The sequence below is a fragment of the Pseudomonas sp. IT-P253 genome, assembly GCF_949768125.1.
Taxonomy (GTDB): domain Bacteria; phylum Pseudomonadota; class Gammaproteobacteria; order Pseudomonadales; family Pseudomonadaceae; genus Aquipseudomonas.
In genome coordinates, this window is record NZ_CATKPT010000055.1 from 1 (window position 1) to 54,844 (window position 54,844).

Consider the following 54,844-nt stretch of genomic DNA (forward strand, 5'->3'; position numbering starts at 1 on the left):
TTACCTGGATAAAACCATGATGGTCTTCGGCGACGCGAAGAAGGTCATCGAAGACATGGTTAAAGCCGTCGAGTAAAACCCGCGCAAACAGCAAGACCCAAAACCTCAGCCTTTAGCGGGCTGAGGTTTTTTATTGCCCGCAAAAAACCCGACAAAAGGCTCTAAATCAGGGGCTGGCATTCGACCATGGTAGCGGGAGGATTTTTTTTGAAATCACTAAACTGCGTACCTTGCTTCCGTTGCCCGAGATAACAATCCATGTACCGTGATCGTATTCGCTTGCCTTCGTTGTTGGATAAGGTAATGAGCGCCGCTGACGCTGCCGCTCTGATTGAGGACGGCATGACCGTCGGCATGAGTGGTTTCACTCGCGCTGGCGAAGCCAAAGCCGTGCCCCATGCATTGGCCGAGCGCGCCAAAATCACCCCGCTGAAAATCACTTTGATGACCGGCGCGAGCCTGGGCAACGACCTCGATAAACAGCTCACTGAAGCCGGCGTACTGTCGCGACGCATGCCGTTCCAGGTGGATAGCACCTTGCGCAAGGCGATCAACGCCGGCGAGGTGATGTTCATCGACCAGCATCTCTCGGAAACCGTCGAGCAACTGCGCAACCAGCAACTCAAACTGCCGGACATTGCGGTGATTGAAGCCGTAGCGATCACCGAGCAAGGCCATATTGTGCCGACCACGTCGGTTGGCAACTCGGCCAGCTTCGCGATTTTTGCCAAACATGTGATCGTCGAGATCAATTTGGCGCACAACCCGAATCTCGAAGGTCTGCACGACATCTATATCCCGACTTACCGTCCGACCCGCACGCCTATCCCGCTGGTCAAGGTCGATGACCGTATCGGCAGCACCGCCATCCCGATCCCCGCGGAAAAGATCGTTGCGATTGTGATCACCAATCAGCCCGACTCGCCATCCACTGTGCTGCCGCCGGACGTCGATACCCAGGCCATTGCCGACCACCTGATCGACTTCTTCAAGCAGGAAGTAGCGGCTGGGCGCATGACCAACAAGCTCGGCCCGTTGCAAGCCGGTATCGGCACCATCGCCAACTCGGTGATGTGCGGCCTGATCGACTCGCCGTTCGAAGACCTGACGATGTACTCCGAGGTGCTCCAGGACTCTACCTTTGACTTGATCGACGCGGGCAAGCTGAGCTTCGCGTCCGGCAGTTCGATCACCTTGTCGGCCCGTCGCAACACCGACGTCTTCGGTAATCTGGAACGCTACAAGGACAAACTGGTCCTGCGTCCGCAAGAAATTTCCAACCACCCGGAAGTGGTGCGCCGGCTCGGCATCATCGGCATCAACACGGCGCTTGAGTTCGACATTTACGGCAACGTTAACTCCACGCACGTCTGCGGGACGCGAATGATGAACGGTATCGGCGGTTCGGGCGACTTTGCGCGCAACGCGCATCTGGCGATCTTCGTCACCAAATCAATCGCCAAAGGTGGCGCGATTTCCAGCGTGGTACCGATGGTCAGCCACGTCGACCACACGGAACATGACGTCGACATCCTCGTCACCGAGGTAGGTCTGGCAGACTTACGTGGACTTGCGCCGCGGGAACGGGCTCGTGTCATCATCGATAACTGTGTGCATCCGGACTACCGCCAGGCTCTGGACGATTACTTCACAGCCGCTTGCGTCAACGGCGGACACACGCCACACATCCTCCGTGACGCCCTGAGCTGGCACATAAACCTGGAAGAAACCGGGCGCATGCTCGCCGTGTAATTGATACAGATAGCAGCTGACGCAAACACAGTTTCGTCAGCTTGCTATTACGACGGTATTTTTTGTTTAAAACTGTACTGCTGTACCGGTCATTTCCTACCGTAATCTCCTACTTTTTTGAGTGAAACCACCAATAACGCACCACTACAGTGCAGATAGGTACAGTTGCCTCAATTTCGACCAGTACACCCCCTATTAACAGTTAACTGGTCCCTTACAATACAGCTGAACTGTATCTAGAGAGACTGGCCAAACGAGAGGATCATGGGCTCCAGTTAAGCCACTACCTAATCCCGCCATAAGCGGAAGGATGTCAATCATGGAACGTACACTCAGTTCCGAAATGTTCTTCGAAGATACCGCTGCAAAAACCCAGGCTTCCATGCCTCTTCGCGTTCTCGCCAACCTGATGTTGTGGCAGCGCCGCCTCTCCAGCCGCCATCAACTGGCTCGCTTGGATTCGCGTCTGCTGGCTGACGCCGGGATTAGCGAAGCACAACGCTACGAAGAGCTGAGCAAGCCGTTCTGGCGCTAAGTTAGCGTCGCTGGCTCTGACCTGCAGGGTCCACCGCCAGCAACCCGAATTGAAAAAACAAAACCCGTCGTGGGAAACCACGACGGGTTTTGTCGTTTTGCGGGCATCAAAGACGCCCACACAAATGCGTTAACAATAGACAGGTACAGTTTTATATTTAATAAGACTGAACCAGTACAATTTTACTGCAGTGTATCTGTTGCGTAAGTCCGGCCGGGATCAATATGAATTCCCACTTGCCAGCAAAAGGACTGCGCCCATGAAACACTTATTGGAAGTTTCCGTTTCCACGCCTCAATCGAAGCCTCGTTTGCGCTGGCTTCGCCGATTGCCAGGAGCGCTCGCCGACAGCCTGGAAAGGGCGAGAACCCGACGATTGCTGGGCCAGCTCAATGACCAGCAGCTTTCAGATCTGGGCATTAGCCATGCCGACCGTATCAGTGAACTGGACAAACCCTTTTGGCGATAGCGCCCTGTTGGCACAGACGGGACTGTTCGAACGCTTACGCGCAAGCCTAAAATAAAACCAGAACGTGGCGAACACCTCACGCTAAGCGTCTGATCCATCAGATACCTCGTCACCTCTTACTTGGTTTATCAAAAGGAGTTACACCATGTCCCGACTTCGTCTGCTCAGCACTGCAGCCCTGCTTGCCGTGGCTGCCAATTCCCACGCCACCAGCTTTATCGTGACCACCGACACGGTCGTTGACGCCCTGAAGTCCAGCTCAAATGCAACTTCCGATGTCACGTCGTCCTTTCATAACAACAAAATTGTCCTCGCTGCCCGAGATGACGCGGCCAGTTTTGTCGCCACCGAAGGCGCCATCCGTGGCGCCAAACTGGAAAGCGCCCTTGACTACATTCGTCACCAGGCCCCGCAGTTGAAGGCGACGGATGCACAACTCGCACAAGCCATTCTGACTATCTAAGCAACGTTGGCTGACATGGGGCACGCCTGTAGTGTCCCAATGTTTCGACGCAAGGCATTGTGGCCACCGGCTACGCCACAAACAGGGTGACACCATAAACTGCTGCTCGCCGCTCAGGATGACGCCGCAGCGTTCATCGCCAGCGACGGCCAATTGAAAAGAATGTACTGGAATCCGCACTTATTTTTCTGCGTCGAACCCCGCCAAAACTTCATGCAAGCGACCTTGAACTGGCGCAGGCAATACTCGTCCAATAGTTATCCTCGTTCCTCCGGAGTCGTTCCATGCGTAACCCACTGATCGCTGCCACCCTGGGCCTGCTATTGCTGGCCGGCGGGGCCCAGGCGCGCACCCTGGAAGCCACCAGTAACATGATCATTCGTGCCACCCAGCGCACGCTCGACTTCACTTCCGACACCACCACCTCTATCCGTGACTCGAAGATCGTCCGTGAAGCCCACGACGATGCAGCCAGTTTCGTCGCCAGCGACGGCAATATTCGTGGTGCGCACCTGGAAGCAGCCCTCAACACCTTGCGCACCCGCGTGCCGGAAGCTCGTGATGCCAGTGATCAGGTGCTTGCCGAAGCCATCCTCGCACTGTGAGGACTCCAGGCGCCTGGCTGCTGGCCGCGTTCATGTTGCTCCTTGGCAACACGGCCCACGCCAGCCTGCAATTACAGCTCAAGACCGACGGCCTGAGTCCCGCGCAGCAGAAGGCCAGTCAGGCATTGCTCGATGAAGCCATGCAAGCTCTTCCGCCACGGTTCATCGAGCAACTTGACCGCCGCATCGACGTCGGCTGGACCGATGACATGCCGAGCAACGCCTATGGCCAAGCCTCGTTGGTCTCCGAACTCGACCTGAACCGCAACTTGCTCGCCAGCCTCACCGATGGCAGCGCCGCCACCAAAAAGACTAATCGCCCCCATGGCACCGTCCGCCGGGAAATGCTCGCCACGGTGTTGCATGAACTCACCCACATTTATGATCGCTCGCGCCTGTGGCCAGACGCGGAGCGCAAGCTGATTCAGCGCTGTACCCGGCGCAGCAGCAGCTCAGGGCTGGTCGGCATTCCCGATCAATGTCGCGGCGAGACCGATCGACGCTTCACGCTGAGCGACGACCCGCGCCTGCTTGATCTCGCAGGCTGGCAGCAATACGTCGGCCGTCGTGGCGAGCGCGAACAGCACAACCGTCAGGTCGCCCGTAGCCCTGACATCTACGAAACGACCAATCCCAAGGAGTTCGTTGCGGTCAACATGGAGTATTTCCTCCTCGACCCGAGCTACGCCTGTCGTCGTCCTGCGCTGTACCGCTACTACAAAGACCATTTCGGCTGGGCGCCCGCCGCCAAAGATACCTGCAGCAAATCCTTCGCGTTCCTCAATGCTGGCAACGACTTCGCCAAACAACCTTTGGGCCAGATCGATCCGGAGCGCGTTTACGCTGTCGACTATTTGCTGGCTGAAGCCAATCAGAACTTGTTCAGCCGTTGGGGTCACAGCATGTTGCGACTGGTGATCTGTGCCCCTGGCCGACCACGTGGGCCTGATTGCCGACTGGATCTGGATCAGCACCTGGTGTTGTCCTACCGCGCCTTTGTCGGAGACGTACAACTGTCGAGCTGGGACGGGCTGGTGGGTAAATACCCCTCGCGCCTGTTTGTATTGCCCCTGTCTCAAGTGATCGACGAGTACACCAAGACCGAACTGCGCAGCTTGGCCTCGGTACCGCTGAACCTGTCGCGCAGCGAGATCGAAGACGTCGTGGAACATGCCGCCGAGATGCATTGGAGTTACGACGGCAATTATTTCTTCCTGTCCAACAACTGTGCGGTAGAAGGCCTGAAGCTATTGCGCAGCGGCACCAACAATGCGCAACTGGTCGGTCTGGACAGCATCATGCCCAATGGCTTGCTGGAAGTGCTCAAGGGACGCGGGCTGGTGGATACCAGCGTGCTGGACGATCCTCGTGAGGCGCTGCGTCTGGGCTATCGCTTCGATTCCTTCCGCGATCGCTATCAAGCCATGTTCGAAGTGCTGAAGAAGCATTTGCCGATCAAACAGGAAACTGTCGAAGACTGGTTGGCATTGAAAGCTGAAGAACGGCGCAAGTGGTTCGACCAGGCTGACTTGCGCACCAGTGCAGCATTGCTGCTACTGGAGCAGGCAGCCTTCCGACAACAGCTGCTGCTGGCTCAGGACGAAGTCAAACAACGCTATCTGGGTGCTCGGGAATTGAAGAGCGGCGGCATGGACAAGGCCAACGCGACCTTGCAGCGGATTCTCGCCAACAGTGGCTTCCTCAGCCGTCCGGCAGAGTTGCTCGGCACCGGTGGTTATGGCTTGCCGCAGCCAAGTGAGTGGCAGCATCTGGAATCGGAAAGCAGCCTGCGCCAGAAACAGCTTCAGGCGCTGACCGGCGATCTGGACAAGGAAGTCAGAGCTTTACTCGAACCGAGCCGTGCAGCCGAGATGGCCGCCAATGAAGCTAACCTGAAGCAGGTTGGCGAGCATTTGCGAAAACTGCATAAAGCAGCGGGCGGACTGGAATTGCCATAAAGCCTGGAGCTTGCGACAAAACCAAAATCCTCTATGGCGAGGGAGAAAGCCCCTCGCCACATCCGCCTGACAGGCCTGAGACAGTTACAAAACCCCTTCCAGAATTTCATAGACAATCCCGGTTCCTACGGCGATCAGCACAATGTCGCCCCCCGCGCGGCGCTAATTCCTCTGTATCAAGAACTTTACCTTCAGCTGACTCGCGCCTGACGCACACCCTCAGCCAGCGCCGAGCAAAGACTCAGCACGCCATCGATTGCCTGGTCCGGTGTCGAGGCATTGGCGATGTGATCGATCAGTGCCGAACCCACCACTACGCCGTCGGCCAGACGTGCAATCGACGCTGCTTGCTCGGGTGTGCGAATGCCGAAACCGATGCTGATCGGCAAATCGGTATGGCGACGCAGGCGGGCGACCGCTTCTTCGACGTGCTCCAGCGTCGCCGCGCCCGCACCGGTCACACCGGCTACCGACACGTAGTACACAAAACCGGAGCTACCGTTCAACACGGTTGGCAGGCGCACGTCGTCGGTGGTCGGCGTGGTAAGACGAATGAAATCGATACCCGCAGCCTGAGCCGGGTCGCACAGTTCGCCGTTATGTTCAGGCGGCATGTCGACCACGATCAGGCCATCAACACCGGCCTCTTTGGCGTCGGCAATGAAGCGTGGCACACCGTACATATGGATCGGGTTGAAGTACCCCATCAACACCAGCGGCGTCTCGGTGTTGCCTTCACGGAATTCGCGAACCATCTGCAGGGTTTTCGCCAGGTTCTGCTTGGCCCCAAGGGCGCGGATGTTGGCCAACTGGATCGCCGGGCCATCGGCCATCGGATCGGTGAAGGGCATACCCAGCTCAATCACATCGGCGCCAGCACCGGGCAAGCCTTTGAGGATCGCCAGGGAGGTGTCGTAGCTCGGATCACCCGCGGTCACGAAGGTCACCAGGGCGGCGCGATTCTGTTCCTTGAGTTCGGTAAAACGCGTTTGCAGGCGGCTCATCAGTGTTTCTCCTGCTGGGATTGTTCCATGTGGTGCATCACGGTTTGCATGTCTTTGTCGCCACGGCCGGACAAGTTGACCACCATCAAGTGATCTTTCGGCAGGGTCGGGGCGCGCTTGAACACCTCGGCCAAGGCATGGGCGCTTTCCAGCGCAGGAATAATCCCTTCCAGGCGGCAGCATTTGTGGAACGCGTCGAGGGCTTCGTCGTCAGTCACCGAGGTGTACTGAACGCGGCCGATGTCATGCAACCAGGCATGTTCCGGGCCGATACCTGGATAATCGAGGCCAGCGGAGATCGAGTGGGCGTCGATGATCTGGCCGTCTTCGTCCTGCAACAGGAAGGTGCGGTTGCCGTGCAGCACGCCCGGGACGCCGCCATTCAGGCTGGCCGCATGCTTGCCGGTCTCGATGCCGTAACCGGCGGCTTCAACGCCGATAATCTCGACACTTTTGTCATCGAGAAACGGGTGAAACAGGCCCATGGCATTGGAACCGCCACCGATGCACGCCACGAGACTGTCTGGCAGACGGCCTTCCTGGGCTTGCAGCTGGGTACGGGTTTCCTTGCCAATAACGGCCTGGAAGTCGCGAACCATGGCGGGATAAGGGTGCGGGCCCGCTACAGTGCCGATCAGATAGAACGTGCTGTCGACGTTGGTCACCCAGTCACGCAAAGCTTCGTTCATTGCGTCTTTCAGAGTACCCGTGCCTGCGACCACCGGAATCACTTCAGCGCCCAGCAGCTTCATGCGGAACACGTTGGCTTGCTGGCGTTCGATGTCCGTGGTGCCCATGTAGATCACGCAGTCGAGGCCAAACCGCGCGGCCACGGTGGCGGTTGCCACGCCGTGCATGCCAGCGCCGGTTTCGGCGATGATGCGTTTCTTGCCCATGCGCCGCGCCAACAGGATCTGGCCGATGCAGTTGTTGATCTTGTGCGCGCCGGTGTGGTTCAGCTCTTCGCGTTTAAGGTAAATCTTCGCGCCGCCGCAGAATTCGGTCAGTCGTTCGGCATAGTAGAGAGGGCTTGGACGACCGACGTAGTCGCGCTGGAAATAGGCCAGTTCTTCTTTGAATGCAGGATCTTCCTTGGCCAATTCGTATTCACGGGCCAGGTCGAGAACCAACGGCATCAGTGTTTCGGCGACGTAGCGGCCGCCGAACGAACCAAACATGCCGTTGGTGTCGGGGCCGGTGCGCAGATTTGTCTGGGTCATGGGTCGCTCCAGTTGAATGCGTGAGATGACAATGGGGTCCACTCTACCCCTGACGCCTTGACCTGAAAACCGATAAGATCGCCACAACCTGTCAGGAAAACTCACAGATACCATGAGCCACGACCTTCCTCCGCTGAACGCCCTCCGGGCCTTCGAAGCCACTGCCCGCCTGAACAGCGTCAGTCAGGCTGCCGAGCAGTTGCACGTCACCCATGGCGCGGTCAGCCGGCAATTGAAGGTGCTGGAAGAACACCTGGGTGTGAGCCTGTTCACCAAGGACGGGCGTGGCCTTAAACTCACAGATGCCGGCGTTCGTTTGCGTGATGTCAGCGGTGAAGCTTTTGAGCGTTTGCGTACCGTCTGCGCCGAACTGACTCAAAGCACCGCCGATGCGCCGTTCGTACTTGGCTGCTCAGGAAGCCTGCTGGCCCGTTGGTTTATCCCCCGATTGGGGCGTTTGAATGCAGATCTGCCGGATTTGCGCCTGCACCTGTCGGCGGGTGAAGGCGATCTCGACCCGCGCAAACCCGGTCTGGACGCGTTACTGGTGTTTGCCGAGCCGCCATGGCCCTCGGACATGCAAGTCTACGAGCTTGCAAGCGAGCGAATCGGCCCGGTCATGAGCCCTCGATTCGCCGGTTACGCACGGTTGATGAACGCACCGACAAACGCGTTGTTGACCGAGCCCCTTCTGCACACCACCTCGCGACCGCAAGCATGGCCCAGCTGGGCACAGCAAAGCGGCCTCGACGCCAAGGCGTTGAAGTACGGTCAGGGTTTTGAACATTTGTATTACTTGCTGGAAGCCGCCGTGGCAGGGCTGGGTGTGGCCATTGCGCCAGAGCCGCTGGTGGCCGAGGACTTGAAAGCGGGTCGCCTGGTTGCACCATGGGGTTTCAGTGAAACCCCGGCGCAACTGGCGTTATGGTTACCCAAGCGCGCCGCAGACGGCCGCGCTCGGCAATTGGCGCAGTGGCTCAAGAACGAGTTGCGCCAGGCATATTAGTCGCCGCGTTTACACAGCAAGTAGGCCGCCAGCAGGCCCAGTGCACCGACAGCCACACCGGCTGTAGTCCAAGGGTGATCCTGGGCGTAGTCCCGAGTGGCAATCCCGGTTTCTCGTGTTTTGACTTTGACTTCTTCGTACGCATCACTGAGCAGGTGACGCGAATGCTTCAGCGCGTTCTCCGCGTTGGTTTTCAAGGCTTTCAGGGTTTTACGCGACTCGTCCGAGGCATCGTCTTTCAAGTTTTCCAACGATTTCAGCAGACTCTCGATCTCGGCTTCCATGCTTTGCAATGAGGCTTTACGTAAAGAGGTATTGGCCATGATGGCTCTCCTGCATTGATTGAGTTGCGTGTGTTGGTTGGGACTTCACGGGTTCGAGAAAGTGCAGTAAATCTGAACTCCGCTGTGGGATTCGCCGACAGAAGTAATACGAAAAATCACTGCTAGGCTGTATTTCACACCCTAGGAGAACACCATGACTGACCATCACACCTACAAAAAAGTCGAGCTGGTCGGCTCGTCCACCTCCAGCATTGAAGACGCCATCAACAATGCGCTGGCCGAAGCCAACAAAAGCATCAAACACATGGAGTGGTTTGAAGTGACCGAAACCCGCGGTCACATCAGGGACGGCAAGGCCGCCCATTTCCAGGTGACCCTCAAAGTCGGGTTCCGGATTGCCAGCAGCTGAGTTTGGGCTAATCTTCTGAACTTGCGCGCTGGCCGAGTGCCATAGGAATGGCAAAGCGCTACATGAGCGCACCCGGCTGACGGCTGGATGTTTCCCATTTAATCCGACCAGGGAATACGACCGATGACGAAGTTTATTTTGGCGGTAGGTTTGTTGAGTCTTGCGAGTACAGCCTTTGCTGCCGGCAAGCCGTGCGAAGAATTGAAAGCAGAAATTGCCGCGAAGCTGGATGCCAAGGGCATTTCCGGTTACTCACTGGAAATAGTCGACAAGGGCGCGGCAGAGGGCGGGAAAATCGTCGGTAAATGTGAAAACGGCGCCAAGGTCATCGTTTACAAGAAGTAGGCTGATGCTGATGTGAATGAAAAAGCCGACCTTAATGCGTCGGCTTTATATGGGCGCGCTTGAGCCTCAGCCCTTCATGACCTGCGCCAGCAGTTCATAGGAGTGCACTCGATCGGCATGTTCATACAGGTCGCAAGTGAAAATAAGCTCATCGGCCTGGGTCTGCTCGATCAGCACCTCCAGTTTGGCGCGGATTTTCTGTGGGCTGCCGACCATCGCCAGCCCCAAGAAATCACCCACCGCTTCTTTCTCATGAGGCAGCCACAGGCCGTCCATGGTTTTCACCGGTGGCCGTTGCACCAGACTTTGGCCGCGCATCAACGCGAGAATCCGCTGGTAGACCGAAGTCGCCAGATACTCGGCCTGCTCGTCGGTATCGGCCGCCACCAACGGCACGCCGAGCATGACATAAGGCTTATCTAAAACCGCTGATGGCTTGAAGTGATTGCGATAGACGCGTATCGCCTCATGCATAAAGCGTGGTGCGAAATGTGAAGCGAAGGCGTAGGGCAAACCGCGTTCACCGGCCAGCTGTGCACTGAACAGACTGGAGCCCAGCAGCCAGACCGGGACATTGGTGCCGGTGCCCGGCATTGCAATGATGCGCTGGTCCGGTGTGCGCGGGCCGAGGTAGCGCATCAGTTCGGCCACATCTTCCGGGAAATCATCGGCGCTACCGGAGCGTTCGCGGCGCAGGGCGCGTGCGGTCATTTGATCGGAGCCAGGGGCACGCCCGAGGCCCAGGTCGATCCGGCCCGGATAAAGACTTTCGAGAGTACCGAACTGCTCCGCGATGACCAACGGCGCATGGTTAGGCAACATCACCCCTCCCGAGCCAACCCGAATGGTCGAAGTGCCTCCGGCCAGGTAGCCAAGCAGCACCGAGGTCGCGGAACTGGCGATGCCGTCCATGTTGTGATGTTCGGCGACCCAGAAGCGGTTGTAGCCAAATTTTTCGACCTGCTGCGCCAGGTCCAGAGAGTTATGCAGCGACTGGGCTGCGTTGCCATTCTCGCGCACAGGTACCAGATCGAGGGTCGAAAACTTGATGTCGGACAGTCGTTTCATAAACCTGCTTCTCCAATTGAGGGCGCAGGTTTTTTCTTGCGAACGAAAACCTGCCGAATCTATAAGCGTGTTCATGCAATGAGGGCATATACCCGAGTTTCAATAGCAGAGACAAAATTCCTGCAGATTCAGCGGACCGATCAGATGAGGTGAACTTTGCACCAGCGTCTATCCTCAGAACCTTGAGCAACCGAAAACCACAAAGGCGCGGCGCTCGCGCCGGATCTTGAGGAGGCAGGCATGGCTATTACCAAGAAAGCATCGGCTCATTGGGAAGGTGACCTGAAAACCGGCATCGGCTCGATTTCCACAGAAACGGGTGTACTCAGAGAAGCGCCCTACGGCTTCAAGGCTCGATTCGAGGGAGGCAAGGGCACCAATCCGGAAGAGCTGATCGGCGCGGCCCATGCGGGCTGCTTCTCCATGGCTTTTTCGATGATTCTCGGCGATGCCGGGCTTAAGGCAGACAGCATCGACACCCAGGCGGAAGTCACCCTGGACCAGGTTGACGGTGGGTTTTCGATCACAGCCGTGAAATTGATCCTCAAAGCGAAAATCCCGGGGGCGACCCAGGCGCAATTCGAGGCGCTGAGCAATAAGGCGAAAGAGGGCTGTCCGGTTTCCAAAGTGCTGAATGCAAAGATCAGTCTGGAGGCGACACTCGTCAGCTAAATTCGCGTTGAAACTAAAAGATCGCAGCCTTCGGCAACTACATGGGTGGGTGAACCAGTAGGCGTTGCCGACGGCTGCGATCTTTTTGCACTGAATCAAAACCCGGCTGGCGATACTGTGGTCGAATAAATGACAGCAGCAAAAACGCATTCCGACGCGCGCTGCCTCAAAGGAGCTTCAACCATGAAACGTTTTGCCTTGGCGATTATCTGTTGCGCGCTGGCCACATCGGCCCTGGCAGCACCTAAATCCTGTGAAGAACTCAAGGCCGAAATCGAAACCAAGATCCAGGCCAAAAAAGTTTCGTCCTACACCCTGGAAATTGTCACCAATGACGAAGTGCACGATCAGAACATGGTCGTTGGCTCGTGCGAAAACGGCACCAAGAAAATCATCTACCAAAAGAACAACCGCTGATGTGCCTCACATGAGGCAATAGGCCTCCCGATCTTCAGCGACGATCTCCCGCTTGGCGTTGTACAGCCGGGCGCCGGGCGTAAACGCTATGGACTGGCCAACCAGCAAATAACGCTGGCCGGCTTCGAAATGATCGTAGTGGATGGTCAGGTAGCATAGCCGCTCCGTGGGACCGTCCATCACACCTAAGCCCCCCCCACCGGGCACGTCAAAGTCGAATCGAACGATCAGCTCATGGCTGCCGGGCGTCACCTGGAAAAAACGCCCGTCACTCAAGCGCTGCTTGTCGAGTCGTTCGGCCATCAGCAATCTGTCGTTGGGGAACGGCGTCGAGAAGTCTACCCAGGCCATCTGCGGATTAACCGCCGGTAACGGGCTCTGGCAGCCGGCCACAACACTTGCAGCGAGCAACAGCATCAACCTGCGCATGATGAATGTCCCAAGGTCTGGACATTCAGCATAACGCCGATCAGGTGCGTTGGCAGCCTGCCGGTGTGCCATGGCCAATCACTTTTCGCTGCCGATCATAGAGCTTTGCCCACGGCCGAAAGCCGATATTCCCCGCTTCCAGCTGATACCGCTCACCGGCGTTGAAATCGTTGAATTTCACATTCAAATGGCAATCACGCCAAAGTGGTTCGGCGCCGGGGCCGATATTGGTTGCCTGGACGGGGAATTGATAGCGGACCGTCAGCTCATGGCTGCCGGGCGGGACTTCAAAAAAACGTTTGTCGGTGGTGGCGATGTTGTCGACTTTCAATGCTTGCAGGGCTGTGTGTTCCTGCTTTGAATCGAGGTCGATCCACGCTTGAGCCGGATCAGGGCGGGGTAATCCGAAAACAGCACAGCCTGCCAACGTCAGCAGGCTTCCTGTCAGCATCAACATGCGCATAGCGGAGCTCCAGTCAGACGGGATAGTCTTGCGGGCAGACTTTCCAGGGAAGATTCATTTTGATCAGGCCGCTTCCAAGCCTTGGGTTACTTGATCGCGTTTTCCGCGTTTTGTTTCCGGGCGTGTTGTTTTTATTGCTCAACGGTTGCGCCAACGTCAGCTATTACAGCCAATTGGCCAGTGGTCAGCTGCAATTGCTGCGGGCACGGGAGCCGGTTTCCACCGTCATTGCCGACCCCTCTCGCGATGAAAAGCTACGCGCGCACCTGGCCCAGTCGCAAAAGGCCCGGGCATTCGCCAGCCAACAGCTGCACTTGCCGGATAACCAGAGCTACCGTTTGTACGCCGACATTGGCCGACCGTTCGTAGTCTGGAACGTCTTCGCCACCCCGGAATTTTCCCTGACACCGCAAAACCATTGCTTCCCCATCGCAGGTTGCGTGGCCTATCGCGGTTACTACAGCCAAAGCGCGGCCCGGGGTGAGGCCGCCATTCAACGATTGAACGGTATGGACGTATCGATTGGCGGCGTCGAGGCTTATTCGACGCTCGGCTGGTTCAACGATCCGATCATCAGTTCAATGATCGGATGGGGAGATGAGCGATTGGCGACGTTGATCTTCCACGAACTGGCGCACCAGCGCCTGTATGTGAAGGACGACACAGAGTTCAACGAGTCTTACGCCACGTTTGTGGAACAGGAAGGCACTCGGCAATGGCGCGCATTCCGTGGCCTGTCACCGGCCAACGAGGCACAGGTGCAGCAACGGGATCAGTTCACCCAGTTGATTCTCGACACCCGCACCAGGCTTACAGCGCTATACGCCCTTGCGCTGCCTGCAGATCAAATGCGCCAGCGCAAAGCGGCTGAGTTCGAACGATTGCGCGGGGAATATCGGAGGATGCGTGACAGCCAATGGGCCGGGGACAAACGTTACGACGCCTGGATCAACGCACCGATGAACAACGCACGATTATTGCCGTTTGGGTTGTACGACCAATGGGTGCCGGCGTTTGCCGCGTTGTTCAGGCAGGTAGATGGGGATTGGGTGAAGTTCTATGCGGGGGCAGAAAAGCTTGGCGCATTGCCGGTGGTTGAACGGAAGGCGGCATTGAAGGCTTTGGCAGGAGCATGAAACTCCCGTGACTGAGAGGGCCTTTTCGCGGGCAAGCCTCGCTCCTACAGGATGGTCATGAAAGCGACATATCACCTGTAGGAGCGAGGCTTGCCCGCGAAGGCGTCTTTGATGTCACAACCAGATCGCATCCCACAGCGGATAATCCCCTACCTTCTCAACCAAACCCGCACGCAACGGATTGGCGACAACGTATCGAGCAACTGCCTGCAGATCCTCTTCTTTACGAATGGCGCGATCGTGATAACCATGCTGCCAAACTGGACCTTGACGGCCGATCGAACGATTGAGTGCCACCGCAATGCGTGATTTGGTGCGAGCCATCAACTTTGGTAGCTGCGTGTTCTGCAGTTCAATCAACCAATGAAAATGATCGGGCATCACGACCCAGGCTAACGACGCAGCAAACCCTTCTCGCTCAGCCGTTCTAAAGGCATCGACCACAAAACGCCCACGCATGAAGTCGTGAAATAACGATTCTCGATTCAAAACCACGGCCGTTAGCAGGTAGATCTGTCCGGACTCCGAATATCGCCCGGTGCGCAATCGATAAGCGTGTTTTAGCGCTGACAATGAAGATCTTCCTTGATCGTGACCTTAATCTTCAGGTTAGGACGACAAGGAGCGATTGGAGTGATGACTTTTACTCAAGATGTGTCCTTTCGGACGCTTTCGCGGGCAAGCCTCGCTCCTACAGAAGTTCTCCTGTAGGAGCGAGGCTGATCGCGAATGAATTAGATCAGCGCTGCAAAAACGCCCGGTGCATCTCTTCCAGCGTTTCAAAGTGATATGCCGGCGCTTCGGCGCTCAACTCTTCTCGACTACCAAAACCATAACCCACCGCCGCTGCATCCAGCCCATTACTGCGCGCGCCAATCAGGTCGTGTTTACGGTCGCCGATCATCAAGGTGTTGGCCGGGTCCAGGCCTTCCTCTTTCAGCAGGTGGGCGATCAGCTCGACTTTATGGGTTCGCGTGCCATCCAGTTCACTGCCGTATATGACTTTGAAATGTTTGGCGAAGTCGAAGTGCCTGGCGATTTCCCGGGCGAAAACCCACGGCTTGGACGTCGCGATGTACAGCTGCCGCCCTTGCCCGGCCAAGGTTTCCAGCAACGGCGTGACGCCATCGAACACATGATTCTCGTACAGACCGGTGACCTTGAAGCGCTCGCGATAGAAATTCACCGCTTCCCACGCCTTGGGCTCGTCGAAATCGTAAAACTGCATGAATGCCTGCAATAACGGCGGGCCGATGAAATGTTCCAGTTTGGTCAGGTCAGGCTCATCGATGCCCAGTTTGCTCAGAGCAAACTGGATCGAACGGGTGATGCCTTCGCGCGGGTCGGTCAGCGTGCCATCGAGGTCGAATAAAACGGTTTGGTAATGCATGAAAATTCCTGGGCAATAGCGAGGGGCTTCAGAAAAAAGGGTCAGATCTGGTCGTAGCCTTGGTCCAGATGCGAATTCTTGAGCTTCACGTAGTTCGCCGCGCTGTAGGTGAAAAAGGCTTTTTCCTTGTCGGTCAGCGGGCGGATCTGTTTCACCGGGCTGCCCACATACAGGAAACCGCTTTCCAGACGCTTGCCCGGCGGCACCAGGCTGCCGGCGCCGATGATCACATCGTCTTCCACCACCGCACCGTCCATAACGATGCTACCCATGCCAATCAGCACCCGGCTGCCCACACTGCAGCCGTGAAGCATGACTTTATGCGCGATGGTCACGTCATCGCCGATCAGCAACGCAAAGCCATCTGGATTGAACGGCCCGGCGTGAGTGATGTGCAGCACACAACCATCCTGAACGCTGGTACGCGCACCGATGCGGATGCGGTGCATGTCGCCGCGGATCACCGTCAACGGCCAAACCGAGCTGTCATCGCCGATTTCGACATCGCCGATCACCACCGCCGAACGGTCGACAAACGCGCCTGTGCCCAGCAGCGGCGTATGGTTCTGATACTTGCGAAGGGTCACGATAGGCTCTCTCTCTGTTGCTGATAGCTGCGGTTGACGTCGATTGTAATTATGATGGGGCGATGTTTCTTCATGCATGTTTCTTCCAGCCAAGGTGCCAACCGTGAGCGTGAACAACCCTCTTTTGCAGTCCTACGACCTGCCGCCGTTCTCCGCGATCCGTGCCGAACATGTGCAACCGGCCATTGAACAGATCCTGGCTGACAACCGCGCCGCCATTATCGAGATCCTCGAAACCCAGGGCAAACAACCGACCTGGGCCGGCCTGGTGCTGGCGATGGACGAGCTTAACGATCGCCTGGGCGCAGCCTGGAGCCCGGTCAGCCACCTGAATGCCGTCTGCAACAGCGCCGAACTGCGCGAAGCCTATGAGTCCTGCCTGCCCGCGTTAAGCGCCTACTCCACCGAACTGGGCCAGAACCGCGAGCTGTTCGAGGCGTTCGAAGCCTTGGTCAATAGTCCGGAGGCCGCCGGTTTTGAGGTGGCGCAAAAAACTATCCTTGAGCACTCGCTGCGTGACTTCCGTTTGTCGGGTATCGACCTGCCTGCGGCTGAGCAAAAACGTTACGCCGAGGTGCAGAGCAAACTGTCCGAGCTGGGCAGCCGCTTCAACAACCAGCTGCTCGACGCGACGCAAGCCTGGACCAAACACGTTACCGACGAATCCGCCCTCGTCGGCCTGACCGATTCGGCCAAGGCGCAAATGGCCGCCGCGGCTCAAGCCAAAGGTCTGGATGGCTTCCTGATCACCCTGGAATTCCCGAGCTACTACGCGGTGATGACCTACGCCCACGATCGCGCCTTGCGCGAAGAAGTCTACGCGGCCTATTGCACCCGTGCGTCGGACCAAGGCCCGAATGCCGGCCAGAACGATAACGGCCCGGTGATGGAGGAAATCCTCGACCTGCGTCAGGAACTGGCGAAGTTGCTCGGTTTCGGCAGCTTCTCGGAGCTGAGTCTGGCCACCAAAATGGCTGAATCCAGCGACCAGGTGCTGAGTTTCCTGCGCGATCTGGCCAAGCGCAGCAAGCCGTTTGCCGCGCAGGACCTGGAACAGCTCAAAGCCTACGCCGCCGAACAGGGCTGCCCGGACCTGCAAAGCTGGGACAGCGGTTTCTACGGCGAAAAACTTCGCGAACAACGTTACAGCGTTGCTCAAGAAGCACTGCGTGCTTACTTCCCGATCGACAAAGTGCTGAGCGGGCTGTTCGCCATCGTCCAGCGTCTATACGGCATCGAGATCGCCGAGCAGAAAGGCTTCGACACCTGGCATCCGGATGTTCGCCTGTTCGAAATCAAGGAAAGCGGCCAGCACGTCGGCCGCTTCTTCTTCGACCTCTACGCCCGCGCCAACAAGCGCGGCGGTGCCTGGATGGATGGCGCACGCGACCGTCGTCGTACGGCTGCAGGCGTACTGCAGAACCCGGTGGCCAATCTGGTGTGCAACTTCACTCCGGCCGACAGCGGCAAACCTGCGCTGCTGACCCACGATGAAGTCACCACGCTGTTCCACGAATTCGGTCATGGCCTGCATCACTTGTTGACCCGCGTCGAACATGCCGGCGTATCCGGCATCAACGGCGTGGCTTGGGATGCGGTCGAGCTGCCAAGCCAGTTCATGGAAAACTGGTGCTGGGAGCCGGAAGGCCTGGCGCTGATTTCCGGTCACTACGAAACCGGCGAACCACTGCCGCAAGACCTGCTGGGCAAAATGCTCGCGGCGAAAAACTTTCAGTCCGGCCTGATGATGGTCCGACAACTGGAATTCTCGCTGTTCGACTTCGAACTGCACGCCACCCACGGCGACGGCCGCAGCGTGCTGCAAGTGCTCGAAGGCGTGCGCGACGAGGTGTCGGTCATGCGTCCACCCGCCTACAACCGCTTCCCGAACAGCTTCGCTCACATCTTCGCCGGTGGTTACGCGGCGGGTTATTACAGTTACAAATGGGCTGAAGTACTGTCCGCCGACGCCTTCTCGAAGTTCGAAGAAGACGGCGTGCTCAATGCCGAAACCGGCCGCGCCTTCCGCGAAGCGATCCTGGCTCGCGGGGGTTCTCAGGAACCGATGGTGTTGTTCGTCGACTTCCGTGGCCGTGCGCCATCAATTGACGCACTCTTGCGCCACAGCGGCCTGAGTGAGGACGCAGCAGCATGAGTGAGGGACCTGTGATTACCAAACGACGCTTTATCGCCGGGGCAGTTTGCCCGGCCTGCAGCGAGCCGGACAAGTTGATGATGTGGAACGAAGACGAGGTCCCGCACCGTGAGTGCGTGGCCTGCGGTTATTCAGACACGCTCAATGAACAAGGTCTGTCAGTGCCCAAGGAATTGGGCACGAGGGTTAATACCTCGGCGCTGAAAGTGCCGGACATCAAGGTTCAGGCAGTGCAATTCTTCCCGAACCCGAAGCTGAAGAAAAAGCCTGACGAGCAACATTGAGTCATCAGCACCTTCCACGTCGCAATGGCGTGGAAGGTGTCACCCCTGCCTTTTCCTACTTCTCGACGTTGGCCGATTTGAACCAGCTCTTCATCGAGCACATGGCGAACGGGCTCGTACTGCAATCACCATTGGCCAGCGCTGTGCGCAGTTTGTCGACATCCGCCTGCATCATGTAGCGAACGCCGTCCTTGAAGTGGGTGCTATCGCCAAAACCACCCTGAGTCATTTCGTTCAGGGCGTCTTCCTTACTCCAGCCCTGCACCACCACCCGATACATGGCCGCCATCAGGCCGGTGCGGTCGGAACCGTGCTTGCAATGCATCAGCACCGGACCTTTGGCTTCGGCTGTCTGAATAGCGCGAAGGGCCTTGAGCACATCAGCGTCATCTACATGGTTGGTGCGGTAAGGCAGTTGGACCTGGTCGATGCCAGGCGTGGACAACCAGCTCTTATCCGATTCAGGCAGGAAGTTGATGACGGTCCCCACCTTGAGTTTTTCCAGCAGCGGCAACGCTCCGCTGTCCGGCAATGCGCTGCGGTAGAGGGTTGGGGACATTTGATAGAGGTTATATTTTGCCTCCACCGATTGCGCCCATTCCGCAGGTCGCGACGATGCAGCGTCGTCGGCCATGGCCAGCGTCACGTTGAAAAGTGCGGCCAGCGATAGACAGAACGCAGGGATGAAGCGAGGTAGGGACATGCTAGGGCTACCGTTCAGTAAGAGGCTGGAAGATAACCCCCAGCTTGTGCTCCGAACGGTCAAAGGCCTGTGAGCCGACTGTCAAAGAATCGTGAATTAGCCCATTAAATCTGCGCGTGTTGCACAACCCAAATTTTTCAGCCCATTAGATATTTTGTTTATTTAACGCTCGACTGACAACTAAGCCTGCATGAATTTCCACACAGGCTTCGTCATCCAATAGTTATGGATTGAGGATACTGGCATACGCTTTTGCCAGCGCCAACAGTTTTGCCTTGTCATCACTGTCGATATCGCCGTCACCGTCGACATCGCTTCTGACTTCTTTGATGTTGAAGGACTGACCTCCATCAGCCGAGATTGCCGTAACATAGACGGAATCCACCAGGGCCTCGGTCTGTGCTTCATTTTCGGCATCCCAACCTAGTTCTTTTCGGGAAAGTTGCATTGAAACTTGTGCTTCCCGTGGATTGATAATACTGGGAGCCAACAACTGTAAAAAAATACCGCGCTGATTAAAAAACGACATTGATTAATTCCATTTAATAAATAATTCACGATAACTTCGTGTGCAACGGATAGTACTGAGAAACTTCATCATCAGGCTATTCGTTATATGTTTCCCAGCGTTGCGACAAGTTGGCGTCTTAATCAACCGAATGGCAATAACAGGATTCGGTGCTGCCCGAGAAAATAAAATCGCCTATTGCCTTCATTGACCCGCCAATGACCTGGCGCGAAAACAGATCCAGAACCACAGCCAAATGCAGCCAGCGCTCCTGCGGAAAAAGCCGATCCTCAGCCTGCTCTACAAGCCAGAACAGCGACTCAGAAGCTCAAGCCAATTCATTGCGTTCAGTAATTTGCACAGTTCTTGCAGAATAATTTACAAGCACCTCAATCTGTAACCCTTCTACCCGCGGAGTCGTTGAACATGCCGTTACGCTTGAAGTTAGCCCTCAGCTACCTGTTGATCGGTTTGATCCCGGTTCTGGGCATGGCCTTTACGGTCTATCAACAAGCCAGTACGGCCCTGCGCGAGCAGACGCTGAACGCCCTCGAGGCGGTTGCCCATATCAAACAGCAGCAGCTGCTGGATAACTGGCAGGAGCGGCGCAACCAGATCAGCACCCTGGCCAGCAACCTGAGCAACAGCTATCAGGGACTGGACGGCAACGCACTGATCAGCACCACCCACTACGACCATCCGATGTTTGAAAATTTCATCAGCACCTTTGGTTACCGCGATCTGAAACTGATCATGCCCGATGGTACGGTCATGCTCAGTTTGAAGGACAGCCTTGACGAAAAGCACAATCTCAGCGAAGACAGCCTCCGTGACACGTCGCTTGCGCGTCTGGTCAAGCAAAGCCGCGATAGCGGCAAACCATTGATCAGCGACCTGCAGTACAACCCGCTGAGCAAGGAGCCGACCCAGTATCTGGTGACCCCTGTCTTGTCGCACGGTGAGCTGCAAATGACCGTGGTTCTGGAGTTGCCCATCGCTCCGCTCAATAACGTGATGCAAACCCGCCAGGGCCTGGGTGAAAAAGGTGAAACCTACCTGGTCGGCAGCGATGCCGGCCTGCGTTCGGACTCGGCACGTTTCCCTGAACGCCAGGTCAACCGCAGCCCCAATGCACAAGTCGGCCTTACTGGCAGTGCCGTCAGCAATGCCCTGGCGGGCCAACAGGGACGTATCGCCGAACCGGGGCTGGACGGCAATAGTGCGCTGAAAGTGTTTGTCCCTGTCGGCTTCGATGACAACCACTGGGCCCTGATTGCCGAAATGGATCAGACCCAGGCGTTTGCCCCGGTACATCAACTGATGTGGCAGGTCTTGCTGCTCGGCCTGCTGACCGTCGCCGCCGTTGCCATCGCCACTTGGCTGGTCAGCCGCAGTGTAATGCGCCCGCTGGGCGGCGAACCGAGCAATATGACGGTACTGGCCCGTCGCTTGGCCGCAGGCGAGCTGAACCTGCCGACCGAACAACGACATCAGGCGGGCCTGATGCTGGCCCTGCATGAAATGGCCCAGGCCTGGCGCGATGTGATTGAGCGTCTGCGCCAATCCAGCCAGGACGTCGGTCAGGCCAGCAGCGAAATTCTAAGCGCCGCCGGGCAAACCAGCGAACGCCTGGACCTGCAGCAAGAGTCGTTGGAAATGGTCGTCAGCGCCGTCGAGCAAATGTCCTGCACCGTGCAGGAGATCGCCCGCAACGCCGCCGACAGTGCACACGGCAGCACCGCCGCACGGGGTGCCTTCGGCGAGATGCAAGGTACTTTGCAACAGATGATCGGCCAGCAGGGACGCTTGCTGAACGACATCGGCCGGGCCGGCAGGGTGGTCGACACCCTGACCAGCGATGCCCTGCAAATCGGCACCGTGCTCGCGGTGATCCGTGGCATTGCCGAACAAACCAATCTGCTGGCACTCAACGCCGCTATCGAGGCCGCGCGCGCCGGGGAACAAGGCCGTGGATTTGCTGTGGTCGCTGACGAGGTGCGCAATCTTGCTCAACGCACCAGCAGCGCCACCGAAGAAATTGTTGCCATCACCAACACCTTGCAAAGCTCTTCCACTGAAGCCCGGCAGGCGATGCAGGCTTCGGCCGAACAAGCACATACGCTGGAACGTGAAACCCAGGTCGTGCTGACCTCGCTCAGTCAGTTGGACAATTCCCTGCAAGGCGTGCACGCCCTCGCCGTGCAGATCGCCGTCGCCGCGGACGAACAGGCCGAAACCACGCAGAAAGTGAATCAGCATATGCACCGCTTGCACGACATGACCCGCGACAACCGGAGGAACGCGGCGCATACCCGCAGTAGCGGCGAGCACCTGCAGCAAGTGGCCAACAATCAGCAAGCCCTGGTGCTGCGCTTTCGCCTATAGCCGCCGGGGCTAGCGCTCAGCCGGACGGCTGCCTGGAGTTCGACAGGTGGCGTGAGGAGTTCGACCTGAGTTTACTCCGCGGTTTAATTTTCTAACTGACCGCCAACGCCGAGCGCCGAACGGCACTGGCCGGTTCGTCAGACCCTCTATACTGTATGCACATACAGCGCAGAGCATTGACCCATGAGCACTCCGTTGCCTCCACGCGGCCGCGGCACCGCCACCAACCCGCACAACCGCTTCGCGCCGAACCGTTCGGTGACCGAGGACGACGGTTGGTATCAAGAAGCGCCGGTCACCCAGGGCACCGAGGTGCGTATTGAGACGGCGAAAACCATCATCACCCGTAACAACTCGCCGGACTTGCCCTTTGATCGCTCAATCAATCCCTATCGCGGCTGCGAGCACGGCTGCATCTATTGTTACGCACGGCCCAGTCACGCCTATTGGGACATGTCGCCGGGGCTGGATTTCGAAACCAAGCTGATCGCCAAGACCAACGCCGCGAAAGTGCTGGAGGAGCAACTCTGCAAACGCGGCTATCAATGCGCGCCGATCAACCTGGGCTCCAACACCGATCCTTACCAGCCCATTGAGCGCGAACACAAAATCACTCGCCAGACCCTGGAAGTACTGCTGCGCTACCGCCATCCGGTGACCATCATTACCAAGGGTTCGCTGATTCTTCGCGATCTGGATTTGCTGGTCGAACTCGCCGAACAACGATTGGTGGCGGTGATGATCAGCCTCACCACGCTGGACGATGAACTCAAGCGCATCCTCGAGCCACGCGCTGCTGCGCCCAAGGCTCGGCTGCGGGCGATCCGGGTCATGCGTGAGGCGGGAATCCCGGTGGGCGTGCTGTGTTCGCCGATGATTCCAATGATCAACGACAGCGAACTCGAAAGCCTGCTCGCCGAGGCCCATGCAGCTGGCGCACAGAGTGCCGCTTACATGATGCTGCGCCTCCCCCTCGAAGTGGCGCCGCTCTTCGAGGAGTGGCTGGCCGCCCACTATCCTCAGCGTGCGGCTCATGTATTGAGCCTGATCCGCCAAAGCCGTGGCGGTGAGCTCTATGACAGTCGGTTTGGCGCGCGGATGCGCGGCGAAGGGCCGTTTGCCGATCTGCTGGCGCAGCGCTTTGCCAAAACGATCAAACGTCTGGGACTCAATCATCGGGATGGTTTTAATCTGGATTGCGAAGCCTTTTGTCCGCCGGGTCGCCAGATGTCGTTGATTTGAGGACAATTGGCCTATGGTTGATTGGAGGAAAAGTATCCAGTCACGTTTTTTGTGACCTGAAACACACGCTCTAGAGCCCTTCATTCAGTTTGAGTTAAGTTTCGCCGGCTACCTTGTTCATCGAGTGACTGACGGGTCAAGCTTTTCGACCTGGATGTTTTTTAACAGCCACTGGCTTCACACCGGACAACACGGGAAACTTCCCTGACTCCGCCAATGAGGATGAATTCATGAGTGACAAGGATAAACAGCCGCTTGCTGCGTCGGCGTCAGCCCAGGCGGAGACCGCCGATGCAGCGTTGCGGCATATCGTTGACGGCTTTTTGCATTTTCATCACGAAGTCTTCCCTCAGCAGGAAGAACTCTTCAAAAAACTCGCCACGGCTCAGAGCCCCCGGGCGATGTTCATCGCCTGCGCCGACTCGCGCATCGTGCCTGAACTGATTACCCAAAGCTCTCCGGGCGACCTGTTCGTGACCCGTAACGTCGGCAACGTTGTGCCGCCTTACGGGCAAATGAACGGCGGCGTTTCCACCGCTATCGAATACGCGGTGCTGGCCCTTGGCGTGCAACACATCATCATCTGCGGGCACTCCGATTGCGGCGCCATGCGCGCAGTGCTCAACCCGGAAAGTCTGGAAAAGATGCCGACGGTCAAAGCCTGGCTGCGCCATGCCGAAGTGGCGAAAACCATGGTCCAGGAAAACTGCCATTGTGCGAATGAAAACGAGAGCATGCAGATCCTCACCGAAGAGAATGTGATCGCTCAGCTCCAGCATTTACGCACGCACCCTTCGGTGGCTTCGCGTATGGCCAACGGTCAGCTGTTTATCCATGGCTGGGTCTACAGCATCGAAACCAGCGAAATCAAAGCTTACGACGCGGACAAGGGTTGTTTCCTGCCGCTGGATGGCAGCCATCCGATTCCGGTGGCGACGCCCAAAGCACGCTTCTAACACCTCCTAAATCCCTGTGTGGTAAAGCCGAGGTTGCTGATCAAGTAGCCAGGCTTCGCCACGCCTGAAGAAAACGTCGGGAGAACCCATATGCGTGCTGCGCAACTCAAAGCTGTTCTGCCACGGGAGCTGCTCGCTTCCGTGGTTGTGTTTCTGGTCGCCCTGCCCTTGTGCATGGGCATCGCCATCGCCTCGGGGCTGCCGCCCGCCAAGGGCCTGATCACCGGGATCATCGGGGGATTGGTGGTGGGCTGGATTGCCGGCTCGCCTCTGCAAGTCAGCGGCCCGGCGGCGGGTTTGGCGGTTCTGGTGTTCGAACTGGTGCGCCAGCATGGCATCGCCATGCTCGGGCCAATCCTGCTGCTCGCGGGTTTTCTGCAACTGGTGGCAGGGAGATTGAAACTGGGCTGCTGGTTCCGGGTGACGGCGCCTGCGGTGGTGTACGGAATGCTCGCCGGAATTGGCGTACTGATCGTCTTGTCCCAGGTGCATGTGATGCTCGATGGCGTGCCCAAGCCTTCCGGACTGGATAACCTGTCAGCCTTCCCGGCCGCCGTGGCTCAGGCGTTGCCTTCCCTCGGCTGGCAAGCGGGGTTGCTCGGGTTGTCGACAATTGCCGTGATGTGGCTGTGGGAAAAATTCCGTCCGTATTCCCTGCGCTTCATTCCCGGTGCATTACTGGGTGTAGGCCTTGCGACGGTCGCCAGTCTGGCGCTGGCATTGCAGGTCAAACGGGTTGAAGTACCGGCGAATCTCGCGGAGGCCATCGACTGGTTGAAACCTGCGGACTTGCTCAACCTGGCCGACCCGACACTGTTGATTGCGGCCTTCGCTGTGGCCTTCATCGCCAGCGCCGAAACCCTGCTCTCCGCCGCGGCGGTCGATCGCATGCACAGCGGTCAACGTTCGGATTTCGACCGGGAATTAGCAGCTCAAGGTGTAGGCAACATGCTCTGCGGTCTGCTTGGCGCGCTGCCGATGACCGGGGTGATCGTGCGCAGTTCGGCCAACGTTCAGGCCGGCGCCAGCACGCGACTGTCGGCGGTGTTCCATGGCCTGTGGTTGCTGGCTTTCGTCCTGCTGCTGTCCAGTGTGCTGCAACGCATTCCGGTGGCGAGTCTGGCGGGTGTTTTGGTTTACACCGGTTTCAAACTGGTCGACCTCAAGGCCTTTCGCGGTCTGGGCCGTTATGGCCGGATGCCGATGTTCACTTACGCGGCGACGGCGCTGGCCATCATCTTCACTGACTTGCTGACCGGCGTGCTGATTGGCTTTGGCCTGACACTCGTCAAGCTTGCCTGGAAAGCATCGCGGCTGAAGATCAGCCTGATAGACCTGCCCAAGGAAGGAGAAATGGAGTTGCGACTGATGGGGGCGGCGACTTTTCTCAAAGTGCCGGCACTGACCCAGGTGCTGGGGACCATCCCTGCCGGTACGACGGTGCATGTGCCGCTCAATAACCTGAGCTACATCGATCACTCCTGCCTGGAGTTGCTTGAGGAGTGGGGTCGGGCGAATGCGGCGAAGGGCTCGACGCTATTGATTGAGGCGCGGGGGTTGAAGCGCAGATTGGAGGGGCGATTGCGCACCACCTCTGGAGTGGGCTCTATCGGATAAAGATCAACAATGTGGGAGCGAGCCTGCTCGCGAAAGCGGTGTGTCAGTCAATATCCGTGTTGAATGACTACCCGCATTCGCGAGCAGGCTCGCTCCCACAGGGGGATTATGTTGAGCGGTGGATCAAGCCGCCGGCTGGTCCAGTTCCAGGCCTACGCCCAACTGGCGCGACAGGCACGGCCAGCGTTTCCACGCGGCGCCAGTGTCCGGACTGTTGAGTTTCTCGCGGTAGGCTTCCACCGACTCCAGCGCGAAACTTTCTTCGTTGAGCATCTCGTCGACGGCGTGATGCACCGCTTCATCCAGTTGGTTGGCGAATTCCTCACCGATCAAATGGTGAGCAATCAAATTGGCGACAGTCATGTCCAAGGGGATCAGTGGCTGGCTGAAATGCTTGATGTACAGGTCGTTGACCTCTTCGACCAATCGGTGCGCCAGATAGGCTTCGTCCAGCAGGCTGTCCAGACCGACATGACCGGTCATGATGGCCGGAGGCTGAAGAAAGAATTGCTCGGCGATTGTCAGCACCGGTTTGATCTGTGATTCGATGCCCGCTTCCCTGGCGACGTCATTGGCTGCATCCAGCAGGTCTGGCACTTGTTCAATATACGCGGCCACAAAACGCGTCATCACGCCCTTGGCGTCGACATCCGGCAATTGGATGGCGGAGTGAAGGTGCGGCAGTTGGGTTTCAAGTTGACGAGTGAGCTGGCCGGTCTCGGCCTCGTGTTGTTGGGCTTTTTGGATCTGCTCGCGCAATGCGGCGGTGTTCATGAAAACTCCAGGAAACGAAGGCAATGAAATAGGGAAGACATAACTTAGCTGGCTGTCGAAAAATGCTCAGACGCATTTGTCATAATTGTTTCATTATTGAGGCACCAAAGTTATATCGATTTGCCACCACTCGTCTGCATCCTTCTCCATTCATGACCTTGAACGCAAGTCCCAGCTGTTTCAGATCATTTACGCCGTCACATTGCGAGGTCGCACTCGCTGTCTATACTCGGGTTGGAATGGAGTTAGCTGATGACGCCCGACTGCATATGCAGCAAGGCTCGGCGATTCAAGTTCGTAGTCTGAAAAAGCCGCTCCCTTGCCGCAGGTGAAAGCCGGCGGGATAAAAAGAACGATAAGGGGAACCCGCAATGATGCGACATCCACACGTCTGGATGGGCCTCCTGTTGTGGTCGATTTTCAGCCAGGCGCAAGCCGCCTGGACTGTGAATATGGCGCCTGGAGCGACTGAAATCAGTCACGCAGTATTTGACCTGCACATGACCATTTTCTGGATCTGTGTAGTGATCGGCATCATCGTCTTCGGCGCCATGTTCTGGTCGATGATGGTCCACCGCCGCTCTACCGGGCAGGTGGCCGCAAAATTTCACGAAAGCACCACCGTCGAAATCCTCTGGACCATCGTGCCCTTCGTAATTTTGGTGGCCATGGCGATTCCGGCTACCGCCACCCTGATCAGGATGTACGACACCAGTGAGCCGGATATTGATATCCAGATCACCGGCTATCAGTGGAAGTGGCATTACAAATACCTGGGCCAGGACGTCGAATTCTTCAGCAACCTGGCCACCCCCGCCGACCAGATCCACAACAAGGAAACCAAGGGCGAGCACTACTTGCTCGAGGTCGACAAGCCACTGGTGCTGCCGATTGGCGCCAAGGTGCGGTTCCTGGTGACTTCCGCCGACGTCATCCACTCCTGGTGGGTACCGGCCTTCGCGGTCAAGCGCGATGCGATCCCGGGGTTCGTCAACGAAGCCTGGACCCGCATCGACAAGCCCGGCATCTACCGTGGCCAGTGCGCCGAGTTGTGCGGCAAGGACCATGGCTTCATGCCGATCGTGGTCGAGGTCAAGGAAAAGGCCGATTACGAAAAATGGCTGGCCGAACGCAAGACAGAAGCCATGCAGCTCAAAGAGCTGACCAGCAAGGAATGGACCCTCGACGAGCTCAAAGAGCGCGGCGACAAGATCTATCACACCACCTGCGTGGCCTGTCACCAGGCCGAAGGCCAGGGCCTGCCGCCCATGTTCCCGGCGCTCAAAGGCTCGCCGATTGCTACCGGCCCCAAAGCCGACCACCTGCACCGCGTTTACTTCGGCAAACCCGGCACCGCCATGGCGGCGTTCGGCAAGCAGCTTTCGGAAGTCGATATCGCGGCGGTCGTGACCTACGAACGTAACGCCTGGGGCAACAACAAAGGCGACATGGTCACTCCTAAAGAAGTGCTGGAGCTGAAACAGGCGGAAAGCAAATGACCCGGTCTATTGCCCACGTAAGGAACCGGTCGGGGCTACGCGCCCCGGCCTGCCCAGCCCATCTGTTTGCAGGAGACAGGACATGACTGCTGTAATCGATGAACATGTTCATACCGCCACCGAGCACGCCCACGGCCCCGCCAAAGGCCTGATGCGGTGGGTGCTGACCACCAACCACAAAGACATCGGCACGCTGTACCTGTGGTTTGCGTTCACCATGTTCCTGTTGGGCGGCTCGTTTGCGATGGTGATTCGCGCCGAACTGTTCCAGCCGGGGCTGCAAATCGTCGAACCGGCGTTCTTCAACCAGATGACCACCATGCACGGCTTGGTCATGGTCTTCGGTGCGGTGATGCCGGCCTTCGTCGGCCTCGCCAACTGGATGATCCCGTTGATGATCGGCGCGCCGGACATGGCCCTGCCACGGATGAACAATTTCAGCTTCTGGCTCCTGCCGGCGGCGTTCATTCTGCTGGTATCGACCCTGTTCACGCCCGGCGGCGGGCCGAATTTCGGCTGGACCTTCTACGCCCCGCTGTCGACGACCTACGCGCCGGAAAGCGTGACCTTCTTCATTTTCGCCATCCACTTGATGGGCATCAGTTCGATCATGGGCGCGATCAACGTGATCGCCACCATCCTCAACCTGCGCGCCCCCGGCATGACGTTGATGAAAATGCCGCTGTTCGTCTGGACCTGGCTGATCACTGCGTTCCTGTTGATCGCGGTGATGCCGGTGCTGGCCGGATGCGTGACGATGATGCTGATGGACATCCACTTCGGCACCAGTTTCTTCAGTGCCGCCGGTGGCGGTGACCCGGTGTTGTTCCAGCATGTGTTCTGGTTCTTCGGTCACCCCGAGGTGTACATCATGATCCTGCCAGCCTTCGGCGCTGTCAGTTCGATAATCCCGACCTTCTCGCGCAAACCGCTGTTCGGCTACACCTCGATGGTTTACGCGACGGCGAGTATCGCGTTCCTGTCGTTCATCGTCTGGGCGCATCACATGTTCGTGGTCGGCATTCCGCTGGTGGGCGAGTTGTTCTTCATGTACGCCACGCTGTTGATCGCCGTGCCCACCGGGGTGAAGGTGTTCAACTGGGCCAGCACCATGTGGCAAGGTTCCTTGACCTTCGAGACGCCGATGCTGTTTGCGGTGGCCTTCGTGATCCTGTTCTCCATCGGTGGTTTCTCCGGATTGATGTTGGCCATCGCCCCGGCGGACTTCCAGTACCAGGACACCTACTTTGTCGTTGCGCACTTCCACTACGTGCTGGTACCGGGGGCGATCTTCGGGATCTTCGCCTCCGCCTACTACTGGATGCCGAAATGGACCGGCCACATGTACGACGAAACCCTCGGCAAGCTGCACTTCTGGCTCTCGTTCATCGGCATGAACATGGCGTTCTTCCCGATGCACTTCGTGGGGCTGGCAGGCATGCCGCGACGGATCCCGGACTACAACCTGCAATTCGCCGACTTCAACATGGTCTCGTCGATCGGCGCGTTCATGTTCGGCACCACGCAGTTGTTCTTCCTGTTCATCGTGATCAAGACCATCCGTGGCGGCCCGCCAGCGCCGGCCAAACCGTGGGACGGGGCTGAAGGCCTGGAGTGGAGCATTCCATCACCGGCGCCGTATCACACCTTCACCACCCCGCCGGAAGTGAAATGAACACTTTTGACCATGTAGGAGCGAGCTTGCTCGCGACGGTCGTCAACGATTGCGCTGGAAGCCTGACACTGCGCGGCGCCCTCGGGGTTTTCGCGAGCAAGCTCGCTCCTACAGGGTTATGCACAGCGGGTCGGAACCATGGCTGACTCTATTTCGCTGAAGAAGCTGGTCACCCGCCTGCTCTTGGTGGTGGTGGCGATGTTTGTCTTCGGGTTTGCCCTGGTGCCGATCTACGACGTGATGTGCAAGGCGTTCGGCATCAATGGCAAAACCGCCGGGCAATACGAAGGCGAGCAAGTGGTCGATTTGTCACGGCAAGTGCGCGTGCAGTTTCTGTCGATGAATAACGCCGACATGGTCTGGGAGTTCTATCCCAAGGGCAATGAGCTGACGGCGCATCCGGGGGCAGTGAACGAGATGATTTTCGTCGCCTACAACCCGACCGATCACCCTATGAGCGCCCAGGCAGTGCCGAGTATCGCGCCCAGTGAAGCGGCAGCGTACTTCCACAAAACCGAATGTTTCTGCTTTACCCAACAAGTGCTGCAGCCCGGTCAACGGATCGAGATGCCGGTACGTTTCATCGTTGACCGAGACATGCCCAAGGATGTGAAGCACCTGACGCTGTCCTACACGCTGTTCGATATCACCGCACGTCATCCGCCCGTGACTGTTGCTGCAAGCACTGGTGGCTAGGCGTTAAGCGTGCCCGATAAGGAGAACAATAAATGGCAACTCATGAACACTATTACGTACCGGCCCAGAGCAAATGGCCGATCATTGCCACCCTCGGCATGCTCACCACCGTGTTCGGCCTGGGCACCTGGTTCAACGACCTGAAGGCGGCGCGGCCAGAATCCCACGGCCCGCTGATCTTTTTCGTCGGCGGTCTGTTGCTGGCATACATGCTGTTCGGCTGGTTCGGTACGGTGGTCAAGGAAGGTCGCGCCGGGCTGTACAGCGCCCAGATGGATCGCAGCTTTCGCTGGGGCATGAGCTGGTTCATTTTCTCGGAAGTGATGTTCTTCATCGCGTTCTTCGGTGCGCTGTTTTATGTGCGGCATATTTCCGGCCCGGCACTGGGTGGGGAAGGCCCGAAAGGCATTGCCCACATGCTCTGGCCGAACTTCCAGTTTGCCTGGCCATTGCTGCATACCCCGGACCCGAAACTCTTTCCACCGCCCAAAGAAGTGATCAGCCCTTGGGGCCTGCCGCTGCTTAACACCGTGTTGCTGGTGAGTTCCAGCGTCACCGTGACCATCGCTCACCACGCCTTGAAAAAGGGCCATCGCGGCGCGCTGAAAATCTGGCTGGCGATCACTGTGTTGCTCGGCTGCGGGTTTCTCACCTTTCAGGCCGAAGAGTACATGCACGCCTATCACGAACTGGGCCTGACGCTCGGCTCGGGCATCTACGGCGCGACCTTCTTCATGCTCACCGGTTTCCACGGGGCTCACGTGACGATCGGCACCATCATCCTGTTCGTGATGCTGATGCGGATCATGCGCGGGCACTTTGATGCCGATCACCAGTTCGGATTTGAGGCGGCGAGTTGGTACTGGCACTTCGTGGATGTGGTGTGGATCGGTTTATTCGTTTTCGTCTACGTGCTGTAGGAGCGAGCTTGCTCGCGAAGGTGTGTCAGACACGTTGATTTCGACTGAGGCACCTTCGCGAGCAAGCTCGCTCCTACAGCTACCAAGGCGCAGTCGAGACCAACTGGCCGCTGTAGAAACCCCAGGCGATCAAGCCAACGGTGGTGGCGGCCAGCGCAACACGAACACTCAAGGCAATGACGAGGCGGTTCGAGCTGCTGTCGTCCTTGACCAGAAAAAACAGGCCGCTGAACAGGCTGACAACCGTGGCAATCAGCATCAGGACGATGGCTGCTTTGAGCATGGTGAGACTCCGGGGGTAAGGCGATGCATTTGAGTATAGCTATCGCGATGACCGACTTTCTGGCGACGCCATGAAGCGCTTCCGGCCGGGTGTTGTGCCAACGCTGGTGGTCGCAATCTTGCTGCCGCTGCTGGTGTCGCTCGGGTTCTGGCAATTGAGCCGGGGCGCGGAGAAAAGCGCCCTGCTGCAAAGCTATGCCGAACGCCGTGTCGCCGAACCGATGGCCAGCAGCGCGCTGCAACACACCGAAGACCCGGCCTTCCGCCGCGTTCGCCTGCACGGTCAGTTCGATGCCGAACACAGCCTGCTACTGGACAACCGTCAGCGCAACGGCAAGGTCGGCGTCGAGTTGCTGCAACCCTTCCACGATCAGGCGACCGGACTCTGGCTACTGGTCAATCGCGGCTGGCTGCCGTGGCCGGATCGCCGCACCCCGCCACAATTCACCACACCGACTCAGGCATTGAATCTCGATGCCTGGGTCTACGTCTCCCCCGGCGCGACTTTTCAGTTGCACGCCGATCCGAGCACCACGACCTGGCCTCAGTTAGTGACAGCGGTTGAGCCGGCCAAGCTCTGGAAGGCGCTCGGGCGCGAAGGTTTTGCCTACGAAATACGTGAAGAAGCCGGCCCCGCGTCTTATCAGGCCGATTGGCCGGTCGTCGCCATGGGCCCGGAAAAACACATTGCTTACGCCGTGCAGTGGTTCGCCATGGCGATCGCCCTGTTCGGCCTTTTTATCTATCTCGGCTGGCACAACGCAAAGGAGAAACACCATGGGAGCGGCCATGAATCCACCCAGCATGTCTGAGGCGAAAACGCCGGCGAGTCGACGCAAAGGTCGCTTGCAGTTGCTGCTAATCTTACTGGGAGTGATCGGCCCGATGGTCCTCGCCACCGGCATGTACAAATTGCAGTTCTGGGTGCCGGAGGGCCGCAGTTATCACGGTGAACTGATCGGCAATGGCCAGACCCGGGCCGACCTTGGGGTTCAGGCACAAGAGGACCGCTGGCAGATGCTGGTCACGGCGCCCAAGGAGTGTTCGGTGGATTGCCAGCAGCTGGTGTATCTGGCACGGCAAATCCAGATCGGCCTCGGCCCCGAGGCGTCCCGCGCCAGCCATGCACTGGCCGCCGCGCAGCCGCTGACGGCCGATTACGAAGCCAAACTGACCCGCGAATACCCGCAACTGCAGCGCTATCCCATGGACCTGGCGACCTTCAGCAAGACGACGGGTGACAAGGCGGTGCCGCAGCTGTGGATCATCGACCCTCATGGCAATCTGGTGCTGCGCTATGACCCGACGGTGAAGGGTAAGGACTTGCTGAACGACCTGCGTCATCTGCTGAAACTGTCGAACATCGGATAAGGGCATCGTCATGGCCAAACCTGGATTTCGCCTCGCGCTGTTTGCCACCTTGCTGGCACTGATTGTGGTGTTGCTCGGCGCCTACACACGTTTGACCCACGCAGGCCTCGGCTGCCCGGACTGGCCGGGCTGCTACGGCTTTATCAGTGTGCCGAAAAGCGAAGCCCAACTGGCCCATGCCGAATTGCATTTTCCTGATGCGCCCGTGGTCGCGCACAAGGGCTGGAACGAGATGGTCCACCGCTACTTCGCCGGTACGCTTGGGCTGTTGATTGCGGTGCTGGCCGGTCGCGCCTGGGTCCATCGTCGTCATCCGGGGCAACCGGTGAAGTTGCCGCTGTTCCTGCTGGCCGTGGTGTTCGCCCAAGCGGCGTTCGGCATGTGGACAGTGACGCTTAAACTTTGGCCACAGGTGGTGACCGGGCATTTGCTCGGCGGTTTTGCGACCTTGAGTCTGCTGTTCTTGCTGACGCTGCGCCTGTCTGGCGTGTTGCCGGCGCTCACCGTACCACGGCGTTTGCAGTACTGGGCAACGGCCGGCTTGCTGCTGGTGATCCTGCAAATTGCCCTGGGTGGCTGGGTCAGTTCCAACTACGCCGCCGTGGCTTGCATCGACTTTCCGACCTGCCACGGGCAATGGCTGCCACCCGCAGATTTCGCCAACGGTTTTCACCTGACCCAACACATCGGCCCGAATTACCTCGGCGGACAACTGGACAGCGATGCTCGCACGGCGATTCACCTCACTCACCGTATCGGCGCGTTACTGGTGACGCTGGTGCTGCTCGGTCTGGCGTGGCAACTGAAAGTCGTCGGCATGACGCGACTGGCAGGGCTGGTACTGATCGCACTGGCCACCCAAATCACCTTGGGCATCAGCAACGTGTTGTTCCACCTGCCGCTGCCGGTGGCCGTCGCGCACAACGCCGGCGGCGCAGCGCTGCTGCTGACGATGGTGCTGGTCAATTATCACGCGCGAACCAGTCTGGTTCGGGTCAAGCAACAATCCCTCGCGCGCTGGCGGTTCAGCCTGCATAAACATTCAGCCGGCCCCATAACAAAAAAAGGAGAGATGCCATGGCGACTCTGATCGGCGAACGTCACAGTCAGGCAATCTGGCGCGATTATCTGGAGCTGACCAAGCCGAAAGTGGTGGTGCTGATGCTCATCACCTCGCTGGTCGGGATGTTCCTTGCGACCCGCGCCGGGGTGCCGTGGACAGTGCTGGTGTTCGGCAATCTGGGGATCGCGTTGTGTGCCGGCGGTGCGGCGGCGGTCAATCATGTGGTGGACCGGCGCATCGACGCGGTCATGGCGCGAACCCACAAACGTCCCCTGGCTGAAGGCCGGGTGTCACCGACCGCTGCGCTGACGTTCGCATTGGTGCTGGCGGTGCTGGGCCAGACCTTGCTGCTGGCCTTCACCAACCCGCTGACCGCTTGGCTGACCCTCGCCTCGCTGCTCGGTTATGCGGTGGTCTACACCGGTTTCCTGAAACGCGCGACGCCGCAAAACATCGTCATCGGAGGCCTGGCCGGCGCCGCCCCACCGTTGCTCGGTTGGGTCGCGGCCACCGGCCATGTCAGCGCCGAACCGCTGTTGCTGGTACTGATCATTTTCGCCTGGACCCCGCCACACTTCTGGGCACTGGCGATCCATCGTAAAGAGGAATACGCCAAGGCCGACATTCCGATGCTGCCGGTCACCCATGGCGAGCATTACACCAAAGTCCATATCCTGCTTTATACCTTCGCGCTGCTGGCCGTGAGCCTGATGCCCTACGTGATTCACATGAGTGGCCTGCTCTACCTGGTTTGCGCCCTGGGCCTGGGCGCGAGGTTTCTGCAATGGGCCGTCGTGCTGTACCGTGGCACTCGGCCGCACGCGGCGATCAACACCTTCAAGTACTCTATTTACTACTTGTTCCTGCTGTTTATCGCCCTGCTCGTAGACCACTACTTATTGTTGAACCTATGACCCGAACCCAGAAAACCGTCTTCATCCTCGTCGCCCTGATCGCGCTGGTCCTGGGCCTGACCATCAACAAAGTGCTATCCGGCAAGGGCCAGGGCGACCCGACTCCACTGATCGACGCCGGGATCATCCTGCTGCCGCAAAGCCGCAACCTGCCGGACGTGACCATGACCGATCAGGACGGCAAACCGATGGCGGTCAACGCGTTGAAAGACAAGTGGAGCTTGCTGTTCTTCGGCTACACCTTCTGCCCGGACATCTGTCCGACCACCCTCGCCCAGCTGCGCCAGATCAAGAGTGAACTGCCGCCGGAAGCGGCGGCCAAGTTGCAGATCATCCTGGTCAGCGTCGACCCGAATCGCGACACGCCCAAGCAGCTCAAGCAATACCTGGGTTACTTCGATCCGCAGTTCATCGGCCTGACGGCTTCGTCGGTGGACGACATTCAGAAACTGGCCAACGCAGTGAGCATTCCGTTCATTCCGGCAGATACCAGCAAGCCGAATTACACGGTTGACCACAGTGGGAACCTGGCGGTGATTGGACCGGACGGGACGCAGCGCGGGTTTATTCGGGCGCCGTTGAATAACACCAAGTTGGTGGCGCAGTTGCCGGTGATGCTTAAACGCAAGTAAACATCACGCACCTTGCAGGAGCCAGACTTGCCGGCGAAGGCGCCCGTAAGATCGCCTTCGCCGGCAAGCCTGGCTCCTACAAGGTCGGCGTTTCAGGCATAAAAAAATGGGGCGCATTCAATGCGCCCCATTTTTTTTACGCTTCAGATCAGAACGCCGGCACGACCGCGCCTTTGTACTTCTCGAGGATGAACGCTTTCACTTCCGGGCTGTGCAGGGCAGCAACCAGTTTCTTCATCGCATCGCTGTCTTTGTCGTCCGGACGAGCCACCAGGATGTTCACGTAAGGCGAGTCGCTGCCTTCGATGATCAGTGCATCCTTGGCCGGATCAAGTTTGGCTTCCAGCGCGTAGTTGGTGTTGATCAGCGCCAGGTCGACCTGGGTCAGCACGCGCGGGATGGTCGCGGCTTCCAGTTCGCGGATTTTCAGGTCCTTGGTGTTTTCGGTGATGTCCTTGACGGTCGACAGGATGTTGTTCGAATCCTTCAACTTGATCAGGCCGGATTTTGCCAGCAGCAACAGCGCTCGGCCGCCGTTGGTGGCGTCGTTCGGGATGACCACGTTAGCGCCACCCGGCAGCTCGGCCAGGGTTTTGTATTTGCTGGAGTACGCGCCCAGCGGTTCCAGGTGCACACCGGTAACAGCCACCAGGTTCGTACCTTTGGCCTTGTTGAACTCATCGAGGTACGGCTGATGCTGGAAGAAGTTCGCATCCAGGCGCTTCTCGGACACTTGCACGTTCGGCTGGATGTAGTCGGTGAAGACTTTGACCTTCAGGTCCACGCCTTCTTTGGCCAGGGCCGGTTTAACGAATTCGAGGATTTCTGCGTGCGGGACCGGGGTGGCGGCGACGGTCAGCGTGTCGGCAGCGTGAGCAGAAAAGGCTGCAATGGCAGCGAACGCGACGAGTAGTTTTTTCATTCAGCTAACTCCTTGTGAGTGCCCGCTTGCGGCGCCTGTTTGCGGCGCCTGCCAGCGAATGGCCGGCTCAATTGTCATTTACGAGAGAAGTGGACCACAAGCTTATCGCCAAGGGTCTGCAGTACTTGAACCAGCACCAGCAACAACACGACGGTGACCACCATCACATCAGTCTGAAAACGCTGGTAACCGAAACGGATCGCCAGGTCGCCCAGACCACCAGCGCCAACCACACCGGCCATTGCCGTGTAGGACACCAGTGTAATAGCTGTCACCGTAATCGCCGCGAAGATGCCCGGGCGGGCTTCCGGCAGCAAGGCATTGATGATGATCTGCCGCGTCGTGGCGCCCATGGCCTGGGTCGCTTCGATGATGCCGCGATCGACTTCACGCAGGGCGGTTTCCACCAGTCGTGCGAAGAACGGCGTGGCGCCCACCACCAGCGGCGGAATCGCACCGGCAACACCGAGGGACGTGCCGGTGATCAGCACCGTGAACGGAATCATCACGATCAGCAGAATGATGAAGGGCAGCGAACGCAGAATGTTCACCACCAGCGACAACATCGCGTAAACGCCTTTGGCTTCCAGCAACTGGCGCGGGCTGCACAGGAACAACAGCACACCCAGGGGCAGGCCCAGCAAGACGGTGAACAACAGCGAACCGCCGAGCATCAGCAGGGTGTCGCCGGTTGCCAGCCAGATTTCGAACCAGTCGATATTGGAAAAGAAACTCATCAGGGCTTCCATCAGCGCAGCACCTCCATGTGGACGTCAGCTGCGGTGAAGTGGGCGAACGCTGCTTCCATGTCGCCACCGGTGACGGCCAGGGTCAGTTGCCCGTAGGGAATGTCTTTGATGCGATCAATACGACCGGCCAGGATGCTGTAGTCCACACCCGTTTCCCGAGCGACGGTACCCAGCAAGGGCGCGTAGGTGGCTTCGCCCTGGAACGTCAGACGCACGATGCGGCCTGGCACGTGAGCGAAGTCGTCGCGCTGTTCGCTTTCATCGATCTGCTCGTCTTCTTGCACGAAGCGCTTGGTGGTCGGGTGCTTGGGGTGCAGGAACACTTCGGCCACCGAACCTTGCTCGACAATCACGCCAGCGTCCATCACAGCCACTTGGTCGCACACGCGACGGATCACGTCCATCTCGTGGGTGATCAGGACGATGGTCAGCTTCAGCTCGCGGTTGATCTCGGCCAGCAATTGCAGGACCGACGCCGTGGTCTGCGGGTCCAGGGCGCTGGTGGCTTCGTCACACAACAGGATTTTCGGCTTGGTGGCCAGGGCGCGGGCAATGCCAACGCGCTGCTTCTGGCCACCGGACAACTGCGCCGGGTACTTTTTGGCGTGGTCGGACAAACCAACCCGTGCCAGCAATTCAGCCACACGCTGGTCGATCTCGCTGCGCGACAGTTCGCCGGCGAGGGTCAGCGGCAGCGCAACGTTATCGGCGACGGTCTTGGAGGCCAGCAGGTTGAAGTGCTGGAAAATCATCCCGACCTGCTGACGGAAGCGCCGCAGGCTGTTGGCGTCGAGCGCGGTGACTTCTTCGCCATCGACGATGATCTTGCCGCCACTGGCGTTTTCCAGGCGATTGATCAGACGCAGCAGGGTACTTTTTCCCGCGCCGGAATGGCCGATCAGGCCGAAGACCTGACCGTTCTCAATCGTCAGACTGGTCGGATGCAGCGCGGGGATATCCTTACCGGCGACGCGGTAGGTTTTATGGACGTTTTGAAACTCGATCACGTAGCGAACCTTGTGGGGCGCGATAGAAAAGGATCAGCGGTTAGCCGGGCGCGCATTTTAGCCTGTCCGTATAGAGGTTATTAGCATTTATTCCGCATTCAACCTTCGATTTGGCAATAACGCGATCAAAGGTCAGAAAAAAGGAACGGTTAAAAACCTCATCGGTCACAAATAGGCAACTCGATATCGCCCCTGGTGCCATGCCGGGGGTTTTGCTCAGAGTCCCGGCTACGGCGGGAATCGCAACGAGGAGTTTATGTTTGATGAGTACTAAAAAGCCTGCCGCCCCTAAAAGCGCACAGGCCGGGACCGACACCCTGGACCGCGGCAACACCAATGCCAAGCTCGACAGCCTGGAGAAATTCCGCTCCGACGCCACGGAACAAGCCCTGCGCACCCATCAGGGCGTGAAGGTTTCGGACAGTATCGTCCATGCTCGCGGCACCGGCGCTCATGGCTACTTCCAGACGTATGAAAACCATTCCGTCCTGACCAAGGCTGGTTTCTTACAGGACCCGGGCAAGAAAACCCCGGTCTTCACGCGCTTCTCCGCGGTGCAAGGCCCTCGCGGGTCGGGCGATACCGTGCGGGACGTGCGAGGCTTCGCTGTGAAGTTCTTCACCGACGAAGGCAACTTCGACCTGGTGGGCAATAACATGCCGGTCTTTTTCATCCAGGACGCGATCAAATTTCCTGACTTCGTGCACGCGGTAAAACCCGAGCCGCACAATGAGATTGCTGCGGGGGGCTCGGCTCACGACACGTTCTGGGATTTTGTCTCGTTGGTGCCGGAATCGGCGCACATGGTGATCTGGACCATGTCCGACCGAGCGATCCCGAAAAGTCTGCGCAACATGCAGGGCTTCGGTGTGCACACGTTTCGCCTGGTCAACGCCGAAGGCAAATCGCGCTACGTCAAATTCCACTGGCGCCCTACGGCCGGGACCTGCTCACTGGTGTGGGATGAGGCGCAGAAGCTCGCCGGTAAAGATTCCGACTTCCACCGTCGCGATCTGTGGGAGTCGATCGAGATGGGGGACTACCCGGAATGGGAACTGGGCGTCCAGATCATCGAAAAGGAAAAGGAACACACCTGCGACTTCGACATCCTCGACCCCACCAAGCTGATCCCGGAAGAACTGGTCCCCATCACGCCTTTGGGCAAAATGGTGCTCAACCGCAACCCGGACAACTTTTTCGCCGAAACCGAGCAGGTCGCGTTCTGCCCTGGCAATATCGTGCCGGGGATCGATTTCTCCAACGACGGTGGCTGGCCGAATGAAACGGCGCCTGCTGCGCAGGATGGCGGCTTCGAGAGTTATCCGGAGCGCATCGACGCTAACAAAATCCGCCAGCGTAGCGAATCGTTCAGCGACCATTTCTCCCAGGCGCGGCTATTTTTCCACAGCATGAGCAAGCACGAGCAGGAACACATCATCGCGGCCTATAGCTTTGAGCTGGGGAAGGTTGCGCGCGAGTTCATCCGTGCGCGTCAGGTGAATGAGATCCTGGCCAACATCGATTTGGAACTGGCCAAGCGTGTGGCGCAGAACCTTGGATTGCCGGCGCCGGAAGCAGGAACTGTCGATATACGCAAATCCTCGCTGAACCGCTCACCTGCCTTGAGTCAGGCCAACTTGCTGCCGGCGGACATCAAAACCCGCAAAGTGGCCATTCTTGCCGCCAACGGTGTCGATGGCGCAGCGATCAATGCGATGAAAAAAGCGCTGATGGCCGAGGGCGCGCACGCCAAATTGTTGGGATCAACTTCGGCACCGGTGACGACTGCGCAAGGTAAGGCACTGCTCGTGGATGCTTCGATGGAAGGCTTGCCTTCGGTGGCGTTCGACGCAGTGTTTGTGCCGGGTGGCGCGGCGTCGATCAAGGCCTTGAGTACTGACGGCGTGGCGTTGCACTACGTGTTGGAGGCGTACACGCATTTGAAGGCGATTGCGCTGCACGGCGAGGCGAAGCAGTTGCTGGATGTATTGAAACTGGAGGCTGATGCGGGGCTGATCGTGGAGGCGGATGCGAAGTTGATCAAACCGTTTATTGCCGCGATCGGGCAGCATCGGGTTTGGGAGCGGGAGCCCAAGGCCAAGGCGATTGCGGCTTAAATTGTTTATTACTGGACGGATGCCTTCGCGAGCAGGCTCGCTCCCACATTGGATCGGCGACTCGCTGCAAATCACCTGTGGGAGCGAGCCTGCTCGCGAAGCTTTCAGGGTTTACGCGGGCTAAGAACCATCTGCGCCGGAACGTTGCGCAGGATCTGTTTTTGCAGATTCAAGTCAAACCCGGAATCCAGCTTCTTCACCCGCTTGGTCAGCAATGTGGCCAACCAAGGGTAATCTTCAGTACGCGGCGCCTGAATGCTCACATCGCACTGGTAATTCACCACATCGGCGGCGATAGCATCCAGCTGTCGGCGTAGTTTGGCCATATCGGCGACATTCAGCGCCACGGTGGTGCTTGGTGCCGTCGGATCAATGACTTTCGCCCGTGACTTGGCTTCAGCTGACTTGAGCGCAGCTTCAGCCTGATCCAGCTCAACCTTGCGGGCAGTGACGATGGCGTTGTTCACACCACCGGTCAGCGCCGGGGCTTTGGGCATCAATACCCGAGCGCGGCTGAGCGCCGTAGCGGCGGCATTCACATCGCCTTTTTGCAACACGATCTGGCTGCGCTGAAGATAGGCTTCGGCCAGTTGCCGTTGGTACTGCACAAGACTTGGGTCGTCGGGCGACTGGGCCTGCAAGGTAGCCAGTTGATCTTCGGCGGTGGCCAACTCGTTGCTGGCCAGACTTTGTTCCAGTTGTGCGATGGCCGTAGCCCGCGCATCGGGGGCCTCGGTGGCCGCCGGTGGCGTGCTTTGGCAAGCGCCCAGCAGCAGAGAAAATGCGACAAGGAGCAGATAACGGGAGGCGAACGACTTCATTCCTGCGACTCTCTATTTGCGCAAAAAACGAGCAAGTCTACACCCCTCGACGGGGCAGGACAAAACTCAGCAAAAACAGTGCAGCGGCCATCACCACAATCGATGGGCCCGCTGGCGTGTCCTTGAACCAGGACAGCGCCAGCCCACCACACACCGCGAACATACCCAACAGGCTTGCGCCCAATGCCATCTGCTCTGGCGAGCGTGCGTGACGTTGTGCCGCAGCCGCGGGGATGATCAGCAGCGAAGTGATTAGCAACACACCGACGATTTTCATCGCCACCGCAATCACGACGGCAATCAGCAGCATGAGCGTCAAGCGCAACGCCGCCACCGGCAAACCTTCTACCTTGGCCAGTTCTTCATGCACCGTGATCGCCAGCAATGGTCGCCACAATGTGACTAACAGCGCCAGGACTGCCGCGCTGCCCCCGAGTATCCAGGCCAGATCAGTCGGGCTGATCGCCAGCAGGTCGCCGAACAGATACGCCATCAGATCGATCCGTACTTCATGCATGAAGCTTAGTACCACCAGGCCCAATGAGAGCGTGCTCGGTGCGAGAATTCCCAAAAGCGTGTCGGACGCCAGCGGCTGGCGCTGCTGCAACGTCACCAACAGCACCGCCAGCAGCAGACACCCTACGGTGACCGCCACTGTCGGGCTGACATCCAGCAGGAATCCCAATGCCACGCCAAGCAAGGCCGCGTGAGACAGGGTGTCGCCGAAATAGGCCATGCGCCGCCAGACCACGAACGAACCCAGTGGGCCCGCCACCAACGCCAGAGCCAGACCTGCAAGCAGGGCGTAGAGCAGAAAATCAGCCATGCTTGCAGCTATCTCCATGAACGTGGGGTTGAGCCGACGGGCCTGCGCTGACCACCGAGCCATGCAAGTCGTGGGCGTGGTCGTGGTGGTGGTGATAAATCGCCAGGCTTTGTGCGTTTTTTCCGAAAAGCTCGACGAATGCGGGATCGCCGCTGACCTGCTCCGGGTGCCCAGAGCAGCAAACGTGGCGATTCAGGCAAACGACCTGGTCGGTGGTGCTCATTACCAGGTGCAGATCGTGGGACACCATCAACACGCCGCAGCCGTGACGGTCTCGCAATCGCGTAATCAGGCTATACAGTTCGGCCTGACCCGCCACATCGACGCCTTGCACAGGCTCGTCAAGCACCAGCAACTCCGGCTCACGCAACAGAGCCCGAGCCAGCAGCACGCGCTGCATCTCACCACCGGAGACGCTTTGCACCGGGCTATCAATCACCTGCTCGGCGCCGACTTCCTTGAGTGCCGCCAAGGCCCGCACACGATCCACGCCCGGAACCAGGCGCAGGAATCGCAGCACCGACAGTGGCAGGGTCGGATCGACGTGAAGTTTTTGCGGCATGTAACCCACCCGCAGTTTCGGCTTGCGCCAGACACTGCCGCTGTCCGGTTTCAACAGGCCAAGCACGGCGCGCACCAGCGTCGTCTTACCGGCGCCGTTGGGGCCGATCAAGGTGACGATCTGCCCCGGTTCTACGCTCAGCTCGATGTTATCCAGCACGTTTTGCCCGGCAAAGGTGACGGCAACCTGCTCGAGGCGGATCAGTGCGTTGCTCATCAAGCCCCCTGACAACCGGCGCAGAGCCCGACCACTTCAACGGTCTGGCCCTCGACGACAAACCCGACCTCCCTGGCGCTATCGATGATGGCGCCGCTGATCGATTGTTGTTCGAGCTCAATGGCGGCGTGGCATTTGCGGCAGATCAGGAATTGGCCTTGATGGGCGTGTTCCGGGTGATTGCAGCCGACAAAAGCGTTCAGCGAGGAGATACGGTGCACGAGGCCGTTTTCCAGCAGGAAATCCAGCGCGCGGTATACGGTTGGCGGCGCGGCGCGGCGACCGTCCTGCTCGCTGAGGACCGCCAGTATGTCGTAAGCACCCAGCGGCTTGTGGCTTTGCCACACCAGTTCCAGCACTCGCCGGCGCAAGGCCGTCAGGCGCAGGCCTTGACGTGCGCACAGGGCATCGGCCTCGGACAGAGCGCTATGGACGCAATGAGAGTGGTCGTGGGGACGGCTGGCAATCGGTGTTTTAGGCATGAGCGGCGACGAGTTTTGTGAGAGACGTTATTATGTTACCCGTTCTCGCCTCTTCGAGTGGTCATCGTGTCCCGACTTTTTTCTATCTATGTCGCATTTATCGCAAGTTTTCTGCTGATTGGCTCGGCTCAAGCCGAAGTCAAAGTACTCACCAGCATCAAGCCTCTGCAGTTGATCGCCGCTGCAGTGCAAGACGGCGTGGCGATTCCGGAAGTGTTGCTGCCGCCCGGCGCATCGCCCCATAACTACGCCTTGCGTCCTTCTGACGTGCGCAAGGTGCAGTCAGTGGACCTGGTGTACTGGATCGGTCCGGACATGGAAGGTTTCCTGCCTCGCGTGCTGAAGGGGCGTACGCTGCCGAGCGTCGCCGTACAGGATTTGCCTGGCTTGAAATTGCGCCGCTTCGCCGAAGACAGCCACTCCCACGCTGAAGAGGCAGACGAGCATGACCACGATCACCGTCCCGGCAGCCTGGATGCGCATTTGTGGCTGTCGCCGGTCAACGCTCGTGTGATTGCCACGAAAATGGCCGCAGACCTGAGTGCCGCCGATCCGGCGAATGCCGCACGTTATCAGAGTAACCTTAAAGCATTTGATGGACGCCTCGACGCGCTGGACCTGCGCCTGAAATCACGTCTGGCCGACATAGCCGGCAAACCTTACTTCGTGTTCCACGAAGCGTTCGACTACTTCGAAGATGCCTACGGCCTCAAGCATGCCGGGGTGTTCAGCGTTGCAGCCGAAGTCCAGCCTGGCGCCCAGCACGTCGCCGCGATGCGTGCGCGCTTGCAGGAAGTCGGCAAGACTTGCGTGTTCAGCGAACCGCCGTTGCGTCCGCGCCTGGCAGAAACCCTGGTGGCTGGCTTGCCGGTGAAACTGGCGGAGCTGGATGCGTTGGGCGGATACACGCCAGCGACCGCTCAGGGGTATGAGCAGGTGCTGGAAAAGCTGGGGAATGATTTGGCGGGGTGCCTGGAGTCGTTGTAACCCAGACATTTGTGTCGCCCCATTCGCGAGCAGGCTCGCTCCCACATGGATCGCATGAATCCTGTGGGAGCGAGCCTGCTCGCGAAGCTTTTAAAGGGCGAAAGGCAACGGTGTGTTGACCTTCTGCCGCTGCGCCAGGCGCTGTTGAAACTCCATTGGATCGTGAATCAACACGTCCTGGCCAGCGAAAGACTCCGCCGCAATCAAGCGTGACAGCCAGAACCGCACGCACGCCACCCGCAGCAGGGTTGGCCACAACTCGGCCTCGGCAGCCGTGAACGGGCGCAGAGTGGCATAGGCCCCGAGCAATGCCCGCGCCCGCGCCCCGTCGATCACCCCGTCCTCGTCCGAGCACCAGTCATTCAAGGCAATCGCTACGTCGTACAGCATCGGCCCCGAGCAAGCGTTGTAGAAATCGATCAACCCGGTCAGGTGGGTGCCTTCGAACATCGCATTGTCGCGAAACAGATCCGCGTGGATGTTGGCACGTGGCAATGCCAGAATTCTCGTTTTCTGCTGTGTGATTTCATCCAGCGCCCGCTGCAGCAAATCGCTCTGCTCGGCATTCAAGTGCGATAGAAACTGCGTACCCTCTTCCAGCATCCAGTCCAGGCCGCGATCCGTCTTGCGCTTGATCATGTTGGCCTGTGTCGCCAGATGCAAATGCCCCAGCAACTCGCCCACCTGAGCGCAATGCTGTGCGTTGGTTTCCTTGATGTGTTTGCCAGCCAGGCGCGGCTGCAATAGCGCCGGCTTGCCCGCCAGTTCGCGCAGGGCGATTCCATCAGTGGTGCGCAGTGCATACGGCACCGGAAGATCGGCCTCATGCAGGACGTCGAGCAGTTCGATGAAAAACGGCATCTCTTGAACGGGTCCGCGCTCGACCAGGGTCAGGACAAATTCGCCCTGTTCCATGCTGATAAAGAAGTTGGTGTTTTCGCTACCGGCGGCAATTCCCTGGAAATCGAGCAGGCGGCCGAGCCCGTAAGGGGCGAGAAAGGTTTCCAGCTCGGGCCGAGCCAGGGGGGTGAACACAGACATGTTTAAACTGCCAGTACGGGCGCCGACCTGTCAGCAAGCGCCGATTGAAATTAAGAAGCTACTTCCACTCAAAAATTTTCCACGCCGGAATCAGCATATCCGGTTGATCCGAGCGGATGTAGTTTGCATCGGTCCCGTCCGCGCGCACCAGAAAATACGGAGGTCCAACCTTGGGCGTGACCTTGATCGCGTACAGGAAACCGTTTTGACGGTACTCCTGAATGGTCTTGTCCCCTTCAGTATGGATCGTAACTTGCGGCTCCGGGGTTGGCGAATTGTCTGCCGCCATGACGGCCAATGGAGTAATCGCAAACAAGCCAGCCAGCAACAGGCGATTTAGTGTGCTCATGATAACCTTGTCCCTTTGTCGTCAACGGTCCCGCTATTCTAGCGCCGGACCCGCCGAAAAGGTTGATCCTGCTCATGAGCCAAGCCCCCCTCGTCCTGGTGGACGGTTCTTCTTATCTGTACCGCGCCTTTCACGCTCTGCCGCCACTGACCACGTCCAAAGGTCTGCCGACCGGCGCAGTCAAAGGCGTGCTGAACATGCTCAAGAGTCTGCGCAAGCAGTATCCGGACAGTCCGTTCGCCGTGGTGTTCGACGCCAAGGGTGGGACTTTTCGCGATGACTTGTACACCGAATACAAGGCCAACCGTCCGAGCATGCCTGACGACATGCGCGTGCAGATCGAGCCACTGCACCAAAGCGTGATCGCTCTGGGCTTCCCGCTGCTGTGTGTCGAAGGCGTCGAAGCCGATGACGTGATCGGCACGCTGGCCCGCAGCAGCGCCGCCGCTGATCGTCCGGTCATCATTTCTACTGGCGACAAGGACATGGCGCAGCTGGTCGACGGCCACATTACCTTGGTCAACACCATGACCGGTAGCAGCATGGACGTGGAGGGCGTGAAGGAGAAATTCGGCGTCGCTCCCGAGCAGATAATCGATTATCTGGCACTCATGGGCGATTCTTCCGACAACATCCCGGGCGTCCCGGGTATCGGTCCGAAGACTGCTTCCGGCCTGTTGGTGGGAGTAAACGGCGGTCTGATCGAGCTCTACGCACAGCTCGATATCGTTCCGACCCTGCCGATTCGCGGCGCCAAGACCCTGCCGGCCAAGCTTGAAGAGCACAAAGAGATGGCCTTCCTCTCTTATCAGCTGGCGACCATCAAGATCGACGTGCCGCTGGACATCGGTCTCGACGACCTGCAAATGGGCAAGCCGGATCACGACAAACTCGCCGAGCTCTACACCTTGCTCGAATTCAAGAGCTGGTTCGAGGAGAACCAACGCGACGCCAAGCGTTCCGGCCAGGAAGTCACCGCCCCGGTGCTTGAAGAAGCCGTCACCGACACCGAACTCAAGTACACCACGATCCTCACCCAGGCCGATTTTGATCTCTGGCTCAAGAAACTAAACGACGCCAAGCTGATTGCCTTCGACACCGAAACCACCGGCATCGATGCGCAGCAGGCTCAACTGGTGGGCCTGTCTTTTGCTGTGCAAGCCAACGAAGCGGCCTACATTCCGCTGACCCATTCCTACATGGGTGTGCCGGATCAACTGGATCGCGACACTGTGCTGCGAGCACTGAAACCGATTCTGGAAGACCCGAACAAACTCAAGGTCGGCCAGCACGCCAAGTTCGACATGAATATCCTGGCCAACTGCGCCATCGGTGGCGATCAACGTTGCGGGATCACGGTGCAGGGCATCGCTTTCGACACCATGCTCGAATCCTACGTGCTGGACTCCACCGCGACCCGCCACGACATGGACAGCCTGGCACTCAAATACCTGAACCACACCACGACCAGCTTCCAGGACATTGCGGGCAAAGGCGCCAAGCAGCTGACGTTTGACCAGATCTCTCTGGAGCTGGCCGGGCCATACGCCGCCGAAGACGCTGATGTGACGCTACGCCTGCATCAAACCCTGCAAGAAAAACTCAATGCCATTCCGAGCCTGAGCAAGGTGTTGAGCGAAATCGAAATGCCGCTGGTGCCGGTGCTGGCGCGGATCGAACGCCAGGGCGCGCTGGTCGACGCCAACCTGCTGGGCATCCAGAGCGTTGAACTGGGCGAAAAAATGGTCGCCCTTGAACGTGAGGCCTTTGCCATCGCCGGGGAAGAGTTCAACCTGGGCTCGCCGAAGCAATTGGGCGTGATCCTCTACGAAAAACTCGGCCTGCCGATCCTCAGCAAAACTGCCAAGGGCCAGGCTTCAACCGCCGAAGCGGTACTGGCAGAACTGGCCGAACAGGATTTCCCGCTGCCCAAGGTGCTGATGCAGTACCGTTCGATGAGCAAGCTGAAAAGCACCTATACCGATCGCCTGCCGGAGCAGATCAACCCGCGCACCGGGCGAATCCACACGTCTTATCATCAGGCCGTTGCGGCGACCGGGCGGTTGTCGTCCAGCGATCCGAACCTGCAGAACATCCCGATCCGTACCGCCGAAGGTCGTCGGATTCGTCAGGCGTTCGTTGCGCCAAAAGGTTACAAACTGCTGGCTGCGGACTACTCGCAGATTGAACTTCGAATCATGGCGCACCTGGCCAAGGACGAAGGCTTGCTGCACGCCTTCCGCAATGATCTGGACGTGCACAAGGCCACTGCCGCCGAAGTTTTCGGGGTGGAACTGGCGGATGTCAGCACCGACCAGCGACGCAGCGCCAAGGCAATCAACTTCGGTTTGATCTATGGCATGAGCGCGTTTGGCCTGGCCAAGCAGATCGGCGTTGATCGCAAGCAATCCCAAGCCTATATCGACCGCTATTTCACCCGATACCCAGGCGTTCTGGCGTACATGGAGCGCACCCGTGCTCAGGCCGCCGAGCAAGGGTTCGTCGAAACCATCTTCGGTCGTCGCCTGTATCTACCGGAGATCAACGCGAAAAACCCGGCCTTGCGCAAAGGGGCCGAACGCACCGCGATCAACGCCCCGATGCAAGGCACCGCAGCAGACATCATCAAGAAAGCCATGGTGGCAGTCGATAGTTGGCTGACAACCTCGGGGCTGGACGCCAAAGTCATCCTGCAGGTGCACGATGAATTGGTGCTTGAGGTGCGTGAAGATTTAATCGACCAGGTTCGAGACGAAATTCGCGTGCACATGAGCGATGCCGTGAAGCTCGATGTCCCGCTTCTGGTGGAAGTTGGTGTAGGAAATAATTGGGATGAGGCTCACTGAGCCGTCTGAAATGGCGCTTTGCGCTGCGGCATAGTGCCGCGGCAGAAAGCGCGCGAAGGGCGTTTAGTTCGCAAGGCGATTGGGTTTATTCCAAACGCATTTGTAAAAAATCTGAACTAATCTCGCGAACCACCACTCAGAGTTACTGAATGGGTGGTGAAGCCCTTCGATGCTCCTAATGTTTGTTGTGTTAAGTGTTGGCAGATATCTGGACCCCGCCCTAGCGGTCTAGAACTTGAACCCCGGAACTTCCTCCTCCCCATAAGAAGTCCGGGGTTTTTTTTGCCCGGCTTTTAACCATCAAGCGTCAGGCTGAGCCACCTCAGTACCCTTGTCCGCCAGCTCCATCCAGCCCGCTAACACAGTATAAGCGTCTTCCAGGCCCATCCGTTTTGGCGCCGAGAACAGCTGGATGCTAATGGCATCGCCCCAGCCCTTACGAATATCCGACTGAACCTTGAGCAGGACGTTTTTCGCCGCGCCGTAGGTCAGCTTGTCTGCTTTGGTCAGCAGAATGTGCATCGGCATGCCGCTGGCGACAGCCCAATCCAGCATCAGCAGGTCGAAGTCGGTCATTGGATGACGGATATCCATCATCAAAATCAGACCTTTCAAACTCTCGCGTCCGCCCAGATAGGCTTCCAGGTGACGCTGCCAGTGCAGCTTCAACGGGATAGGTACTTTTGCGTAACCGTACCCCGGAAGGTCGACCAGACGACGATCATCGTCTAGCTTGAAGAAGTTCAACAGCTGCGTGCGCCCCGGCGTTTTCGAGGTTCGCGCCAGGCTGGCGTGCGTCAGGGTGTTCAGTGCACTGGACTTGCCGGCATTGGAACGCCCGGCGAAGGCCACTTCAAAGCCTTCGTCGTCGGGACATTGGTCGACTTTGGCGGCGCTGAGCATGAAGGTGGACTGTTGGCACAGACCGAGGATGGGATTCTTGAGTTGCATGAGATTTCCGATGTGGGCGGCGCCGGGAATGGACGCGGCAAGCGGTGTCGTTTCCGTTTCAGTGACGCCAGTATATAATGCCGCAGATTTTGTGTGCGCTTTGTCCCAGCGTAGGATGAAGTTCACGAGAGCGATAGACCTTGATTGCGCACTAGAACGCAGCACGCTCTCAACCCTGAAAAGGTCGTTTTATGACGAAATGGCTGCTAGCTGCCGGTGTCTTGATGCCGCTTTACAGCGCTCAGGCTACACAGGATCCGGAAGCTGTGTACAACCGTGTTTGTGGTGCCTGTCATTCCGGCCAACTACCCATGGCGCCTCAAAAGGGCGATCAGGAAGCTTGGACGCCGAGGTTGGCGAAAGGTATGGAGACGCTGGTGCAACACGTGACCCAGGGTTTCAAGGCGATGCCGCCGCGTGGTTTGTGCATGGACTGCAGTGCCGAGGATTACCAGACAATCATCCACTGGATGAGCGAGTGATTCCGGTCCATAACTCTTTAACCCTTAGCCGTAGTTGGATTAGCTGATGAACAAATTGATCGTGAGTCTGCTGTTGACCGTGGGGATCTCCGGCATTGCCCATGCTGCAGGTGATGCGACTGCTGGTCAGGCGAAAGCCGCAGTATGTGGCGCCTGTCATGGCCCGGATGGCAACAGCATGGCGCCTAACTTTCCGAAACTGGCAGGTCAGGGCGAGCGTTATCTGAACAAGCAGCTGCACGACATCAAGTCCGGCAAACGTACGGTACTGGAAATGACCGGCCTGCTGACCAACCTGAGCGATCAGGACCTGGCCGATATCGCCGCTTACTTCTCCAGCCAGAAAGGCAGTGTTGGCGCCGCCGACCCGAAAGTCGTGGCTCGCGGTGAGGCCTTGTTCCGCGGTGGCGATCTGGCCAAGGGCCTGCCCGCATGCACCGGATGCCACTCGCCAAATGGCGCAGGCAACGCGGCTGCCGGCTTCCCGCACCTGGGTGGGCAGCATGCTCAGTACGTCGCCAAGCAGCTGACCGAATTCCGCAAGGAAGAAGGTGGCCGCAACAACGATGGCGATACCAAACCCATGCAGACCATCTCCAAAAGACTGAGCGACGAAGATATCGCAGCCGTGTCCAGCTATATTCAAGGCCTGCACTAAGGCCTGCGGATCGAGCGTTGCCAGAGGTGCACATCACCTGCAACGTTAACGCTCCATTAATCCGTCGCGGCAAGTATAAAAAGGGTGGCTTAGGCCGCCCTTTTTTGTGGCCGCTGCCGTTACACTACAGAACTCAAGCCCGCCATGATCTGTCTGAAAACAGGTCGCGCGAGGCGACCAAAATTGTCCAGGAGTAAAGCATGCGTAATCTGATCATCAGCGCCGCACTCGTCGCTGCCAGCCTGTTCGGCATGACTGCCCAGGCCGCCGAAGCACCTGCTGCACCTTACGTAGAATTGGCCAACCCGGTGCCGGTCGCAGAGCCGGGCAAGATCGAAGTGGTCGAGCTGTTCTGGTACGGCTGCCCGCACTGCTACGCCTTTGAACCGGTAATCAATCCTTGGGTTGAGAAACTGCCTTCCGACGTCAACTTCGTCCGCATTCCAGCCATGTTCGGCGGCCCTTGGGACGCTCACGGCCAAATGTTCCTGACCCTGGAAGCCATGGGTGTTGAGCACAACGTGCACGCCGCGGTGTTCAACGCCATCCAGAAAGAACACAAGAAATTGACCGACAAAGCGGACATGGCTGACTTCCTGGCGACACAAGGTGTCGACAAGGACAAGTTCCTGGCCACTTTCGACTCGTTTGCTATCAAGGGCCAGATCGTCAAGGCCCGCGAACTGGCCAAGAAGTATGAAATCACCGGCGTTCCAACCATGATCGTCAACGGCAAGTACCGTTTCGACGTGGGCTCTGCCGGCGGTGCCGAGCAAGCGCTGCAACTGGCCGACAAACTGATCGACAAAGAGCGAGCGGCTAACAAGGCTGCCGCCAACTAAGCGCGACAACTGCCATGCGCCGCTGGGGAACTGAACGCGTCGTTGGCCTGCATGATCCGCAGGTCAACGAACTTCACGTGGAGTCATCGGGCTTGCCCGCAGACAGTCGTTTGCGTTTGCTCAGTTTCAATATCCAGGTGGGCATCAGTACCGAGCGGTATCGGCACTACCTGACTCGAGGCTGGCAGCACTTGCTGCCGCACACCGGGCGCGCCGAGAATCTGCAAAAGATCGGCAATCTGTTGGGCGACTTCGATCTGGTCGCCCTTCAAGAAGCCGACGGCGGCAGCCTGCGATCAGGTTACGTCAATCAAGTCGAGCACCTGGCCCAACTCGGTGCCTTCCCCTACTGGTATCAACAACTCAATCGCAATCTCGGTCGCCTCGGCCAGCACAGCAATGGCGTGCTCAGCCGCCTCCGTCCGTGGGCAATTGAAGACCACCCGCTGCCAGGCCCCAAGGGGCGTGGGGCGATCCTCGTACGCTTTGGCGAAGGGCCCGAGGCGCTGGTGGTGGTCATGATGCATCTGGCGCTGGGCGCTCGTGCCCGCAGCTTGCAATTGGCCTATATCCGCGACCTGATTGGCGGTTACAAACACCAGGTACTGATGGGCGACATGAACACCCATGCCGGTGACCTGCTGCAAAACTCCCCGTTGCGTGACCTCGGCCTGTTGGCACCGCAACTGGAAGCGACCTTCCCCAGCTGGCGCCCGCAGCGCTGCCTGGACCATATTCTGCTCAGTCCGACCCTGACCCTTGAAAAGGTCGAAGTACTGGCCCAACCCATTTCCGATCACCTGCCGGTCGCGGTAGAGATTCGTCTGCCGGGTTCGCTCACGGCTGATGCATTGCCCGCATTGAGTCCTGCCCCTCGCGGATCCCATGAATGAGCGACGAAACACAGCGCTGGAAAGAGAAATACCTTAAAAGCATCGAACAACAGGAAAAGCTCGAGCGTCGATGGGATGCCCGGCTCGACCTGCTGCGCCGTGGGTTGGTGCGCAGTACGCTGGCGGCGGAAGGCACCGACCGCGCCGTTGACCAATGCATGAAGGAAATGCGCGAGGTCGTGCGCACCGATGACATGGACGCCGGCCTGGCGGCCCTGATTCCGCGGCTGGAAAAAGCCGTGCTCGACTCCGAACAGCGTCGGGAAACCCGGGTCAACCAGACCAGCGCCGCACTGACTGCGCTGGTCGCTCAGCTGCAAACCTTGCCGCTGCCCCGGGAAGTGAGCCGACCACTCAAGAATTTCGCCAAAACCCTGGACGCTCGGGTTAGCCAGGCGCGCGAGATGCCGCTGCTGCTCAGCGAACTGAGCGGCCTGCAAGGCAAGGCTCTGAACCAGCTAGAGCATCCGGTAGAACCCGGCCGTCCAGGTTTCCTGCAACGACTGTTCGGTCACCATGACGCCGATAACGCGGTGCCACCGGTCGCCTCCCTCGCGAAGGAGTCGTCCATTGCACACCCCGTAGTAACCGCGTCCGTGTCTACTACAACGGCATCGCTGGCAACGCTCGATCTCGCGCCCGCCCCTGATGAGCCGCTGCCCATGCAGCCCAGCGCCCACGTTGCCGAGTCGGAGCCACTGACAAACGAGATCCCACCCGCACTGACGCCGTCCCCGGAAGTCGTGGCATTTGTCCCACAGGTACTTAAGCCAGAGCACGCCCCCACTCACGACTCCGAAACGCGGCCCCAGGCAGACATAGCAAAGCCAGAAGAGCCGGCCCCCACTGTCATCGAACCAGCGCCACAACCTCCACTCGCCAATAACCCGGATGAACTGACTCCAACGACTGTTCTCGACAGCCTGCCTTTGCCCACCTCCATGTCCGGAGCATTGGGCGCCGTCGATCCGGAACACCCCGAGGCCGATCCGCTTTACGCCCTTCCGGACTCGCCCGAGCCGTCCTACAGCTCGGTGGCCAAGCACATCGAAGACACCCTGTTGGGGCTACTCGACGACCTGACGCTGCCCGAACGTCATCGTCCGCAAGCCGAGTCCATGCGTAATCGCCTGCAAAACGGGCTTAACTGGTACGAATTGCTACCGATCCTCGACGATCTGGCAACATTGATGTTGGCAATCAACGACAGCGGCCAGCACGAGTTCGAAGCCTATCTGCAACAGCTCAACGAACGCCTCGAATCCTTCCAAAGCAATCTGCAAGCCGCCAGCGACGGCTATGCCGACAACCGTTCTGCCGCGCGCGAGATGGATACGCAAATTCGCGAGCAGGTCGACGGTTTACAGAACAGCATGCAGGAAGCGGCGGATCTGGACGATCTCAAGCACGCCCTGGAAAACCATCTAGAAGGCCTGCTCGGCACGATGGACCATTACCAGAAACAACGGGACGAGCGCGAGCACGAAGTCGCCACTCGCCTGCACAGTCTGGCCGAGCGGGTGGCCCACATGGAGCAGGAAGCCCTGGTCTATCGTGAGCACCTCGAAGAGCAGCGTCAGAAAGCCTTGATCGACCCGCTGACCGGGCTACCCAACCGGGCGGCCTGGAGCGAACGACTGGAACACGAAATCAGGGAGTGGCAGAAACACGGCAGTACTCTGTTGCTGGCCATGCTCGACCTCGACCATTTCAAACGCATCAACGATAACTACGGTCACCTGGCGGGTGACAAAGTGCTGAAAATCATCGCCAGCGTGCTACGCAAGCGCTTGCGCGGGACAGATTTCATTGCCCGGTTTGGTGGTGAAGAGTTTGTCCTGCTGATGCCCGGAACAGTCCCGGCGGTCGGCGCGAAACTGCTGGAAAACCTGCGGGCGGCGATCGAGGCGTGCCCTTTCCATTTCAAGGGAGAGCCCGTCACCATCACGATCTCCATGGGCCTGACCGCATTCCAACCCGGCGAACATAGCGATCTGGTGCTTAAAAGAGCCGATCAGGCGTTATACCGAGCGAAAAATGCTGGCCGCAACCAGGTGGAACTGGGCTAACGGCCAAATGTTCCATTTTGTGTAAAACATCACCTTTGCCCTCCGCACGCAAGGCAGTACGTTACACTGTTGCATTACTGTCTTGTGTGTATCGACTCTGCCATGAAATTCCTTGCCCTCATTGTGTCGCTGATTG

60 protein-coding genes and 1 pseudogene (1 of these 61 cut by a window edge) are annotated in these 54,844 nt (G+C 58.5%); 38 read left to right on the top strand and 23 right to left on the bottom strand.

Annotation, left to right across the window (positions count from 1 at the left end; genetic code table 11):
* From ACM6IR_RS22420 to ACM6IR_RS22455, 8 genes and pseudogenes are all read left to right on the top strand, one after another.
* On the top strand, positions 1-76 hold a 76-nt coding region (locus tag ACM6IR_RS22420), incomplete at its 5' end, for a hypothetical protein (protein ID WP_414909357.1).
* Between the two features lie 182 nt (positions 77-258).
* Positions 259-1,752 (top strand): acetyl-CoA hydrolase/transferase family protein, encoded by a 1,494-nt coding sequence (locus ACM6IR_RS22425; protein WP_414909717.1) that lies wholly within the window; start codon positions 259-261, stop codon positions 1,750-1,752.
* A gap of 319 nt (positions 1,753-2,071) precedes the next feature.
* Entirely contained in the window at positions 2,072-2,287 is a 216-nt protein-coding gene (locus ACM6IR_RS22430) for a DUF1127 domain-containing protein (RefSeq protein WP_414909718.1), read from the top strand.
* A gap of 259 nt (positions 2,288-2,546) precedes the next feature.
* Positions 2,547-2,756: a DUF1127 domain-containing protein gene (locus tag ACM6IR_RS22435; protein ID WP_414909719.1), complete on the top strand. Its 210-nt coding sequence runs from the start codon at positions 2,547-2,549 to the stop codon at positions 2,754-2,756.
* A 145-nt stretch (positions 2,757-2,901) separates the two neighbouring features.
* The gene (locus ACM6IR_RS22440) at positions 2,902-3,219 is read left to right on the top strand and encodes a DUF2388 domain-containing protein (RefSeq protein ID WP_414909720.1); all 318 of its coding nucleotides are present in this window, start codon (positions 2,902-2,904) and stop codon (positions 3,217-3,219) included.
* 38 nt (positions 3,220-3,257) lie between these two features.
* Positions 3,258-3,476: pseudogene (locus ACM6IR_RS22445) on the top strand (DUF2388 domain-containing protein); the annotation flags it as partial.
* Positions 3,477-3,503: 27 nt separating this feature from the next.
* Positions 3,504-3,824: a DUF2388 domain-containing protein gene (locus ACM6IR_RS22450; RefSeq protein WP_414909721.1), complete on the top strand. Its 321-nt coding sequence runs from the start codon at positions 3,504-3,506 to the stop codon at positions 3,822-3,824.
* The gene (locus tag ACM6IR_RS22455) at positions 3,821-5,782 is read left to right on the top strand and encodes a DUF4105 domain-containing protein (protein WP_414909722.1); all 1,962 of its coding nucleotides are present in this window, start codon (positions 3,821-3,823) and stop codon (positions 5,780-5,782) included. Before ACM6IR_RS22450 ends, ACM6IR_RS22455 begins: the two co-directional genes overlap by 4 nt.
* A gap of 191 nt (positions 5,783-5,973) precedes the next feature.
* Here ACM6IR_RS22455 and trpA read toward each other — a convergent pair whose 3' ends face one another.
* Together trpA and trpB are read right to left on the bottom strand one after the other, a co-directional pair.
* Complete coding sequence (gene trpA / locus ACM6IR_RS22460) at positions 5,974-6,786, bottom strand: tryptophan synthase subunit alpha (RefSeq protein WP_201115493.1); 813 nt, start codon at positions 6,784-6,786, stop codon at positions 5,974-5,976.
* Entirely contained in the window at positions 6,786-8,006 is a 1,221-nt protein-coding gene (gene trpB, locus ACM6IR_RS22465; RefSeq protein ID WP_414909723.1) for a tryptophan synthase subunit beta, read from the bottom strand. The genes trpA and trpB overlap by 1 nt, the downstream gene beginning before the upstream one ends.
* Before the next feature lie 112 nt (positions 8,007-8,118).
* On the opposite strand from trpB, the gene ACM6IR_RS22470 reads away from it, so the two are divergent.
* The gene (locus ACM6IR_RS22470) at positions 8,119-9,012 is read left to right on the top strand and encodes a LysR family transcriptional regulator (RefSeq protein WP_414909724.1); all 894 of its coding nucleotides are present in this window, start codon (positions 8,119-8,121) and stop codon (positions 9,010-9,012) included.
* On the opposite strand, the gene ACM6IR_RS22475 is transcribed toward ACM6IR_RS22470, so the two are convergent.
* Complete coding sequence (locus ACM6IR_RS22475; RefSeq protein ID WP_414909725.1) at positions 9,009-9,335, bottom strand: DUF883 family protein; 327 nt, start codon at positions 9,333-9,335, stop codon at positions 9,009-9,011. The two genes, ACM6IR_RS22470 and ACM6IR_RS22475, sit on opposite strands and share 4 nt — an antisense overlap.
* Before the next feature lie 154 nt (positions 9,336-9,489).
* On the opposite strand from ACM6IR_RS22475, the gene ACM6IR_RS22480 reads away from it, so the two are divergent.
* A complete protein-coding gene (locus ACM6IR_RS22480) occupies positions 9,490-9,705 on the top strand; it encodes a dodecin (protein ID WP_414909726.1) in 216 nt (71 codons plus the stop codon).
* 123 nt (positions 9,706-9,828) lie between these two features.
* Entirely contained in the window at positions 9,829-10,050 is a 222-nt protein-coding gene (locus tag ACM6IR_RS22485) for a DUF1161 domain-containing protein (protein ID WP_414909727.1), read from the top strand.
* Between the two features lie 66 nt (positions 10,051-10,116).
* Here the strand turns inward: ACM6IR_RS22485 and ACM6IR_RS22490 are convergent, their stop codons facing one another.
* The gene (locus tag ACM6IR_RS22490) at positions 10,117-11,118 is read right to left on the bottom strand and encodes an LLM class flavin-dependent oxidoreductase (RefSeq protein WP_414909728.1); all 1,002 of its coding nucleotides are present in this window, start codon (positions 11,116-11,118) and stop codon (positions 10,117-10,119) included.
* Between the two features lie 240 nt (positions 11,119-11,358).
* Here ACM6IR_RS22490 and ACM6IR_RS22495 point away from each other — a divergent pair, with 240 nt between their 5' ends.
* Together ACM6IR_RS22495 and ACM6IR_RS22500 are read left to right on the top strand one after the other, a co-directional pair.
* On the top strand, positions 11,359-11,790 hold the full coding sequence (locus ACM6IR_RS22495) for an OsmC family protein (protein ID WP_414909729.1): 432 nt from the start codon (positions 11,359-11,361) through the stop codon (positions 11,788-11,790).
* Positions 11,791-11,973: 183 nt separating this feature from the next.
* Positions 11,974-12,207 (top strand): DUF1161 domain-containing protein, encoded by a 234-nt coding sequence (locus ACM6IR_RS22500; RefSeq protein WP_414909730.1) that lies wholly within the window; start codon positions 11,974-11,976, stop codon positions 12,205-12,207.
* Between the two features lie 6 nt (positions 12,208-12,213).
* On the opposite strand, the gene ACM6IR_RS22505 is transcribed toward ACM6IR_RS22500, so the two are convergent.
* Positions 12,214-12,636, bottom strand: coding sequence for a hypothetical protein (locus ACM6IR_RS22505; protein WP_414909731.1), 423 nt, complete (start codon positions 12,634-12,636; stop codon positions 12,214-12,216).
* A 40-nt stretch (positions 12,637-12,676) separates the two neighbouring features.
* Positions 12,677-13,099 (bottom strand): hypothetical protein, encoded by a 423-nt coding sequence (locus tag ACM6IR_RS22510; RefSeq protein WP_414909732.1) that lies wholly within the window; start codon positions 13,097-13,099, stop codon positions 12,677-12,679.
* A gap of 59 nt (positions 13,100-13,158) precedes the next feature.
* Between ACM6IR_RS22510 and ACM6IR_RS22515 the strand changes: the two genes are divergently transcribed.
* The gene (locus ACM6IR_RS22515) at positions 13,159-14,235 is read left to right on the top strand and encodes an aminopeptidase (protein WP_414909733.1); all 1,077 of its coding nucleotides are present in this window, start codon (positions 13,159-13,161) and stop codon (positions 14,233-14,235) included.
* A gap of 114 nt (positions 14,236-14,349) precedes the next feature.
* Here the strand turns inward: ACM6IR_RS22515 and ACM6IR_RS22520 are convergent, their stop codons facing one another.
* The 3 genes from ACM6IR_RS22520 to ACM6IR_RS22530 all read right to left on the bottom strand — a co-directional run bounded on the left by ACM6IR_RS22520 (position 14,350) and on the right by ACM6IR_RS22530 (position 16,212).
* Entirely contained in the window at positions 14,350-14,808 is a 459-nt protein-coding gene (locus ACM6IR_RS22520; RefSeq protein WP_414909734.1) for an REP-associated tyrosine transposase, read from the bottom strand.
* A 166-nt stretch (positions 14,809-14,974) separates the two neighbouring features.
* Positions 14,975-15,625 (bottom strand): HAD family hydrolase, encoded by a 651-nt coding sequence (locus ACM6IR_RS22525; RefSeq protein ID WP_414909735.1) that lies wholly within the window; start codon positions 15,623-15,625, stop codon positions 14,975-14,977.
* A gap of 41 nt (positions 15,626-15,666) precedes the next feature.
* Positions 15,667-16,212, bottom strand: a complete 546-nt coding sequence (locus tag ACM6IR_RS22530; RefSeq protein WP_414909736.1) for a gamma carbonic anhydrase family protein — start codon at positions 16,210-16,212, stop codon at positions 15,667-15,669.
* Positions 16,213-16,288: 76 nt separating this feature from the next.
* Between ACM6IR_RS22530 and prlC the strand changes: the two genes are divergently transcribed.
* Both prlC and ACM6IR_RS22540 read left to right on the top strand, forming a co-directional pair.
* Positions 16,289-18,367, top strand: a complete 2,079-nt coding sequence (gene prlC, locus ACM6IR_RS22535; protein ID WP_414909737.1) for an oligopeptidase A — start codon at positions 16,289-16,291, stop codon at positions 18,365-18,367.
* Positions 18,364-18,651 carry a YheV family putative zinc ribbon protein gene (locus ACM6IR_RS22540; RefSeq protein ID WP_414909738.1) on the top strand — a complete coding sequence of 96 codons (288 nt, stop codon included), beginning with the start codon at positions 18,364-18,366 and terminating at the stop codon, positions 18,649-18,651. The genes prlC and ACM6IR_RS22540 overlap by 4 nt, the downstream gene beginning before the upstream one ends.
* Before the next feature lie 55 nt (positions 18,652-18,706).
* On the opposite strand, the gene ACM6IR_RS22545 is transcribed toward ACM6IR_RS22540, so the two are convergent.
* Positions 18,707-19,354, bottom strand: a complete 648-nt coding sequence (locus tag ACM6IR_RS22545) for a dual specificity protein phosphatase family protein (protein ID WP_414909739.1) — start codon at positions 19,352-19,354, stop codon at positions 18,707-18,709.
* Positions 19,355-19,577: 223 nt separating this feature from the next.
* Complete coding sequence (locus ACM6IR_RS22550) at positions 19,578-19,883, bottom strand: hypothetical protein (protein WP_414909740.1); 306 nt, start codon at positions 19,881-19,883, stop codon at positions 19,578-19,580.
* Between the two features lie 405 nt (positions 19,884-20,288).
* Between ACM6IR_RS22550 and ACM6IR_RS22555 the strand changes: the two genes are divergently transcribed.
* From ACM6IR_RS22555 to ACM6IR_RS22570, 4 genes are all read left to right on the top strand, one after another.
* Positions 20,289-22,247, top strand: a complete 1,959-nt coding sequence (locus tag ACM6IR_RS22555; RefSeq protein ID WP_414909741.1) for a methyl-accepting chemotaxis protein — start codon at positions 20,289-20,291, stop codon at positions 22,245-22,247.
* A 183-nt stretch (positions 22,248-22,430) separates the two neighbouring features.
* The gene (locus ACM6IR_RS22560) at positions 22,431-23,489 is read left to right on the top strand and encodes a PA0069 family radical SAM protein (RefSeq protein WP_414909742.1); all 1,059 of its coding nucleotides are present in this window, start codon (positions 22,431-22,433) and stop codon (positions 23,487-23,489) included.
* A 230-nt stretch (positions 23,490-23,719) separates the two neighbouring features.
* Entirely contained in the window at positions 23,720-24,445 is a 726-nt protein-coding gene (locus ACM6IR_RS22565) for a carbonic anhydrase (RefSeq protein ID WP_414909743.1), read from the top strand.
* A 90-nt stretch (positions 24,446-24,535) separates the two neighbouring features.
* Positions 24,536-26,062: a SulP family inorganic anion transporter gene (locus tag ACM6IR_RS22570; RefSeq protein WP_414909744.1), complete on the top strand. Its 1,527-nt coding sequence runs from the start codon at positions 24,536-24,538 to the stop codon at positions 26,060-26,062.
* A gap of 123 nt (positions 26,063-26,185) precedes the next feature.
* Here the strand turns inward: ACM6IR_RS22570 and ACM6IR_RS22575 are convergent, their stop codons facing one another.
* Positions 26,186-26,836, bottom strand: coding sequence for a hypothetical protein (locus ACM6IR_RS22575; protein ID WP_414909745.1), 651 nt, complete (start codon positions 26,834-26,836; stop codon positions 26,186-26,188).
* A gap of 371 nt (positions 26,837-27,207) precedes the next feature.
* Here ACM6IR_RS22575 and coxB point away from each other — a divergent pair, with 371 nt between their 5' ends.
* The 4 genes from coxB to ACM6IR_RS22595 all read left to right on the top strand — a co-directional run bounded on the left by coxB (position 27,208) and on the right by ACM6IR_RS22595 (position 31,626).
* The gene (coxB, locus tag ACM6IR_RS22580; protein WP_414909746.1) at positions 27,208-28,335 is read left to right on the top strand and encodes a cytochrome c oxidase subunit II; all 1,128 of its coding nucleotides are present in this window, start codon (positions 27,208-27,210) and stop codon (positions 28,333-28,335) included.
* A gap of 82 nt (positions 28,336-28,417) precedes the next feature.
* A complete protein-coding gene (gene ctaD, locus ACM6IR_RS22585) occupies positions 28,418-30,010 on the top strand; it encodes a cytochrome c oxidase subunit I (RefSeq protein WP_414909747.1) in 1,593 nt (530 codons plus the stop codon).
* A 138-nt stretch (positions 30,011-30,148) separates the two neighbouring features.
* Positions 30,149-30,706 carry a cytochrome c oxidase assembly protein gene (locus ACM6IR_RS22590; protein WP_414909748.1) on the top strand — a complete coding sequence of 186 codons (558 nt, stop codon included), beginning with the start codon at positions 30,149-30,151 and terminating at the stop codon, positions 30,704-30,706.
* 32 nt (positions 30,707-30,738) lie between these two features.
* Positions 30,739-31,626 (top strand): cytochrome c oxidase subunit 3, encoded by an 888-nt coding sequence (locus ACM6IR_RS22595; protein WP_414909749.1) that lies wholly within the window; start codon positions 30,739-30,741, stop codon positions 31,624-31,626.
* Between the two features lie 79 nt (positions 31,627-31,705).
* On the opposite strand, the gene ACM6IR_RS22600 is transcribed toward ACM6IR_RS22595, so the two are convergent.
* Complete coding sequence (locus tag ACM6IR_RS22600) at positions 31,706-31,909, bottom strand: twin transmembrane helix small protein (RefSeq protein ID WP_027926133.1); 204 nt, start codon at positions 31,907-31,909, stop codon at positions 31,706-31,708.
* 70 nt (positions 31,910-31,979) lie between these two features.
* On the opposite strand from ACM6IR_RS22600, the gene ACM6IR_RS22605 reads away from it, so the two are divergent.
* The 5 genes from ACM6IR_RS22605 to ACM6IR_RS22625 are packed head-to-tail and all read left to right on the top strand — an operon-like array spanning position 31,980 to position 35,888.
* Positions 31,980-32,720: an SURF1 family protein gene (locus tag ACM6IR_RS22605; protein ID WP_414909750.1), complete on the top strand. Its 741-nt coding sequence runs from the start codon at positions 31,980-31,982 to the stop codon at positions 32,718-32,720.
* Positions 32,686-33,279: a hypothetical protein gene (locus ACM6IR_RS22610; protein ID WP_414909751.1), complete on the top strand. Its 594-nt coding sequence runs from the start codon at positions 32,686-32,688 to the stop codon at positions 33,277-33,279. The genes ACM6IR_RS22605 and ACM6IR_RS22610 overlap by 35 nt, the downstream gene beginning before the upstream one ends.
* A gap of 10 nt (positions 33,280-33,289) precedes the next feature.
* A complete protein-coding gene (locus ACM6IR_RS22615) occupies positions 33,290-34,369 on the top strand; it encodes a COX15/CtaA family protein (protein ID WP_414909752.1) in 1,080 nt (359 codons plus the stop codon).
* A complete protein-coding gene (gene cyoE, locus ACM6IR_RS22620) occupies positions 34,357-35,256 on the top strand; it encodes a heme o synthase (protein ID WP_414909753.1) in 900 nt (299 codons plus the stop codon). Before ACM6IR_RS22615 ends, cyoE begins: the two co-directional genes overlap by 13 nt.
* Entirely contained in the window at positions 35,253-35,888 is a 636-nt protein-coding gene (locus ACM6IR_RS22625; RefSeq protein ID WP_414909754.1) for an SCO family protein, read from the top strand. Before cyoE ends, ACM6IR_RS22625 begins: the two co-directional genes overlap by 4 nt.
* 148 nt (positions 35,889-36,036) lie before the next feature.
* Here the strand turns inward: ACM6IR_RS22625 and ACM6IR_RS22630 are convergent, their stop codons facing one another.
* The 3 genes from ACM6IR_RS22630 to ACM6IR_RS22640 form a co-directional block, all read right to left on the bottom strand.
* Positions 36,037-36,810 (bottom strand): MetQ/NlpA family ABC transporter substrate-binding protein, encoded by a 774-nt coding sequence (locus tag ACM6IR_RS22630; RefSeq protein ID WP_414909755.1) that lies wholly within the window; start codon positions 36,808-36,810, stop codon positions 36,037-36,039.
* A 74-nt stretch (positions 36,811-36,884) separates the two neighbouring features.
* Complete coding sequence (locus tag ACM6IR_RS22635; protein ID WP_414909756.1) at positions 36,885-37,559, bottom strand: methionine ABC transporter permease; 675 nt, start codon at positions 37,557-37,559, stop codon at positions 36,885-36,887.
* Positions 37,559-38,566: a methionine ABC transporter ATP-binding protein gene (locus ACM6IR_RS22640; RefSeq protein ID WP_414909757.1), complete on the bottom strand. Its 1,008-nt coding sequence runs from the start codon at positions 38,564-38,566 to the stop codon at positions 37,559-37,561. The genes ACM6IR_RS22635 and ACM6IR_RS22640 overlap by 1 nt, the downstream gene beginning before the upstream one ends.
* Before the next feature lie 263 nt (positions 38,567-38,829).
* Between ACM6IR_RS22640 and ACM6IR_RS22645 the strand changes: the two genes are divergently transcribed.
* Positions 38,830-40,683 (top strand): catalase, encoded by a 1,854-nt coding sequence (locus tag ACM6IR_RS22645; protein ID WP_414909758.1) that lies wholly within the window; start codon positions 38,830-38,832, stop codon positions 40,681-40,683.
* A gap of 104 nt (positions 40,684-40,787) precedes the next feature.
* Here the strand turns inward: ACM6IR_RS22645 and ACM6IR_RS22650 are convergent, their stop codons facing one another.
* Genes ACM6IR_RS22650 through zur form a run of 4 tightly spaced genes read right to left on the bottom strand, consistent with a single transcriptional unit; the run spans position 40,788 to position 43,590 of the window.
* Positions 40,788-41,504, bottom strand: coding sequence for a PA5502 family lipoprotein (locus ACM6IR_RS22650; RefSeq protein WP_414909759.1), 717 nt, complete (start codon positions 41,502-41,504; stop codon positions 40,788-40,790).
* Positions 41,505-41,541: 37 nt separating this feature from the next.
* Positions 41,542-42,330 carry a zinc ABC transporter permease subunit ZnuB gene (gene znuB / locus ACM6IR_RS22655; RefSeq protein ID WP_414909760.1) on the bottom strand — a complete coding sequence of 263 codons (789 nt, stop codon included), beginning with the start codon at positions 42,328-42,330 and terminating at the stop codon, positions 41,542-41,544.
* Positions 42,323-43,108, bottom strand: a complete 786-nt coding sequence (gene znuC, locus ACM6IR_RS22660) for a zinc ABC transporter ATP-binding protein ZnuC (protein ID WP_414909761.1) — start codon at positions 43,106-43,108, stop codon at positions 42,323-42,325. The genes znuB and znuC overlap by 8 nt, the downstream gene beginning before the upstream one ends.
* Complete coding sequence (gene zur / locus ACM6IR_RS22665) at positions 43,108-43,590, bottom strand: zinc uptake transcriptional repressor Zur (RefSeq protein WP_414909762.1); 483 nt, start codon at positions 43,588-43,590, stop codon at positions 43,108-43,110. The genes znuC and zur overlap by 1 nt, the downstream gene beginning before the upstream one ends.
* Positions 43,591-43,647: 57 nt before the next feature.
* Here zur and ACM6IR_RS22670 point away from each other — a divergent pair, with 57 nt between their 5' ends.
* Complete coding sequence (locus ACM6IR_RS22670) at positions 43,648-44,577, top strand: zinc ABC transporter substrate-binding protein (protein ID WP_414909763.1); 930 nt, start codon at positions 43,648-43,650, stop codon at positions 44,575-44,577.
* A gap of 90 nt (positions 44,578-44,667) precedes the next feature.
* Here ACM6IR_RS22670 and ACM6IR_RS22675 read toward each other — a convergent pair whose 3' ends face one another.
* The gene (locus ACM6IR_RS22675) at positions 44,668-45,618 is read right to left on the bottom strand and encodes a homoserine kinase (RefSeq protein ID WP_414909764.1); all 951 of its coding nucleotides are present in this window, start codon (positions 45,616-45,618) and stop codon (positions 44,668-44,670) included.
* Between the two features lie 58 nt (positions 45,619-45,676).
* Entirely contained in the window at positions 45,677-45,967 is a 291-nt protein-coding gene (locus tag ACM6IR_RS22680; RefSeq protein ID WP_414909765.1) for a DUF2782 domain-containing protein, read from the bottom strand.
* A 74-nt stretch (positions 45,968-46,041) separates the two neighbouring features.
* On the opposite strand from ACM6IR_RS22680, the gene polA reads away from it, so the two are divergent.
* Positions 46,042-48,813, top strand: coding sequence for a DNA polymerase I (gene polA / locus ACM6IR_RS22685; RefSeq protein WP_414909766.1), 2,772 nt, complete (start codon positions 46,042-46,044; stop codon positions 48,811-48,813).
* A gap of 300 nt (positions 48,814-49,113) precedes the next feature.
* Here the strand turns inward: polA and yihA are convergent, their stop codons facing one another.
* On the bottom strand, positions 49,114-49,764 hold the full coding sequence (yihA, locus tag ACM6IR_RS22690) for a ribosome biogenesis GTP-binding protein YihA/YsxC (protein WP_414909767.1): 651 nt from the start codon (positions 49,762-49,764) through the stop codon (positions 49,114-49,116).
* A 191-nt stretch (positions 49,765-49,955) separates the two neighbouring features.
* Here yihA and ACM6IR_RS22695 point away from each other — a divergent pair, with 191 nt between their 5' ends.
* From ACM6IR_RS22695 to ACM6IR_RS22720, 6 genes are all read left to right on the top strand, one after another.
* On the top strand, positions 49,956-50,246 hold the full coding sequence (locus tag ACM6IR_RS22695) for a c-type cytochrome (RefSeq protein WP_414909768.1): 291 nt from the start codon (positions 49,956-49,958) through the stop codon (positions 50,244-50,246).
* Positions 50,247-50,292: 46 nt separating this feature from the next.
* Entirely contained in the window at positions 50,293-50,904 is a 612-nt protein-coding gene (locus ACM6IR_RS22700; RefSeq protein WP_414909769.1) for a c-type cytochrome, read from the top strand.
* 200 nt (positions 50,905-51,104) lie between these two features.
* Entirely contained in the window at positions 51,105-51,746 is a 642-nt protein-coding gene (locus tag ACM6IR_RS22705) for a thiol:disulfide interchange protein DsbA/DsbL (RefSeq protein ID WP_414909770.1), read from the top strand.
* A 14-nt stretch (positions 51,747-51,760) separates the two neighbouring features.
* Complete coding sequence (locus tag ACM6IR_RS22710; RefSeq protein WP_414909771.1) at positions 51,761-52,639, top strand: endonuclease/exonuclease/phosphatase family protein; 879 nt, start codon at positions 51,761-51,763, stop codon at positions 52,637-52,639.
* Positions 52,636-54,708, top strand: a complete 2,073-nt coding sequence (locus ACM6IR_RS22715; protein WP_414909772.1) for a diguanylate cyclase — start codon at positions 52,636-52,638, stop codon at positions 54,706-54,708. The genes ACM6IR_RS22710 and ACM6IR_RS22715 overlap by 4 nt, the downstream gene beginning before the upstream one ends.
* A gap of 102 nt (positions 54,709-54,810) precedes the next feature.
* Positions 54,811-54,844, top strand: the 5' portion of a protein-coding gene (locus ACM6IR_RS22720; protein WP_414909773.1) for an N-acetylmuramoyl-L-alanine amidase. The gene runs 746 nt beyond the window's last position; 34 of the gene's 780 nt are visible here — the first part of the coding sequence; its start codon is at positions 54,811-54,813; its stop codon lies off the right edge, out of view.

Excerpts from the sequence above, each read along its gene's own strand:
- ACM6IR_RS22435 (WP_414909719.1), top strand. The coding sequence starts at position 2,547 with ATGAAACACTTATTGGAAGTTTCCGTTTCCACGCCTCAATCGAAGCCT.
- ACM6IR_RS22695 (WP_414909768.1), top strand. The coding sequence starts at position 49,956 with ATGACGAAATGGCTGCTAGCTGCCGGTGTCTTGATGCCGCTTTACAGC.
- ACM6IR_RS22450 (WP_414909721.1), top strand. The coding sequence starts at position 3,504 with ATGCGTAACCCACTGATCGCTGCCACCCTGGGCCTGCTATTGCTGGCC.
- ACM6IR_RS22470 (WP_414909724.1), top strand. The coding sequence starts at position 8,119 with ATGAGCCACGACCTTCCTCCGCTGAACGCCCTCCGGGCCTTCGAAGCC.
- prlC (WP_414909737.1), top strand. The coding sequence starts at position 16,289 with ATGTTTCTTCCAGCCAAGGTGCCAACCGTGAGCGTGAACAACCCTCTT.
- ACM6IR_RS22570 (WP_414909744.1), top strand. The coding sequence starts at position 24,536 with ATGCGTGCTGCGCAACTCAAAGCTGTTCTGCCACGGGAGCTGCTCGCT.
- znuC (WP_414909761.1), bottom strand. The coding sequence starts at position 43,108 with ATGAGCAACGCACTGATCCGCCTCGAGCAGGTTGCCGTCACCTTTGCC.
- ACM6IR_RS22440 (WP_414909720.1), top strand. The coding sequence starts at position 2,902 with ATGTCCCGACTTCGTCTGCTCAGCACTGCAGCCCTGCTTGCCGTGGCT.
- ACM6IR_RS22525 (WP_414909735.1), bottom strand. The coding sequence starts at position 15,625 with ATGCATTACCAAACCGTTTTATTCGACCTCGATGGCACGCTGACCGAC.
- ACM6IR_RS22635 (WP_414909756.1), bottom strand. The coding sequence starts at position 37,559 with ATGGAAGCCCTGATGAGTTTCTTTTCCAATATCGACTGGTTCGAAATC.
- ACM6IR_RS22500 (WP_414909730.1), top strand. The coding sequence starts at position 11,974 with ATGAAACGTTTTGCCTTGGCGATTATCTGTTGCGCGCTGGCCACATCG.
- ACM6IR_RS22715 (WP_414909772.1), top strand. The coding sequence starts at position 52,636 with ATGAGCGACGAAACACAGCGCTGGAAAGAGAAATACCTTAAAAGCATC.
- ACM6IR_RS22485 (WP_414909727.1), top strand. The coding sequence starts at position 9,829 with ATGACGAAGTTTATTTTGGCGGTAGGTTTGTTGAGTCTTGCGAGTACA.
- polA (WP_414909766.1), top strand. The coding sequence starts at position 46,042 with ATGAGCCAAGCCCCCCTCGTCCTGGTGGACGGTTCTTCTTATCTGTAC.
- ACM6IR_RS22480 (WP_414909726.1), top strand. The coding sequence starts at position 9,490 with ATGACTGACCATCACACCTACAAAAAAGTCGAGCTGGTCGGCTCGTCC.
- ACM6IR_RS22590 (WP_414909748.1), top strand. The coding sequence starts at position 30,149 with ATGGCTGACTCTATTTCGCTGAAGAAGCTGGTCACCCGCCTGCTCTTG.
- ACM6IR_RS22540 (WP_414909738.1), top strand. The coding sequence starts at position 18,364 with ATGAGTGAGGGACCTGTGATTACCAAACGACGCTTTATCGCCGGGGCA.
- ACM6IR_RS22425 (WP_414909717.1), top strand. The coding sequence starts at position 259 with ATGTACCGTGATCGTATTCGCTTGCCTTCGTTGTTGGATAAGGTAATG.
- ACM6IR_RS22700 (WP_414909769.1), top strand. The coding sequence starts at position 50,293 with ATGAACAAATTGATCGTGAGTCTGCTGTTGACCGTGGGGATCTCCGGC.
- ACM6IR_RS22490 (WP_414909728.1), bottom strand. The coding sequence starts at position 11,118 with ATGAAACGACTGTCCGACATCAAGTTTTCGACCCTCGATCTGGTACCT.
- ctaD (WP_414909747.1), top strand. The coding sequence starts at position 28,418 with ATGACTGCTGTAATCGATGAACATGTTCATACCGCCACCGAGCACGCC.
- trpB (WP_414909723.1), bottom strand. The coding sequence starts at position 8,006 with ATGACCCAGACAAATCTGCGCACCGGCCCCGACACCAACGGCATGTTT.
- ACM6IR_RS22560 (WP_414909742.1), top strand. The coding sequence starts at position 22,431 with ATGAGCACTCCGTTGCCTCCACGCGGCCGCGGCACCGCCACCAACCCG.
- ACM6IR_RS22630 (WP_414909755.1), bottom strand. The coding sequence starts at position 36,810 with ATGAAAAAACTACTCGTCGCGTTCGCTGCCATTGCAGCCTTTTCTGCT.
- ACM6IR_RS22545 (WP_414909739.1), bottom strand. The coding sequence starts at position 19,354 with ATGTCCCTACCTCGCTTCATCCCTGCGTTCTGTCTATCGCTGGCCGCA.
- ACM6IR_RS22645 (WP_414909758.1), top strand. The coding sequence starts at position 38,830 with ATGAGTACTAAAAAGCCTGCCGCCCCTAAAAGCGCACAGGCCGGGACC.
- ACM6IR_RS22565 (WP_414909743.1), top strand. The coding sequence starts at position 23,720 with ATGAGTGACAAGGATAAACAGCCGCTTGCTGCGTCGGCGTCAGCCCAG.
- ACM6IR_RS22705 (WP_414909770.1), top strand. The coding sequence starts at position 51,105 with ATGCGTAATCTGATCATCAGCGCCGCACTCGTCGCTGCCAGCCTGTTC.
- ACM6IR_RS22430 (WP_414909718.1), top strand. The coding sequence starts at position 2,072 with ATGGAACGTACACTCAGTTCCGAAATGTTCTTCGAAGATACCGCTGCA.
- coxB (WP_414909746.1), top strand. The coding sequence starts at position 27,208 with ATGATGCGACATCCACACGTCTGGATGGGCCTCCTGTTGTGGTCGATT.
- yihA (WP_414909767.1), bottom strand. The coding sequence starts at position 49,764 with ATGCAACTCAAGAATCCCATCCTCGGTCTGTGCCAACAGTCCACCTTC.
- ACM6IR_RS22475 (WP_414909725.1), bottom strand. The coding sequence starts at position 9,335 with ATGGCCAATACCTCTTTACGTAAAGCCTCATTGCAAAGCATGGAAGCC.
- ACM6IR_RS22650 (WP_414909759.1), bottom strand. The coding sequence starts at position 41,504 with ATGAAGTCGTTCGCCTCCCGTTATCTGCTCCTTGTCGCATTTTCTCTG.
- znuB (WP_414909760.1), bottom strand. The coding sequence starts at position 42,330 with ATGGCTGATTTTCTGCTCTACGCCCTGCTTGCAGGTCTGGCTCTGGCG.
- ACM6IR_RS22505 (WP_414909731.1), bottom strand. The coding sequence starts at position 12,636 with ATGCGCAGGTTGATGCTGTTGCTCGCTGCAAGTGTTGTGGCCGGCTGC.
- cyoE (WP_414909753.1), top strand. The coding sequence starts at position 34,357 with ATGGCGACTCTGATCGGCGAACGTCACAGTCAGGCAATCTGGCGCGAT.
- ACM6IR_RS22605 (WP_414909750.1), top strand. The coding sequence starts at position 31,980 with ATGAAGCGCTTCCGGCCGGGTGTTGTGCCAACGCTGGTGGTCGCAATC.
- ACM6IR_RS22510 (WP_414909732.1), bottom strand. The coding sequence starts at position 13,099 with ATGCGCATGTTGATGCTGACAGGAAGCCTGCTGACGTTGGCAGGCTGT.
- ACM6IR_RS22555 (WP_414909741.1), top strand. The coding sequence starts at position 20,289 with ATGCCGTTACGCTTGAAGTTAGCCCTCAGCTACCTGTTGATCGGTTTG.
- ACM6IR_RS22575 (WP_414909745.1), bottom strand. The coding sequence starts at position 26,836 with ATGAACACCGCCGCATTGCGCGAGCAGATCCAAAAAGCCCAACAACAC.
- ACM6IR_RS22550 (WP_414909740.1), bottom strand. The coding sequence starts at position 19,883 with ATGTCGTTTTTTAATCAGCGCGGTATTTTTTTACAGTTGTTGGCTCCC.
- trpA (WP_201115493.1), bottom strand. The coding sequence starts at position 6,786 with ATGAGCCGCCTGCAAACGCGTTTTACCGAACTCAAGGAACAGAATCGC.
- ACM6IR_RS22710 (WP_414909771.1), top strand. The coding sequence starts at position 51,761 with ATGCGCCGCTGGGGAACTGAACGCGTCGTTGGCCTGCATGATCCGCAG.
- ACM6IR_RS22615 (WP_414909752.1), top strand. The coding sequence starts at position 33,290 with ATGGCCAAACCTGGATTTCGCCTCGCGCTGTTTGCCACCTTGCTGGCA.
- zur (WP_414909762.1), bottom strand. The coding sequence starts at position 43,590 with ATGCCTAAAACACCGATTGCCAGCCGTCCCCACGACCACTCTCATTGC.
- ACM6IR_RS22595 (WP_414909749.1), top strand. The coding sequence starts at position 30,739 with ATGGCAACTCATGAACACTATTACGTACCGGCCCAGAGCAAATGGCCG.
- ACM6IR_RS22680 (WP_414909765.1), bottom strand. The coding sequence starts at position 45,967 with ATGAGCACACTAAATCGCCTGTTGCTGGCTGGCTTGTTTGCGATTACT.
- ACM6IR_RS22495 (WP_414909729.1), top strand. The coding sequence starts at position 11,359 with ATGGCTATTACCAAGAAAGCATCGGCTCATTGGGAAGGTGACCTGAAA.
- ACM6IR_RS22675 (WP_414909764.1), bottom strand. The coding sequence starts at position 45,618 with ATGTCTGTGTTCACCCCCCTGGCTCGGCCCGAGCTGGAAACCTTTCTC.
- ACM6IR_RS22600 (WP_027926133.1), bottom strand. The coding sequence starts at position 31,909 with ATGCTCAAAGCAGCCATCGTCCTGATGCTGATTGCCACGGTTGTCAGC.
- ACM6IR_RS22610 (WP_414909751.1), top strand. The coding sequence starts at position 32,686 with ATGGGAGCGGCCATGAATCCACCCAGCATGTCTGAGGCGAAAACGCCG.
- ACM6IR_RS22625 (WP_414909754.1), top strand. The coding sequence starts at position 35,253 with ATGACCCGAACCCAGAAAACCGTCTTCATCCTCGTCGCCCTGATCGCG.